This is a genomic window from Citrobacter sp. H12-3-2 (assembly GCF_009649895.1).
Classification (GTDB): domain Bacteria; phylum Pseudomonadota; class Gammaproteobacteria; order Enterobacterales; family Enterobacteriaceae; genus Citrobacter; species Citrobacter portucalensis.
Genome location: NZ_CP045837.1, coordinates 1440597 through 1497474, shown reverse-complemented (window position 1 = coordinate 1497474; position 56878 = coordinate 1440597). Strand labels below are relative to the sequence as shown.

The window sequence follows — 56878 nt, the reverse complement described above, 5'->3', positions numbered from 1 at the left end:
ATCGTCACCAGATTTCCAGCACTCGCCAGCAGCGTCGCCCACCCCTCTTCCCACCCTTTTTGCTGTAGCAATGACTCAACCATCAGATGGTTGGTATCCGAACGCGATGGGCTACTCATCAACAGCGCGTTCTGATATTTGGGCAGCGTTAAATCCCCCCAGTCGGCAGGAGGCGACAGATGCCGTGCCACCAGCGCAGAACGATTAATCAACAGACCAAAACCAGATATCGCCACTGCCACGGAGGTCGAACGGATAGAGTCTGGCACCAGCCGCTGGCTTTCCGGCAACGCATTTTCGAAAGGCGCCAACTTCTGATGCTCCTGCAGATGCTGCAACAGCATAGGGGATGAGGTCAAAATCAGATCAACATTTTCCGCATTCGCGGTATCCAGCAGTTGCTCCAACGAACTGCTGGTCCGGTTTAACGTGCGAATCATCACCGACCCCGGTTCAGTCTGCCAACGCTGAATAATCCAGGCCGTTGCCCCAGGGGAGAAGGTTGTCGCCATTACCAGCTCTTTACCCTGCGCCAGGCAACTCACCGGCAACGACATAAAACAGAGCGAGAACGCCCAACAACGCCCCCGGCCCAAAAGTCTGTTTGTGATCCCGTTCATAAATACCAACATATGCAAAAAATAATATTGAGACAAAACTTACCCGTTTATCACCGACTGGGGGAAGAATAAGGTTATTCGTAGAATAACCAAACGGAAAGTGACGACATCGGTAAAGAATACCCGAAAACGCAGTCTGAATTTGTTAATATCCGCACACGCCGATGATAAAAGCGTTCGTAAAAGAATAGAATTGAAAAGCCATTATTTAAAAAGAGTCAAAATCAGCCACGTAATCCACAAATTGTGTCAATAGTGACTCATTTCATCAACTTGAGTTTCTCTGCCGTCTATTTCACTCTTCACTGCGAAAAATCCTGATATTCACATCAATATAAATTTAGGTGATGATATGTTATCCATATTTAAGGCAGGGCCAGCGGCAAATAAAGTCCCGGCGGAGAAAGTCCAGGAAACTTATGGCCGATACCGCATTCAGGCATTACTCAGCGTATTTCTTGGCTATCTTGCGTACTATATTGTGCGTAATAACTTCACGCTATCAACACCGTACCTAAAAGAACATCTGGATCTCAGTGCCACGCAAATTGGTCTACTCAGCAGCTGCATGCTTATTGCCTATGGGATCAGTAAAGGCATTATGAGTAGTCTGGCAGACAAGGCCAGCCCTAAGGTCTTTATGGCATGCGGCCTGGTTCTGTGCGCCATCGTAAACGTCGGTTTAGGATTCAGTACCGGATTCTGGATTTTTGCCGCTCTGGTCGTTTTCAACGGTTTGTTTCAGGGAATGGGCGTTGGTCCTTCATTTATTACCATCGCCAACTGGTTTCCGCGTAAAGAACGTGGACGCGTCGGCGCATTCTGGAATATTTCTCACAACGTTGGCGGTGGTATTGTCGCTCCGATTGTTGGTGCCGCCTTTGCCATTTTAGGGAGCGAGCACTGGCAAAGTGCCAGCTATATTGTCCCGGCCGGTGTTGCCGTACTGTTTGCTTTTATTGTGCTGATTCTGGGGAAAGGTTCACCGCGCCAGGAAGGCTTACCGGCTCTGGAACAAATGATGCCGGAAGAAAAAGTAGTATTAAATTCCCGACACACTGACCAGGCGCCAGAAAATATGAGTGCCATCCAGATCTTCTGCACCTATGTGCTGCGTAATAAGAATGCATGGTATGTTTCACTGGTAGATGTCTTCGTCTATATGGTGCGTTTTGGCATGATTAGCTGGTTGCCTATTTATCTGTTAACCGAAAAACATTTCTCGAAAGAGCAAATGAGCATCGCTTTTCTGTTTTTTGAATGGGCGGCAATCCCTTCCACATTACTGGCGGGCTGGCTTACCGATAAACTGTTTAAAGGCCGTCGCATGCCGCTGGCCATGATTTGTATGGCGCTGATTTTCGTCTGTTTGATCGGCTACTGGAAAAGTGAATCCCTGCTGATGGTCACTATTTTTGCCGCCATTGTGGGTTGCCTGATCTATGTTCCACAGTTCCTCGCTTCTGTTCAGACGATGGAAATCGTCCCCAGCTTCGCAGTAGGTTCTGCAGTAGGGCTGCGCGGATTTATGAGCTACATTTTTGGCGCATCGCTGGGCACCAGTCTGTTTGGCGTAATGGTCGACAAAATGGGGTGGCACGGCGGCTTCTATCTGCTGATGGGGGGTATTGTTTGCTGCATCCTGTTCTGCTACCTCTCTCATCGCGGTGCGCTGGAACTTGAGCAACAGCGAAAAAATGCTCAGCAAGAGGAAGCATCACTCCAGTTGGCGGATGCCCGGTAATTCATTTCGGTCTCACAAAAAAGTGCCAGCGATGCTGGCACTTCGATAAACTCAGATAAATAATAAATAACTCAAAGTGATAATTTATTGCTAAACGTAACATTGCAAATTATTGCTTACCATCCGCGACCATAAAGCGAATGATCAAACCACATGTCGGAGCAAGAAACAGGAATAATCCAGTTACCATTTCGTTACCATTGGTCAGCCGCATAGTAAAAACGTAAATTAATGCCGTAAGGATGGCCATGCCGAGAAAAGCGCTAATTGACGCCGCAGCGCCTATAACCTGCCAGATATAGCAACTGACGCACAGAATGCTCAGTATGAGAAAGGTCCAGAAATAGAGCATAGCGATACCTCCTGTCTGCCGTAAACTTAACGTAAGTCCTTACACTCCCTTAACTTTATATTCTAAGACAATTCCTATCTGCATGCAATTTGAGCAACATTTTATTCACAAAAATTATTCGACCGCTTACTATTACACTGTTTCTCCGTCGTTTATTTAATCATCATAAAAACAACGAATTATATATAGGCGAAATTTTGCCCTTAATCGCCCTAAAAACATTTACGAATCTTGAGTAATTATTTCTGGCTGACATTAATTTTCGGGTGTACATTGTGCGTCCGATCATTCATGCCCCCTCGTGGTTTTGTCCTGACTCAGTTTTACACTCTTTACAGGAACCAATGTCGTTCATGGCGGCCTAACGATCAGTGCAGAGTGTAAAGCGACAGGCAAAGAATCTTCGCGATACATCTATTTCGTATCAACAACAGGTGCTTATGTTCCCCCAATGTAAATTTTCACGCGCGTTTTTGCATCCGCGCTACTGGCTCACATGGTTTGGTGTTGGTGTGCTCTGGTTACTGGTACAGCTTCCCTATCCCGTATTGTGTTTTCTTGGTACCCGTACAGGAACGCTGGCTCGTCCATTTTTAAAACGCCGTGAATCTATTGCACGTAAAAATCTCGAACTCTGTTTCCCAAATCTGTCACAGGAAGAAAGAGACAAACTGGTCGATGAGAATTTCCGTTCGCTCGGCATGGGGCTGCTTGAAACAGGTATGGCCTGGTTCTGGCCGGACCGTCGGGTGCGCAAATGGTTTGATGTAGAAGGGCTGGACAACCTGAAGCGCGCTCAGATGCAAAATCGTGGCGTGATGGTCGTTGGCGTACACTTTATGTCGCTCGAGTTGGGTGGTCGCGTAATGGGGCTTTGCCAGCCAATGATGGCAACCTATCGCCCGCACAATAATAAGTTGATGGAGTGGATCCAAACCCGCGGTCGTATGCGCTCCAACAAGGCGATGATCGGCAGAAATAATCTGCGTGGTATTGTCGGCGCCCTGAAAAAAGGCGAGGCAGTGTGGTTTGCCCCCGATCAGGACTATGGTCGTAAAGGGAGTTCATTCGCCCCCTTCTTCGCAGTCAAAGACGTGGCGACCACCAACGGTACCTATGTGCTATCACGATTATCGGGCGCAGCAATGCTGACCGTAACCATGGTGAGAAAAGCAGATAACACCGGTTACCGCCTGTTCATCACCCCAGAAATGGAAGGTTACCCGGCAGATGAAAGCCAGGCTGCGGCGTATATGAACAAAATTATCGAAAAAGAGATCATGCGTGCACCCGAGCAGTATCTCTGGATCCACCGTCGCTTCAAAACTCGCCCGATGGGTGAAGCTTCGTTGTATATCTAAAAAGAAAGGCCGTAAGGCCTTTCTTTTTTTCTACGGTTGAATTACTTAACGCCCCATTTGCTGTGCAGTTCAGCCATTCGCTCGTTGTAGTTGCGGGCGATGCAGGCTGATTTATCCTGTTCCTTCCAGCACTCGTTACGCCCTTTCACCCAACCGCGCTGCTCTGCTTTCAGCGTCGGGTTATTGCTCGATTTAACCAGCGCCTGCTTGTAGGCCCCGTCTAACGCTAAATCCATTTCTGAGAGCGAAGGACTCTGGCAGATAATCTCTTCGATACTGCCCTTTGCAACCGCAGCGCAGGAAAAAGAGGGTCCAGTGCTGGTCGATTTTTTGGCCCCAGAAAAGTCAATATTATCTTCAGGCAGGCATACCCCGTGCTTTCGATTCGGCCCACTCCAGGAAACGTCCGGATTTCCGTCATCTTTACGAGAAATAGAAACCGTATTGTTGCCGCTTTTGGCTTCCCAGTAATTTTCATTGAATGCCTTCACCGTCGCCTTCGAGCCATCAATCCAAACATTGCCTTTGCCATCACTATTCACACCACCAATACTTGCGCAGCTGAAATTAAACGCCAACGGTGAGGCCGCCATCGACGTCAGTGGCGTAAAAACGAGTGCTAACATCATTAATCTGGTCATTTTTAACCTTTTCATTATCTCATTCCGCGAAAAATTAACCGCATTAACATCATGGCGATATGAGAATTCTCCGAGTAACCATTCCGTCGCTCAATAGCAATTTATTACCGGCAGAAATTAAACTGTCGCCGAATCACGACAGTTGTAAGTTATTAAAATTAAATAAAAAAATGCCTCTTGTCTCTCCTCATTTTTAGGCGTACATTAGCGCCGTCTGGAGCATTAAAGCTCAGAATTCTGAGGTGATGCAGCCAAGCAAATGAGGGGTATTCTCCCTTTCGTTCGCGAGTGCATCAGCTCTCTGTCAGGTAAGCATATGTTCATTTAGACGTACCTCAGGTACGCGGAGAGATGAAAAGTGAAATATTTCTTTATGGGCATTTCTTTTATGGTCATCGTTTGGGCCGGTACTTTCGCCCTGATGATCTAAATTAAAAGACGCAGCAAAAAAACAGGAGCCATCAGGCTCCTGTTTTGCATTTTGGGGGAACATTCTGTCAGTCGGTACTTTCAGAAGTCGATTTTGCACTGGTCGGTAACAGGCCATCTGCGCGAAACATCGCCTTGATGCCGCGAATAGCCTGGCGGGTACGGTCACGGTTTTCAATCAACGCAAATCGCACATGCGTATCACCATAATCACCAAACCCAATCCCTGGCGAAACGCATACCTTCGCTTCGTTCAGCAGCTTCTTGGCAAACTCAAGTGACCCCATCCCGGCGTATTGCTCTGGAATTTTCGCCCAAACGTACATTGAGGCCTTTGGCATCTCGACCATCCAGCCTGCTTCATGCAGTCCTTTGACCAGCACATCGCGACGACGTTTATATTGCTCAGCGATATCCCGCACACATTGCTGATCGCCTTCCAGCGCGGCAATTGCCGCAACCTGCAGTGGCGTAAAGGTCCCGTAATCGTGATAGCTCTTGATTCGCGCCAGCGCGTTCACTAGCGTTTTGTTGCCCACCATAAACCCGATACGCCATCCCGCCATGTTGTAGCTTTTCGACAGGGTGAAAAATTCAACAGCGACGTCGCGAGCGCCGGGTACCTGCATAATCGATGGCGCCTTCCAGCCGTCATAAACAATATCAGCGTAGGCCAGGTCGTGAACCACCAACACGTCATAGCGTTTAGCCAGGGCCACCACTTTCTCAAAGAATTCCAGCTCGACGCACTGCGCGGTCGGGTTGGATGGGAAACCTAAGATCATCATCTTCGGCTTCGGGTAACTTTCGCGTATTGCGCGTTCCAGCTCATTAAAGAAGTCGACACCCTCAACCAGCGGCACTGAACGCACCTGCGCGCCGGCAATCACCGCGCCATAGATATGGATGGGATAACTTGGGTTGGGCACGAGGACCGTATCACCGTGATCGAGCGTTGCCAGCATCAGGTGCGCCAGCCCCTCTTTGGAACCGATGGTCACAATGGCTTCAGATTCAGGATCGATCTCAACATCATAGCGTTCCTGGTACCAGCGGGAAATCGCCCGACGCAAACGCGGAATGCCGCGTGAGGTGGAGTAACCGTGAGTATCCGGGCGCTGCGCCACGGTACACAGTTTTTCGACAATGTGAGGAGGCGTGGCCCCATCCGGGTTCCCCATACTGAAATCGATAATATCTTCGCCGCGCCGACGCGCAGCCATCTTCAGTTCAGCGGTGATGTTAAAAACGTACGGGGGAAGGCGATCAATACGCGTAAAGCGACGTTCAGGGCGGGAGTCAGCCATAATATCCTCAGATTAACGTTAGCGCCCGGACCGTCCGAGCGACGCTGCCACGATGGTGGCACGTTTAGAAAATAGCCTGAATAATTTCCTTCTGTCGAGAGGCAAAACAAAATATTTTTTCCTGACGAAAAAGAGGAACAGCTGAGTAAAATGAGGAAATATTCATTTTCACAACTCGCTTAAAATTACCATCATTTAACATTTTGTTGTTAAATACATTACCTTGAACGCAGCACTCACAGGACAGGTATTGTAAATACAACAATCATGCAACAATCCCCTTTTAATATTATGGTTTTTCCCCATTAGCTCTGAACTGCGGGGATGCTGGTCATCCTGCCTCAGGTTACCTATCATAGTGGTTTAACCCTTGCGCAAGAGTCACCCGTGCACGAAATATTCAATATGCTGCTGGCGGTATTTGACCGGGCAGCACTGATGCTGTTCTGTCTGTTTTTCCTGATTCGTATCCGCCTGTTTCGCGAACTGTTGCACAAGTCAGCCCACTCCCCAAAAGAGCTGCTCGCCGTTACCGCGATTTTCTCCATGTTTGCCCTGTTCAGTACCTGGTCAGGCGTACCGGTAGAAGGTTCTCTGGTCAATGTGCGTATTATCGCGGTCATGTCAGGAGGGATCCTGTTCGGTCCATGGGTTGGCATTATTACGGGACTGATCGCAGGCACCCACCGTTACCTGATCGATATTGGCGGCGTAACTGCCCTACCCTGCTTTATTACCAGCATTCTGGCTGGCTGCATTGCCGGGTGGATCAACCGTAAGATCCCCAAAGCGCAGCACTGGCGCGCGGGTATTTTAGGCGGAATGCTGTGCGAATCACTGACCATGATACTGGTCGTCGCCTGGGCACCCACCACCGAACTGGGGCTGGATATTGTCTCAAAAATCGGTATTCCAATGATCCTCGGCAGCGTCTGTATTGGTTTTATCGTGATGCTGGTACAAAGCGTTGAAGGTGAGAAAGAAGCCAGCGCTGCAAAACAGGCCAAGCTGGCGCTGGATATCGCCAACAAAACGCTGCCGCTCTTTCGCCAGGTCAACAGCGAGTCGTTACGTCAGGTGTGCGAAATTATTCGCCACGATATCCACGCTGACGCGGTTGCAATCACCAATACTCAGCACGTTCTGGCCTATGTTGGCGTCGGAGAGATCAACTACCGCGATAACGATGACTTCGTCAGCCCTACCACGCAAGAAGCCATAAATCACGGTAAAATAATCATAAAAAACAATGATGAAGCGCATCGCACCCCGGAAATCCACTCTATGCTGGTGATCCCGCTTTGGGAGAAAGGCGTCGTGACCGGCACGCTGAAGATCTACTACTGTCACGCTCATCAAATCACTTCCTCGTTACAGGAAATGGCGATCGGTCTGTCGCAAATCATCTCCACCCAGCTTGAAGTCTCCCGCGCAGAGCAACTACGAGAAATGGCAAATAAGGCAGAGCTACGCGCGCTGCAAAGCAAAATAAATCCCCATTTTCTGTTTAATGCCCTGAACGCGATTTCATCGTCGGTACGCCTTAACCCGGACACCGCACGTCAGCTCATTTTTAATTTGTCGCGCTATCTTCGCTATAATATTGAATTAAAAGACGATGAGCAGATCGACATCAAGAAAGAGCTGTATCAAATCAAGGATTACATCACCATCGAACAGGCCCGCTTTGGCGACAAGCTGACCGTTATTTATGATATCGATGAAGAGGTAAGCTGTTTTATTCCCAGCCTGCTGATTCAGCCGTTGGTCGAGAACGCTATCGTCCATGGGATCCAGCCCTGCAAAGGGAAAGGTGTGGTCACTATCAGCGTTGCGGAGTGCGGCAACCGGGTACGGATTGCCGTACGAGACACGGGTCATGGTATCGACCCAAAAGTGATTGAACGGGTCGAGTCCAATGAAATGCCGGGCAATAAAATTGGTCTGTTGAATGTGCACCATCGCGTTAAGCTGCTCTACGGTGAGGGATTACATATCCGCCGTCTGGAGCCAGGCACAGAGATTGCCTTTTATGTACCTAATGTGCACTCGCCCGCAGCCGCGCCAACTACATTATTGCTTTAACCAGGAGTGAAGTCGTGAAAGTCATCATTGTTGAAGATGAATTCCTGGCCCAACAGGAACTGAGCTGGCTGATAAAAGAGCACAGCCAGATGGAGATTGTCGGCACGTTTGACGATGGTCTGGACGTGCTGAAATATCTCCAGCACAACCGCGTTGACGCCATTTTTCTGGATATTAATATTCCCTCGCTGGACGGCGTATTGCTGGCACAAAATATCAGCCAGTTCGCACATAAACCCTTTATTGTGTTTATTACCGCGTGGAAAGAGCATGCCGTTGAAGCCTTCGAACTGGAAGCTTTTGACTACATTCTGAAGCCGTACCAGGAATCACGCATTGTCAGTATGCTGCAAAAGCTGGAAGCCGCCTGGCAGCAACAGCAAACGGGAACGTCCCCTGTAAGTCCGGTGGCCCGCGAAAACGATACGATCAACTTGATCAAAGATGAGCGGATCATCGTGACCCCAATCAACGACATCTACTACGCTGAAGCGCATGAAAAGATGACGTTCGTCTATACGCGACGAGAATCATACGTCATGCCGATGAACATCAGCGAATTTTGCAGCAAACTGCCGGCTTCGCATTTCTTCCGCTGCCACCGCTCGTTCTGCGTAAATCTGAATAAAATCCGCGAGATCGAACCCTGGTTTAACAACACTTATATTCTGCGTTTAAAGGATCTGGAATTTGAAATCCCGGTTAGTCGGAGCAAAGTGAAAGAATTCAGACAATTAATGCATTTATAGTGCTGAAAAAGCGTGACGAATGGAGAGTACAGCGCACGCTTTCAGTTGTTTCCGCGACGAACGGGATAGCGGAACTAAGTTTGTAGTATATTGGTCGTCACTCTATTTTTTACAGGTGATATCATGGCGAAGCTGAGCGAAAAATATCAACGTACATATCTACGCGAATACGCAAAAGAAGCGGAAAAAAATGCCCTGATATGGATAAGTACGGACGATTATTTAGCTGAGTGCCTGGATATTCATGAACAATGCCATCTGGATTATTCACTGCAACAACAGCTGAGTTCATGGCTTTTTATGCTGCGCATGAAGCGCAGCCCGGAGTTATTAGGATATAAAACCGCGATACAGTCAAATGATATGGAATCTCTACACTTATCCCTGCGACAGTCTGCGATGATTAAACATGTGACGCAGGGTGTGGACTCAGGCTGCGATCACAGTATTAATGTATGGACGACACTAGAGATTCTTGCCGCGGGTTTATTTGACCGAGTACCACTCTTATTGCCTGAAAAATTGGGTATGAGTGATAACGGTCACCCTGTTAACCTGGCCATGACGAATTTAATGATGGCGGTGTGGTACAAACGTGCAGACTTTGCAGTGGATGCCAGAAAAAGAGCGCAAAAGGTACTGACCATGAAGCAAACAGTAAGCGATATGTTCATCCTCCGCTATCTGATGGCGCTCCTGGATGAGGATGTGACAGAAGCAGGCACGCAACTCGATTTATATTGTAAAAGCGTGTCCGCATTGAGAGAACCAGGGCTCACTAAGCTCCATAAAATGTTCTGGCCATACGCGCACGGGTTATACAACCTGGCTTATATTGTGTTGGGCAAAGATAAAGCCAGCGCGATGCCGAAACCAACCGCAGAGTGTTTTATGGACGATCTGGCGGAATGGCAAAATAAACATAACTATCGCCATGGCCCGCTATTTATAGAATACCCTAAACCAATTGACCTTATTAACACCCTGATCTCATGCACGCCGCCAGAATGTTGTTTGCATCAACCCTATCTGGATACCGATAAAAAATATAAAAACACAAGATACCTGCATGCCGATTTATTTGAACAACAGATGATCAAGATAATTTTAGAAAATATGAACAGCCAGAACGACAAGGCCGGAGAAGCGCTGAGCGCCATCCGGCCCTGACCTTACAAAATTTGGCCCAGCGTCTGACGTAAATGCGCACCAGCGCCAAGTAGTCCAGGATTATCGTGCACGATCAGATACACCGGAATATCCTGCACGTAGGCTTTAAAACGGCCTTTATCTTCAAAACCACCGCGGAAGCCCGACGCTTTAAAGAAGTCAAGGAAGCGCGGCACAATACCGCCGGCGATGTACACACCGCCAAATGTGCCCAGCGTTAACGCCAGATCGCCACCAAAACGTCCCATGATGACGCAGAACAGCGACAGCGCACGACGACAGTCAATGCAGGAATCTTCCAGCGCCCGTGCGGTGATATCCTTCGGCTGCAGATTTTCCGGCAGGCGTCCGTCAGATTTGACGATCGCGCGATACAGATTCACCAGTCCCGGACCAGACAGCACGCGTTCTGCGGACACGTGACCTATTTCCGCGCGCAGAACCTCAAGGATAATTCCCTCTTCCTCGCTGTTAGGCGCAAAATCCACGTGGCCGCCTTCACCAGGGAGGCTTACCCAGCGTTTATCCACGTGGACCAGATGCGCCACGCCGAGCCCGGTTCCTGCGCCATAAACAGCAATAGGTTTACCTTCAACAGGTTCCGCACCACCAAACTGGATTAAATGCTCTTTTTTCAGCATCGGGATCGCCATCGACACAGCGGTGAAATCATTGATGATTTCCAGATGGCTGAAGCCCAGGTTTTTTTTCATCTCAGCAATAGAGAACGCCCAGGTATGGTTGGTCATTGCCACCCAGTCGCCGGTTATCGGACAGGCAATGGCAATACAACCATCTTCAACGCTAACGCTATGCTCATCCAGGTACACGCGCACAACCGCCTCCAGACTTGGAAAATCCAACCCGGAATAGGTTTTTGCCTGCGAAATCTCGCCGCTGGCAATATCGCACAGAGCAAGACGCGCGTTGGTGCCGCCAACATCCCCTACTAAAGCATATTTTGTCATTCTTCCACTGCTCCGCTAAAGTCAGAATAAATCTTTGCCACACTGTAAATTCATGGGGACATAACAACAACGGTCTGAAGGCTGATGCCCGTGGAAAATCGATCCAGATCACACAATTACTTTATCGTTTCAGCACCATTTGCAGCGATGTCGTCAGACAGGCTGTGCAAACTATGTCTATGACTCTGTTTTAAGGAATAGAAAATGCTCCATCCGCGAGCCAGAACGATGCTCTTGCTATCAACCCCAGCGCTAATCATTGGCATAGCGTCCAGCCTGGTGTTGATCGTTGTGATGAAAGTGGCTTCCGTTTTACAGCAGTTTTTGTGGGAACGTCTGCCTGTTAGCATCGGTATAGCCCAGGACTCTCCGGTCTGGATTATCGGTATGCTGACACTCACGGGGATCATGGTCGGGTTAGTAATCCGTTACAGCCATGGCCACGCAGGCCCGGATCCGGCCTGTGAACCGTTAATTGGTATGCCGGTGCCAACGTCAGCAATACCGGGCCTGCTGGCAGCACTAATCCTCGGCCTCGCGGGTGGCGTCAGTCTGGGTCCGGAACACCCCATCATGACCGTAAATATCGCTCTGGCAGTGGCACTTGGTAGCCGCATGTTTCCGCGCATTGCAAAGCTGGACTGGACCATTCTCGCCTCTGCCGGTACCATCGGCGCGCTATTTGGTACCCCCGTTGCCGCCGCGCTGATATTTTCGCAAACGCTGAATAGCTCAAACGATGTGCCCTTGTGGGATCGCCTGTTTGCACCGTTAATGGCCGCCGCCGCGGGTTCGCTAACCACCAGCCTGTTTTTTCACCCCCATTTTTCACTACCCATCGCGCACTACACGCAGATGCACTTGATCGATATCCTCAGCGGCGCGGTTGTTGCTGCCATCGCCATTGCCGCTGGGATGGTTGCCGTCTGGTGTCTGCCGCGTTTGCACCATTTAATGCATCGATTAAAACACCCGGTGCTGATCCTCGGGGCAGGCGGTTTTATCCTTGGCATTTTGGGTGTTATCGGCGGGCCGCTTACCTTGTTTAAGGGACTGGACGAAATGCAGCAGATGGCGTTTAGCCAAACGCTGGGGACATCAGATTATTTCATGCTCGCCGTGATCAAACTAACGGCATTAGTGGTTGCAGCGGCGAGTGGTTTTCGCGGCGGACGAATCTTCCCGGCGGTATTCGTTGGCGTCGCGCTTGGCCTGATGCTGCACGCCCATGTTGAAGCGGTGCCGGCTGCCATCACGGTTTCTTGCTCTATTCTCGGGCTGGTGCTGGTCGTCACCCGTGACGCCTGGCTGAGCCTGTTTATGGCAGCAGTGGTGGTGCCAGATTCCACCCTGCTGCCGCTGCTGTGCATCGTCATGCTACCCGCCTGGCTGTTGCTGGCGGGCAAACCGATGATGGTCGCTGAGCGCCCTGATAAATAGCTATCCGCCGTTGCGAGATTCCAGCGCACGGGTCACCGTGCGCAATAATTCAGGAAGATCGGCTTTCGGTAGCACCACCTCAATTAACGACAGTCGTTGCGGATGGGACAACCGGGCCAGCACCTCTTCCAGCTGTACCGCCTGCTTCACCCGCCAACATTCGGCCTGACATTCACGACTAAACGCCTGCGGCACCGACGTCCAGCTCCAGGCGGCGATGTCGTTATAGCGCTGATTTGCCCCGTGTATGGCCCGCTCCACGGTATAACCGTCATTGTTGAGCAGTAAAATAACCGGCGATTGCCCGTCTCTGAGCATGGAGCCCAGCTCCTGAATGGTGAGCTGCGCCGCGCCATCGCCAATAATCAGGATCACCCGACGGTCCGGACAGGCCGTTTGCGCGCCGAATGCCGCCGGGAGCGCGTAGCCGATAGATCCCCACAACGGTTGAACCAGTACTTCCGCCCCGCAAGGTAGTGAGAGCGCAGCCGCGCCAAAGGCGGCGGTTCCCTGATCGACGAGGATAATGTCATCAGGCTTCAGAAACTGCTGTACCGTGTGCCAGAAGTTTTCCTGCGTCAGTGGGCCCTTCTCAACCTGAACACGCCTAATTGGCGGACGTTCTGGCGGTAGAGAAAACGACATTTCCAGGCACAGCTCGCGTAATGTGGTGACCGCTTGCTCCATCGGGATGTTAAACCAGTGGGATCCAATTCGTGACGCATGGGGCTGAACGTCAATGGTGCGATCCAGCGGTAGCTGTTGTGTAAACCCAGCTGTCAGGGTGTCGACAAATTGTGTGCCGACACACATTATCGTATCGGCATCTTCTATCGCCTGACGTACATAATCGCTGCTGGCTCCAGCGCTGTACGTGCCAACAAACGCCGGGTGACGCTCATCAAACAGTCCTTTGCCCATCAACAACGTGGCATGAGCCATCGGCGTTTCTGCCATCCAGCGCTGTAAAACCGGCTGCAGACCAAAACGCAGCGCGAGGAAGTCGGCCAGCAACGCTACGCGTGGGCTGTCCAGCAATCGTTCACGGGCATGGTAGCGAAACGCCTCTATCACGCTGTTTTCCGGCTCGCTCAGAGGAACACTCATAATATCATTCGGTGGCGTAGCAGGCTGTTTAGCCACATCAGCAGGTAGCATCAGATAGCCCGGCCTGCGCTCGCTGAGCATCATTCGCAACACACGGTCAATCTCATAGCAGGCATTTTGTTCATTCAGCACCGCGCTGGCCGTCGTCACCGCCTGCTGCATACGGTAAAAATGCTGAAAGTCACCGTCACCCAAAGTGTGATGCATCAACTCTCCGCGACGCTGCGCGCCGCGACAGGGTGCGCCGACAATATGCAAAACAGGAACATATTCCGCGAAGCTACCCGCGATACCGTTAATTGCGCTTAACTCCCCCACACCAAACGTGGTGAGCAGCGCCCCAACCCCGGATACCCGGGCATAGCCATCTGCCGCATAAGCCGCATTCAATTCATTCGCACACCCGACCCAACATACGTTGGGATGTTCAATCACGTGGTCAAGAAACTGCAAATTATAATCGCCCGGCACACCAAAGAGATGGCCGACGCCACAGCCTGCCAGCCTGTCCAGCAGATAATCAGCAACGGAATACGGGGTTTGCATGACAGCTATCCTTCTGACGGTAACCTCATGTTGAGTATCGAAGAACTGTGATGACTGTCCAGGAAAGTCACTGTGAAGGGGTGGAAAGCAGGATTTACAGTTTTGGCGGTAAAAATTCATTGAAGAATCGACAGTGTAACCGTATACACTGAAAGGCACACGCATTGTGGAAGGGGGGTGACATGGTTTATCACGCAGATGAAAATCGTTATCAGACAATGGAGTACTGCCGCTGCGGTCAGAGCGGCCTTAAGCTCCCGATTGTCTCTCTGGGTTTGTGGCACAATTTTGGCGATACCACACAGGTCGAGAACAGTCGCGCATTGTTACAGCGCGCATTCGATCTGGGGATTAACCATTTTGATCTGGCAAATAACTATGGTCCACCGCCGGGTTCGGCAGAACGGAATTTTGGTCGGATCCTGCAGGAAGATTTTTTACCGTGGCGAGATGAGCTTATTATCTCCACAAAAGCGGGCTACACCATGTGGGAAGGTCCCTACGGTGACTGGGGTTCACGCAAATATCTGATTGCCAGTCTCGATCAAAGCCTGAAGCGTCTGGGGCTGGAGTATGTCGATATCTTCTACCACCATCGCCCCGACCCTGGAACACCGCTCAGAGAAACCATGCGCGCGCTGGATCACATCGTCCGTCAGGGCAAAGCGCTGTACGTCGGGTTGTCTAACTATCCGGCAGATCTTGCCAGGCAGGCGATTGAAATACTCGACGATTTAGGTACGCCATGCCTTATTCACCAGCCCAAATATTCCATGTTTGAACGTTGGGTCGAAGGCGGCTTGCTGTCGCTATTACAGGAAAAAGGTGTCGGCAGTATCGCCTTCTCACCGCTGGCTGGCGGACAGTTAACCGACCGCTATCTGAACGGCATTCCTGCGGATTCTCGTGCGGCAAGCACCAGTCGCTTTCTGAATCCGGACCAGATCACTCCACAAAAACTGGAAAAAGTGCGGGCGCTGAATGTGCTGGCAGAACGACGCGGGCAAAAGCTTTCCCAAATGGCGCTAGCATGGGTGTTACGGGATGACAAAGTCACGTCCGTGCTGATTGGCGCGAGTAAAACGGCGCAGATTGAAGACGCTGTCGGTATGCTGGCAAACCGTCACTTTACGTCTGAAGAGTGCGCGGAGATTGATGCTATCCTGAGTTGATTGAAATAAAGACACATTTATTAACAAAAAGTGCTCTCACTTGCGATTTAAGAGTTAAGGCGATGAAACGGGGCTTTACTGCCCCGTAATATTACGTTAACAGGCCGGCTACGGCTCGATCGTGAAGGAGAGAAAACATGTTCAGGTCACTGATTCTGGCGGCAGTCTTATTGGCTTTTACACCGCTGGCCGCGAACGCTGGCGAAATCACCCTGCTGCCATCAATAAAATTACAAATTGGCGATCGCGATAACTACGGTAACTACTGGGATGGCGGCCGCTGGCGCGACCGGGATTACTGGCACCATAACTATGAGTGGCGCAAAAATCGCTGGTGGCGTCATGACAATGGCTACCATCGTGGCTGGGACAAACGCAAAGCTTATGAGCGTGGTTATCGTGAAGGCTGGAACGATCGTGACGACCACCGCGGTCGCGGGCGTGGCCACAAACATCATCATTAATGTAACAAAAGGGCCAACGGGCCCTTTTGTTTTTACAAACCGAGTGCGGTTCCTACCAACAGCCAGATATTGAGCGCCACCACCAGCACAACAATCACCCAACCTACCTGTTTTACCCAACGGGTATTCACCAAATCGCCCATCAGCTGACTGTTGCTAGTGAAGATCAACAGCGGCACCAGCGCCAGTGCAATACCAAAACTGAGCAATACCTGGCTCATCACCAGAATACGCGTCGGATCCAGTCCCATCAAAATCACAATAAATGATGGCATCATGGTGACGGTACGGCGTACCCAAAGCGGAATGTGAAAGCGGATAAACCCTTGCATCACCACCTGCCCGGCCAACGTACCGACCACGGTAGAAGAAAGTCCCGCAGCCACCAGGCTTAAACCGAATACCGTCGCCGCAGCGTGACTCAACAGCGGTTCAAGTGTCAGATACGCTTGATCGAGATCGGCAATACCGGTATGCCCGCTAAAGTGAAATGCAGCGGCAGCCGTCGCCATCATCGCAAGATTGACAAATCCAGCAATCGTCATGGCGATTGCCACATCCCATTTCGTGGCCGCATAGCGCTGTTGACGTGTTCCGCCGTGCAGATGCTGAGTTAAGGAAGAGTGCAGATAAATGACGTGTGGCATGATAGTCGCGCCGAGCACGCCAGCCGCCAGGAACACCGCTTCAGAATTAGGCAGGCTCGGGATAACCATTCCCTTGCTAAGTTGCGCGAAGTTCGGCTGGGAAAAGATCAGTTCCACAATGTAAGCCGCAGCCACAAACAGCAGCAAGCCGCCAATCACTTTTTCCAGCGGTTTTTGCCCACGGCGCTGCAACATCAGAATCAAAAAAGTCGCGATACCGGTGAGCACGGCCCCCTGCAATAACGACACGCCGAGGATCAATTTGAAACCAATCGCGGCACCAATGAATTCAGCAAGGTCTGTCGCCATGGCGATAATTTCGGCCTGCACCCAGTAGAACCACACCACCGGACGAGGATAGTGATCGCGAATTTGCTCCGCCAGGTTTTTACCCGTGGCAATACCCAGCTTTGCCGACAGCACCTGAATCAGCATCGCCATCAGATTTGCCCAGACCACCACCCACAACAGTTTATAGCCAAAGCTGGCCCCTGCCTGGATGTTGGTGGCGAAGTTGCCCGGATCGATGTAGCCGATCGCCGCGATGAACGCAGGTCCCATTAATGCGAGCTTCAACTTGCGCGCTGCCCGTCCACTGCTACTCTCAACGCGATCGTTAGTCATTTTAGTGCCTCAGAAACATAGCCTTTGCTATGTTTCAAGCTACGCCTATTGAGAATGATTATCAAATTCATTTTAATGGGTGAAGTTGATTTCTCTGATAGCGTTTGTCTATGGATCGATAAGGATTCTGAAAATACCGGTGAGATGTTTAATTATTGTTATGAGATTAGCACAATGACATAACTTTTCACTTCCATACTAAACATAACAGAAGTGTATCACCGATCACTAATTTTGAATCTCGTCACAGGTCCTTATTATAGTGTGTGTTTGATCTCGTTTTCTTTATGGTTGTTACATAGAATGTGCACGAAAACTAAACCTGCCTCATATTTGGAGCAAATATGGACCGCGTTCTTCATTTCGTCCTGGCCCTTGCCGTGGTTGCGGTACTCGCACTGCTGGTAAGCAGTGACCGTAAAAAAATCCGCATTCGTTATGTTATTCAATTGCTTGTTATTGAAGTGTTACTGGCATGGTTCTTCCTGAACTCTGATGTCGGTCTGGGCTTCGTGAGAGGCTTCTCCGAGATGTTTGAAAAACTCCTCGGATTCGCTAATGAAGGGACAAACTTTGTCTTCGGCAGCATGAACGACAAAGGCCTGGCATTCTTCTTCCTGAAAGTGCTGTGCCCAATCGTCTTCATTTCCGCCCTGATCGGTATTTTGCAGCATATCCGCGTTCTGCCGGTTATCATCCGCGCGATTGGTTTCCTGTTATCCAAAGTGAACGGTATGGGCAAGCTGGAATCCTTCAACGCCGTCAGCTCCCTGATCCTGGGTCAGTCCGAGAACTTTATCGCCTATAAAGATATTCTCGGCAAAATGTCTCGCAACCGTATGTACACCATGGCTGCAACGGCGATGTCGACCGTTTCCATGTCTATCGTCGGCGCGTACATGACCATGCTGGAACCGAAGTACGTGGTTGCGGCGCTGGTTCTGAACATGTTCAGCACCTTTATCGTGCTGTCGCTGATCAACCCGTACACCGTTGATGCCAGCGAAGAAAACATTCAGATGTCTAACCTGCACGAAGGCCAGAGCTTCTTCGAAATGCTGGGTGAATACATCCTGGCAGGTTTCAAAGTGGCAATTATCGTTGCGGCAATGCTGATTGGTTTCATCGCACTGATCGCAGCCCTGAACGCCCTGTTCGCCACCGTGACCGGCTGGTTTGGTTACAGCATCTCCTTCCAGGGCATCCTGGGCTACATCTTCTACCCGGTTGCATGGGTAATGGGTGTGCCGTCCAGCGAAGCGCTGCAGGTGGGCAGTATCATGGCAACCAAACTGGTTTCCAACGAATTCGTTGCGATGATGGATCTGCAGAAAATTGCCGCCACGCTCTCTCCGCGTGCAGAAGGTATCCTGTCCGTGTTCCTGGTCTCCTTCGCTAACTTCTCTTCCATCGGTATTATCGCCGGTGCGATTAAAGGTCTGAACGAAGAGCAAGGTAACGTGGTTTCCCGCTTCGGTCTGAAGCTGGTGTACGGCTCTACGCTGGTGAGCGTACTGTCTGCATCTATCGCAGCACTGGTGCTGTAAGCGTAAGACAACATCGTATTGATAAGACCGGGGAGATTCTTCTCCCCGGTTTTTTTATGCCTGCTATTCAGCAAACCGAAGAGATACAGGGTGGAAACAGAAACAAAAAACCCCCGCTTTTCAGCGAGGGTTTAAATTTTGGTGGAGCTAAGCGGGATCGAACCGCTGACCTCTTGCATGCCATGCAAGCGCTCTCCCAGCTGAGCTATAGCCCCACGATGCTATTACGTACGTACCAAATTTATTGGGATTAAATTTGGTGGAGCTAAGCGGGATCGAACCGCTGACCTCTTGCATGCCATGCAAGCGCTCTCCCAGCTGAGCTATAGCCCCATTACGTAAAGCTTGTCGAGTTGACGGGCGGCATCATATGAATTCCCTTCGCGTGTGTCAACGGCAAAATTAACTCATAGAATTCAATCGCTGAAAAAGCAGTCAAATGAAGAACATTGCGTAACAACTCGCATTCAGTAGTTAAACGCGTCACGGTTTCTACTAAAATGGTGCTATAAAATGAGCCACTAATTAACCCCACGACTATTCAGGGAATCGTTATGTTCAAGGAACGGATGACGCCAGAAGAACTTGCTAATCTGACCGGATACAGCCGACAGACCATCAATAAATGGGTGCGCAAGGAGGGTTGGGCTACATCACCAAAACCAGGCGTACAGGGCGGTAAAGCGCGTCTGGTTCACGTCACCGAACAAGTTCGTGAATACATTCGCAGTGCTGAGCGTTCAGCCGAAGGTTTATCAGATAATTTATCGTTATCCGGCGATACCTCTATCGAAGCTCTACTGATTAGGCTCGCCAAAGAGATGACTCCGTCAGAACAAAAAATGTTTACGTCACTGATCCTGCGTGAAGGCATTACGGGTTTGTTACAACGCTTAGGGATCCGCGACAACAAATAATATGAAAAAATTACGCAGCAAAATGACGACCGAAGAACTGGCGGAATGTCTCGGGGTTGCCAAACAAACCGTCAATCGTTGGATCAGAGAACAAAACTGGACCACCGAAAAGTTTCCCGGCGTTAAAGGGGGTCGTGCAAGGCTGATCCATATCGACTCCAGCGTCCGTACGTTTCTGCTCAATATTCCGGCTTTTCGCAAAGTCCCTGAAATTTATCAGGCTGAGGAACCGCTGGCAGAATATACCCACGTGGTGCGTAGCCACGCCTGTCGCCAGATAATCAGCGCACTGGACAACATGTCCCCAACGGAACAAGAAAAGCTGGCAATGTATATTTCGCGCGAAGGTATTCGCACTTTCCTTACCCGTCTGGGTATTGATGAGTCTGAATAACAGGCAAAAAAAACGGCAGGATGCGCTCCTGCCGTTGTTTCATCGCTCAACCGGTCTTACTGCTGGCTTTCACGCTCAGCAATAAACGCCAGCGCTTTATTAATACGCTCAATGCTGCGGGATTTACCAATCGCATGCACCGTGACGTCTAACGCCGGAGACTGACCCGCGCCGGTTACGGCTACGCGCAGCGGCATCCCAACTTTACCCATACCCACTTCCAGCTCATCAGCGGTTGCCTGAATCGCGTGGTGCACGTTTTCTGCCGTCCACTCGCTGATAGCAGCCAGCTTATCGCGAACCACTTCCAGCGGCTGACGCGCTACCGGACGCAGGTGTTTCTTAGCTGCATCCGCGTCGAACTCAGCAAAGTCTTCGTAGAAGTAGCGGCAGCTCTGCGCCATCTCTTTCAGCGTTTTGCAGCGCTCACCCAGCAGTTTAACCAGCTCAGACAGCTGCGGGCCGACGCGAGTATCGATATTTTCCTGCTCAATGTGCCATTGCAGATGCGTTGCCACATATTCAGGTGCCAGCGAATTAATGTAGTGATGGTTCAGCCACTGCAGTTTTTCGGTGTTGAACGCACTGGCAGACTTGCTCACCGCACCAAGGGAGAACAGTTTGATCATCTCTTCACGGGTGAAGATTTCCTGATCGCCGCTGGACCAGCCCAGACGCACCAGATAGTTCAGCAGCGCTTCCGGCAGGTAACCGTCGTCGCGATACTGCATAACGCTGACCGCACCGTGACGTTTAGAGAGTTTTTTACCGTCGTCGCCGTTGATCATCGACACGTGTGCATAAACCGGCACCGGCGCATTCAGCGCTTTCAGGATGTTAATCTGACGCGGAGTGTTGTTGATATGGTCTTCACCACGAATAACGTGGGTGATTTCCATATCCCAGTCGTCGACCACAACACAGAAGTTGTAGGTCGGGGAACCGTCGGTACGGCGGATGATCAGATCGTCCAGCTCCTGGTTGCTGAATTCGATCGGCCCACGGATCTGGTCGTCAAAAATAACGGATCCTTCCTGCGGGTTGGCAAAACGCACCACGCAGGGTTCATCAGCAGCATGATGTTCATGACCGTGGCGGCAGCGACCGTCGTAACGCGGCTTCTCACCGTTTGCCATCTGCTCTTCGCGCAGTGCGTCCAGACGCTCTTTGGAGCAGTAGCATTTATACGCGGTACCGGCTTCCAGCATCTCATCAATCACGGCGTTGTAGCGATCAAAACGTTTGGTCTGGAAGTACGGGCCTTCATCCCATTCCAGATTCAGCCAGTTCATGCCATCCATAATGGCTTCAATAGCTTCCGGAGTGGAGCGTTCGAGATCGGTGTCTTCAATACGCAGCACAAACTCACCGTCATGGTTACGTGCAAAAAGCCAGGAATATAGAGCAGTACGCGCACCACCGACGTGCAGGTAACCTGTCGGGCTTGGCGCGAAGCGAGTTTTGATTTTCATGAAATGGCCTTACGTTTATAAAGATGCCGACAACCGGCAAATCCTGGAAAGATTATTAGGCTCGTATTCTATCACTGTGGTCTGATTCCTCAATGTTGTTCAGGTTGGAACATCACGCTTTGCCATTTTCGTATACAAATCATGCTGCATGGATTGATTTGCGATCGTTTTGTTTAAATTTACGACGAACGAACAAATTCTTTAGAAAATGCGTTGACTCATTTTCAACTCTCCCTATAATGCGACTCCACACAGCGGGGGTGATTAGCTCAGCTGGGAGAGCACCTCCCTTACAAGGAGGGGGTCGGCGGTTCGAACCCGTCATCACCCACCAACTACTTTATGTAGTCTCCGCCGTGTAGAGTAAGAAATTGAGAAGTGGGTGATTAGCTCAGCTGGGAGAGCACCTCCCTTACAAGGAGGGGGTCGGCGGTTCGATCCCGTCATCACCCACCACTTTCTCGCCAGCTGGATTTCTTACAATAAAATTGAAGTACCGAAGTGGGTGATTAGCTCAGCTGGGAGAGCACCTCCCTTACAAGGAGGGGGTCGGCGGTTCGATCCCGTCATCACCCACCACTTCGGGTCGTTAGCTCAGTTGGTAGAGCAGTTGACTTTTAATCAATTGGTCGCAGGTTCGAATCCTGCACGACCCACCAATGTAAAAAGGCGCCCTAAAGGCGCCTTTTTGCTATCTGCGATTTATAAGATTCGAACCTGCATCGCCTGATGCGCTACGCTTATCAGGCCTACAGACAATACCGCACACGTAGGCCGGATAAGACGTCAGCCACCATCCGGCACAGACAACACTACACACGTAGGCCGGATAAGACGTCAGTCGCCATCCGGCGCAGACAACACAACACGCGTAGGCCGGATAAGACGTCAGTCGCCATCCGGCACAGACAACACTACACGCGCAGGCCGGATAAGACGTCAGTCGCCATCCGGCACAGACAACACTACACGCGCAGGCCGGATAAGACGTCAGTCGCCATCCGACACAGACAACACAACACGCGCAGGCCGGATAAGACGTCAGTCGCCATCCGGCACAGACAACACTACACGCGCAGGCCGGATAAGACGTCAGTCGCCATCCGGCACAGACATCACATCGTCAATGCCGCTACCAGTTTCTCCAGCGCGGGTGTCGCCTGCAGTTGGTCATACACAATATACAAATCCGCCGGAATACGTTCCTCTAACGGTCGAAATACCACGCCAGGCCAATTCATCTGCGCATAGCTGTCAGCAATTAACGTAATACCAATCCCCATGCTGATCATCGCCAGCACCGTTTGCGGCTCCCTCACCTCACGAATAATCATCGGGGAAAATCCAGCACTCAGGCAAACTCGCTGCAAAAATGCCCAGTCAGTATGAATGGAAGGCATTGTGACAAAATATTCATTTCTCAACGCCTCCAGCGGTATGGACTCACAGGCAGTAAGAGGATGTTCTTCCGGCATGGCAACCAGAAAAGAGGACTCATGCAAACGCAAACTGGTAAACCCGGGAGAAAGCTCCGTAGCCATCCGCCAAATTCCCGCATCCAGTTCACGCCGTTCCAGCATTGTCATCTGCATCACGGGCATGTTCTCGCGAAACAGCACCTCAACATTGGGATTATCCTTCATAAAACGCCGCATCACCGGACGCATTTTTCCCCACATCGCTGTACCGATAACGCCAAGCTCAATTCGCCCTGCCTCACCACGACCAATTTGCTCCACTCTCGCCAGCGCCTGATTAGCACTGGATAACAGTCGGCGCGACTCTTCCATCAATATCTTTCCCGCGTGAGTTAACGCTACGCTGCGGGAATGACGGATAAATAGCAAAGTGCCGAGCTGTTGCTCCAGCTCTTTAATATGGGTACTGAGCGGCGGTTGCGACATATTCAGGCGAGCAGCAGCACGTCCAAAATGCAGTTCTTCTGCGACAGCAAGAAAATAACGCAGTAACTTCAGATCGATGCGGTGCGTGCGTTCCATGGATAATGCGCTCCTGAAATAAGGATAATGCGCAAAGTTACCACATTGCCTCGCAGAAAATGAAACGGCGGGTATCAGAACCCGCCGCCAATGGAGTATTAATGTGCCGGTGATTTCTGTGCCAGTCGTTCAGGCTCATGCCTGTATTTAAAGAACAATGCAAAAATAACCGCCAGAGCCAGCGCATACGCGGCAAACACCAGCCAGATAGTTTGCCAATCCTTGACGCCATCGACAGAAAAATAGTCCACCGCCATACCACTCAGAATTGATCCCACCCACGCGCCAACGCCGTTTACCATCGTCATAAACAGCCCCTGCGCGCTGGCGCGAATGTTAGAGCTAACCTCCTGCTCGACAAATACCGATCCCGAGATATTGAAGAAATCAAACGCACAGCCGTAGACGATCATCGACATCAGCAGCAGCACAAAACCAAACGGCGACGGATCACCAAAGGCAAAGAAGCCAAAGCGCAGCGTCCATGCCAGCATGCTCATCAGCATCACCGTTTTAATGCCAAAGCGTTTAAGGAAGTACGGAATAGTGAGAATAAAGCCCACCTCCGCCATCTGTGAAACGGAAAGCAATATGGAGGGGTACTTCACCACAAAGCTGTCGGCAAATTCCGGGTTACGGGCAAAATCATGCAGGAACGGATTGCCAAAGACGTTGGTGATTTGCAACACCGCCCCCAGCATCATCGCAAACAAAAAGAAGATTGCCATCTGCGGTTTTTTAAACAGAACAAAGGCGTCCAGACCGAGCTTGCTGGCAAGCGTGGTGTTTGCTTTCTTCTCAGCAACCGGGATTTTCGGCAACGTAAGTGCATACAGAGCCAGCAGCAGCGATGCGCCTGAAGCGATATACAACTGCGCGCTGCTCAGTTCCAGTCCCATCAAACTGACTGTCCACATCGCCACAATAAAACCTATGGTGCCAAACACACGAATTGGCGGGAACGCGGTGACCGGATCCTGACCTGATTGCGCCAGGCACGAGTATGAGACGCTATTCGATAACGCAATCGTCGGCATATACGCCATTGCGTTAACCAGCATCACCCAAAACATGGTCTGCGGATCGGTAACGGTTGTGGCATATAGCAACACGCCCGCACACACCAGATGACAAAGCATATAGGCGCGCTCGGCGCGTAGCCATTTATCGGCAATGATGCCCATAATGCCCGGCATGATAATCGCCGCCAGCCCTTTCGAACTGTAAATCATACCGACGTTCGCGCCGGTAAAATCCAGGGTATTAATCATGTAGGAACCCAGGGTTACCAACCAGCTTCCCCAGATGAAATATTGCAAAAACGACATGAGCTTTAAGCGAGATGCGATACCCATTTTTCCGTTCCTTGCCATAAAGTAAGACCCCGCAAGCGGGGTCATTTTTTAGTTATTCAGGCCAGTTTGCGCAAGAATCCGCAGATCAAATTGATGAAATTCTGCCGGGAGAGTTCCGCCGCAGCCAGCGTCTGCGCGTGAGATAATTTAACATCACCCAGACCTTCCGCCAGGTTGGTGATGGCCGCCACCGCAACCACTTTCAAACCGCAGTGGCGCGCAGAGATAACTTCAGGCACCACCGACATCCCCACCACGTCACCACCGATAATTTGCATCATGCGGATTTCTGCCGCGGTTTCAAAGTTCGGCCCCGGATAAGAGACAAAAACCCCTTCACTCAGCGGGAATCCTTCCTCAGCGGCAACAGTTTGCAGGATCGCACGGTAGTCAGCATCATAGGCATTCGCCAGTGAAAAGAATCGCTCGCCAAAACGCTCATCGTTTGGCCCTACCATCGGCGTACCCGGCATCGTATTGATGTGATCGCTAAGCGCAACGAGGCTACCCGGTCCGACTTCGGGACGCAAAGAGCCTGCAGCATTGGTGCAAAACAGCAGCTCACAGCCCAGCAGCTTCAGCGTACGAATGGCATCCGTCATCACCGTCATACCGCGACCTTCATAGAAATGTCCACGTCCTTTCATACAGGCCACCGGAATTCCCGCCAGATTTCCCAACACCAGTTCACCAGCATGACCGTGTACGGTACTCACCGGGAACCCTGGTAGTTTCTCGTAAGAGATGGCAACCGCATCCTCAATTTGATCCGCCAACGCCCCCAGGCCTGAGCCGAGGATAAAGGCTACGCGCGGCGTAAAATCCGGTTTGTAACCACGAATGATATCAGCGCTATACCAGGGATTTTGCGAGAAAAGAGAGTGGCTCATGAGATGTCCTTAATACTGAGTAATCGAAATAACGTAGCGTACCGCATTGTTATAGCGAGACTACGCAATCGATTACCAATACCGTTTATCCCGATAACCGATAGTAAATCGGTATAGATGGCATGTGCTAAATCGGCCTGAACTCACATTTTTTTTCTGCCAGAAATGGCAAGGAGTACCAACACATCAGGAATTCGTCAGACGAGTGGGCTGACAAAGCCCGCCTTGCAAATGACTGACTAACATTTGTTGATTATTAATAAGCGAAAGCAGGTACAACAACGCACTTTCGCTAATCAATAATTAAAATGGGGGAAACTGCTGTTTACTTCTTATAGAGTTCGCTGGTCACTACAGCCTGAGAACCATTGCCTATAGAAGAGAAGTTCTTAATGACAAAGAAATCAGCACCTTCTTTATCTGCCATTTTCGAAATTTTGTGCATACATTGATTCACCGTATTTTCCGTTACGGTGATTGACTTGACATGCTTTAAACTATTGGCTTCTTGTTGCGAGATTTCTGTAGCAGCAAAGGCAGACAGACTGAGAAAACACAAAGAAGCGGCCAATGATGTGACTAATGTCTTTTTCATAACTATCCTCATAACTTTCATATTAATATTTGAGCGTCAAGATATACTCTTCACATAATATTGCAAACAAAAACTCTTCTATTTATAAAATAGACGAATTGACAAACATTGAAGAGTAATGAACATCATATGTATTATTCAATAGGTTTATTATAGCGGGTTAAATACTTGCATAATAAACGCAGAAAAATAACACTAAATATCCACGAGGCATTTAGTGTTATTTGCAATTAATTACCAGCCACTTCGTTAAGAAGGGTTGCCAGGATGCTAACTGGAGCAACAATATTATGTGCAACACCATAATCAAACTCCAGAACAGTACTTGCATCCTGATAATCTATATGGGTATCACCATTATCATCCTGCCAAATAACCACCCTTAGGGGTAACTCTATTGCCGCATGAGGATTTGCTTGCATGGCAGGAGTACCACCCTTTGGGTTACCAAACAGAAATAACATCGTCGGTCGCAGAGCAAGACCTGCTTCCGTTGCCGCTTGCTGTTGATCAACCTGCACAAAAATACGAATATTTTTAGCATTCAATACGCTGACGAGTCTGTTTACAGTATCATCAAAATTGAACTTACTAGGCAGCGTTTTTGTCCGCTCCGGCTTTCTCATCTGTCGTTCCTTTATTTATAGAATATTCATGAAAATACCCGCCAGCGAATGACGGGTATTGATAAATGCTAGCAAAGTTATTTAGGCGTCACTTCGACAGAGCCCCAGCTGATACCATTTGGGTTGTTGTCTACCGGGAGCGTGTTCACTACCTTACGCTCATTAATGTCAATCATCGAAACAGAGTTTGCAAATGAGTTAGTTACGTAAGCATACTTGCCATTTTTATCGACAACCACGCCATGGGCCCCATCGCCAGTAGTGATGGTTTTCGCTACCGTAAGGCTTGCGATATCAATCATGTTTATTGTGTTACCCGGCTTGCTCTTCGAGCCCTGATTGGTTACCAGCATGCTTTTACCATCCGGAGTGCCAAACAGCTGGATTGGTACGGTACCAACATTAATTTTCTTCACAACTTTACGCGTTGCTGTATCAATCACCGCTACAGCGTCTTCACCAGACAGGGAAACAAACACCCGTTTTCCGTCCGGTGAGAAACCTACCTGGGCTGGCATTTTACCTAATGGGATCTGCGCGACTTCTTTATTACTGGCTGTATCGACAACGGATACCGAGCCCCCTTTCATATTCGCGATATAAACTTCTTTACCGTCAGGACTCACTCTGAGGCCATGAGGGAATTTACCTACATTAACTGTCGTTAAATTTTTCAAATGTTCTGCATCAATCACGCTGATAGTGTTATCTGCACTATTTGAGATATATGCCATTTTCCCATCAGGGGTGACGACAACATGCGCAGGGTGTGCGCCAACCGGAAGTTTTGCAATAACCGTATCATTTTCGGCATTAATAACCCAAACTTCGCCATGTTCCTTTTTGCCTGCATGAGAATCTTTGCCCATATCCATTTTCTCAGAATGGGCATCTTTACTCATATCCATATGTTCAGAGCCTGATGAATGTGTCCCGTTAGCACCAAGGTTGGTTACCCAAACTGTTTTATTGTCTGGTGACACCTGAACGTTATGCGGCATTTTACCAACATGTACTTTATCTACAGTCTTTAAAGACGCAGCATCAAGTACATTAACTGAATCTGCACCTTCATTTGCTACATATACTCTGTCTGCTGCAAACGTATAACCAGACCATGCCAGCATACTAATTTGCATTGCAATTAAAATTTTATTTTTTCTTATCATCGCCGCCAATACCCCATTAGTTAAATATATTTACCGGATTAGTTTCAGCAACCAGCTATTGTAGGATTATTTAACATGTCACTAATATTACTCCATTGGGATCGTGTTAATTCTACCTATAACGAGTTACTGTATAAATTGCTTAGTCATTTCATTAATCAATCGCTATACATCATTGTATTAGATACTGCTATCCGTACTTGCGTATAAAGAGTATCAACCTTCCAGCAAGTGGAAGGTCAAGAAAAAAAGTAATAATTTAAAATAGCCTTACAAATCCGCAAGCTAAGCAATTGCCTAAGAATATCGCAGGAGAATTTATAAATATAAAGAGGTAGTCCGGTGCCGGGTAAAAATATAAAAGTTAACGATCAGTTCATCGATACTGAAAGCCAAACTTAACGACATGACAAACACCAGCCATATCGTTAAAGCTGGTACAAAGGATCCCGTGCCCGACCGGCGGTTAATTCACTGGCCTGCATCCGTACTACGTCCCACAGCGCCTGGGCCGCAGTCGATAAAGAACGATTTTTACGTCGTGCCAGCATCAATTGTCGTTCCACAACCGGCGTCAGGCGTTTAACCTGCAAATGGCTGCCCTGTGGCAGAGGAAGCGCCAGCGCAGGCAGCACGCTGATACCAATCCCCGCCTCAACCATCGGGAAAAGCGTGGCAGGGTGACCTATCTCCTGAACGATATTGGCCTCAATGGAAAAGTGAGCCAGTGCCGCATCGATCAACGGTCGACTGCCGGAAGCGTAATCCTGTAATACCAGGCGCTCATGATATAAATCCTGCCAATTTACCCATTCGCGTTGGGCTAGCGGATGATCCTCTCGACACAACAGCAGGAACGGTTCGGATAACACCGCTTCACACTGTAGATCGGTCACAGCACCTGGATCTATCACAATGCCAAAATCCACCTCGCCCTGACGAATACTCTCCAGCACCCACTGTTGCGGACGATCGTGCAGCACAAAATCGATTGCTGGATAAAGCTGATTACTCTGGGCAATACACTGTGGAATAAGGTGAGCAGATATTGTCTGGCTGGCGGCAACGCGCACCGTTCCGGTTAACTGCGTTCCCACCTGGCCTGCTTCACGCAGCGTGCTGTGCAGTTCATCCAGAATACGTTCCAGCCGCGCCGCCAACTGGTGCCCTGCTTCTGTCAGCACCACTTCCCGCGTTGTTCTATCTAACAACCGCACACCCGTCTGCCCTTCCAGCTCTTTAACGCTGTGGCTGACCGCAGACTGGCTTAAGCCAATGATATCCCCCGCCCGGCTAAAGCTTTTGGCCTGAGCGACGGTAACAAAGATACGGAGCTGACGCAGAGAGTAATTCATCTATTCGATTCATATATGGATGCAATAAATCAATTTTATTTCTCAAACAGAAAAACGCAAAATGTTCCTACCGAATTTCAGGAGCTTTTATGAAACTTTTTCGTATCCTTGATCCGTTCACGATAACGTTGATTACGGTCGTTTTACTGGCGTCCTTTTTCCCGGCCGAGGGTGGCTTTGTACCTTTCTTTGAAGGCTTAACCACCGCTGCCATTGCCCTACTGTTTTTTATGCACGGGGCGAAGCTTTCACGTGAAGCCATTATTGCCGGCGGTAGTCACTGGCGTTTACATCTGTGGGTGATGTGCAGCACGTTTGTTGTTTTCCCGGTGCTGGGCGTTCTGTTCGCCTGGTGGGCACCGGTAAATGTTGACCCGATGCTGTACACCGGTTTCCTGTACCTGTGTATTTTGCCGGCCACGGTGCAGTCGGCAATCGCTTTTACGTCGCTGGCGGGGGGTAACGTTGCTGCCGCCGTGTGTTCCGCTTCGGCCTCCAGCCTGCTGGGTATTTTTCTCTCGCCGTTACTGGTTGGCCTGGTAATGAATATGCATGGCGCAGAAGGCAGTCTGGAGCAGGTGGGGAAAATCATGCTGCAGCTGCTGCTGCCGTTCGTACTGGGACATCTTTCACGTCCGTGGATTGGTAACTGGGTGTCCCGACATAAAAAATGGATCGCCAAAACGGACCAATCCTCCATCTTGCTGGTGGTATACTCCGCCTTCAGTGAAGCCGTGGTTAACGGGATCTGGCACAAAGTGGGGATTGGCTCACTGCTGTTTATCGTGGTGGTCAGCATCGTATTGCTGGCAATCGTGATTGGCATCAACGTCTTTGTTGCGCGGAAATGCGGCTTCAACAAAGCCGATGAGATCACCATTGTCTTTTGCGGATCGAAAAAGAGCCTGGCGAATGGGATCCCAATGGCAAATATTCTGTTCCCGACGTCAGTGATAGGAATGATGGTGCTGCCGTTGATGATCTTCCATCAAATTCAGTTGATGGTGTGTGCCGTGCTGGCACGTCGCTACAAGCAACAAACGGACGCATTGCAGGCGCAGCAGAAAAGCCGCGCCGCAAAGGCTTAGCGCGGGCGCTTCAGGGGCTGCACCAGTTGCGTCAGCCCTTCAGTTTTAATCAGCAGCGTGATTTGCATCAGCTCGCCGAGCTTGCCCGGCGGGAATTCATCTTTACGGGCAAACCACAGCAGATACTCTTCCGGTACATCAATCAGCCGACGCCCTTTATATTTGCCAAAGGGCATCACGGTATTGGCGATTTCAACCAGCTGCTCTTTTTCCATCTCAGGCACCCAGTAAGCGGATCATTTCAGCTTCATCGATCACGGCAATACCCAGTTCCTGCGCTTTTGCCAGCTTCGAACCCGCCGCTTCACCGGCAATCACCAGGTCGGTTTTCTTCGATACGCTGCCGGCCACTTTTGCACCCAACTCGGTCAGTCGCGCTTTGGCGTCATCGCGTGACATCAGGCTCAGGCTCCCGGTCAGCACTACCGTTTTACCCGCGAAGGGGCTGTCGATTTCTTCAGCGTTGATGACCACCGGCGCCGGCCAGTGAATCCCCTGCGCCAGCAGTTGGACGATCACCTCGCGGTTACTCTCTTCAGCAAAGAAATTAAACACGTGGGTCGCTACCACAATGCCGACATCCGGCACTTTTTGCAGCTCTTCAATGGAAGCCGCTTCCAGCGCCTCAAGGGTGCCAAAATGCGCCGCCAGACCAGCCGCCGTAGCTTCGCCGACTTCGCGAATACCCAGCGCATAGAGGAAACGGGCAAACGTTGTTTCTTTCGCTTTTTCCAGCGCATTCACCACGTTTTGTGCCGATTTCGGCCCCATACGATCAAGACCGGTCAGCTTACCTGCGGTCAGTGTGAAGAGATCCGCTGGTGTGTGGACATACTCCTTCTCGACCAGTTGATCGATAATTTTGTCGCCCATGCCGTCAACGTCCAGCGCACGGCGGGAAACGAAGTGTTTCAGCGATTCCTTACGCTGCGCTCCGCAGATTAAACCACCAGTACAGCGAGTAACCGCTTCGCCTTCCACACGCTCAACGTCTGAGTTGCATACCGGACAGTGTGTGGGAAACTCAATTTCACGCGTATCGTCCGGGCGCTCGGAAAGCACGACATTCACTACCTGCGGGATGACATCGCCCGCACGGCGAATGACGACTTTATCGCCAATACGCAAACCAAGACGCTCAATTTCATCCGCATTGTGCAAGGTGGCGTTACTGACCAACACCCCGGCAACCTGAACTGGCTCAAGGCGGGCGACAGGTGTAATCGCCCCGGTACGTCCAACCTGAAACTCAACATCACGTACGAAGGTCATCTGCTCTTGCGCCGGGAACTTAAAGGCCACCGCCCAGCGCGGCGCGCGGGCAACAAAACCCAGTTGTTCCTGCAACACCATAGAGTTGACTTTGATCACCACACCGTCGATATCGAATCCCAGCGTCGGTCGGTCTTCTTCAACCTTGTGATAGTAAGCAAGTACTTCCTCCGGAGAGTCGCAAAGCGTAACTCTGTCGCTCACCGGCAATCCCCACTCTTTAAATTGCAGCAGACGGCCCAGGTGGGTATCAGGCAGCACACCACCTTCCAGCACACCAACGCCATAGCAGAAGAAAGTAAGCGGTCGCTTCGCTGTGATACGCGGATCGAGCTGGCGCAATGACCCGGCCGCTGCGTTACGCGGGTTAGCAAACACTTTGTTGCCAGTGCGGCGGGCCTCTTCGTTAATTTTTTCAAATCCGGCCTGCGGCAGGAACACTTCACCGCGCACTTCCAGACGCGTCGGAATGTTATCGCCTCGCAGTTTTAACGGGATCGCACGGATGGTGCGCACGTTCGAGGTAATATCCTCACCCGTAGTACCATCACCACGCGTTGCGGCACTGACCAGCACACCGTTTTCATACAGGATACTGACCGCCAGCCCGTCCAGCTTCAGTTCGCAGCACCAGGTTAGTTTATCCGTACTCTTTAGTCTGTCCTGCACGCGCTTGTTGAAGGCGAGAAAACTCTCTTCATCAAACACGTTATCCAGCGACAGCATTGGCACTTCATGGCGAATCTGGCTGAACGCTGCTAACGGGGCGGCGCCAACACGTTGGGTTGGCGAGTCGGGGGTGATAAGTTCCGGATGCTGCGCTTCCAGCTCGCGCAGTTCACGCATCAGGCGATCATATTCCGCATCGGGAATTTCCGGCGCATCCATCACATGGTAGAGATACTCATGATGGCGAAGCGTGGTTCGCAGTTCTGTCAGTTGTTGTTCGATTGATTCCATATCGCACCATCAATGATAAAAAACCCCCGACAGGCGGGGGTTTAGCAAGGAGATGTCACGCCAGAGGAAAATCAGGCGCGAGATTCTTTAACTTCGCGGATGCGGTCCTGATACTCGCGCAGTTTCTGCGGCGTCATCATGCGACGTTGATCGTCGAGCACCACACCACCCACTTCATCGGCAATGTGCTGCGCGGACTGCAGCATCAGCTTAAAGTTTTGCAGCTCGTCACCGTAGGACGGAACCTGCATAAAAATAGTCACGCCAGGGGTGCTGAAATCACCCGTCATTTCGGGGTCAAACGTTCCTGGGTTAACCATATTGGCAAGGCTGAACAGCGAAGGACCGCTGCCATCCGGGCTCAAATGACGATGGAAAATATTCATATCGCCAAATTTAAAACCGGCTTGCTGAATGCTGTTGAGCAGCACTTCACCGTTGAGCTCACTACCGTGATGCGCCGCAACGTTCATAATAATGACCGCTTCTTTACGCTGCGGTTTTTCAGCAACAGGCGCTTCTTCAACTACCGGCTCAGGCTGCGGTTGATGTTCAACGGCAGGCTCTGCGGGCTGGAAAGCCTGCGGCGCAGGTTGCGGTGCTTGCTGCACGGGCTGCTGAACCTGCGGAGCAACGGGCTGATGCTGCATCGGCTGCTGCACAGGTTGTTGCTGAACAGGCTGATGCTGCACCGGCTGCGGCGCGGGTTGACGCGGCTGAGCAGACGCATAAGGCGGCTGGTACTGGTGTTGCGGCGACTGAGGAGGAACACCATGTTCCTGCGCGTTACCGGGAGCATGATTCACACGATGAACGCGAACTTCGCCCACGCATTCGTCTTCCTCGACGTTGTCGTCGAACGAATCCTCGTCTTCACGTTTAGACTTCATGCGTTTCAGTGGGCGATCGCGGAATATAGAAGACCGCTCTTTACGGCTAGTCCAAAAACCATGTACCAGTAAAGCGATTATGGCGATCGCGCCAACAATGATTAATATCAGACGCAAATCCTGCATCATTATATTCTCTGTTGTTCTAACACCTTGCCACCACGGCAAACATTTACTCACTAAGAGTATTTGTCGATTACGCCAAGTGCAAGTGCACTCTTGGCTTTCACGGCATAAAGATGAACAAAATTGTGCTTTTTGCTGTTTTTTCGAACATTTCTGAACAGCTTAACGCTCAACAACCCGGTAAGATACGCAAAGTTTACCAGAGCTTATATAACAAGGAGTATGTCCTGACCATGGTTTCATCATCTGCAGTCGTACCTCGCAGCGGCCTTTATTACTTTTCACAGGGATGGAAGCTCATCACCCAACCGGGCATTCGTCGCTTTGTCATCCTGCCTTTGCTGGTGAATATCCTGCTGATGGGCGGCGCATTCTGGTGGCTATTCACACAACTCGATAGCTGGATCCCCGCGCTGATGAGTCACGTCCCTGACTGGCTTCAGTGGCTCAGCTACTTGCTGTGGCCGATTGTCACTATCTCCGTACTACTGGTGTTCGGCTACCTGTTTTCCACCATAGCCAACTGGATTGCCGCGCCGTTTAACGGTCTGCTGGCAGAACAGCTGGAAGCACGCTTAACGGGCGCAACACCGCCTGACACCGGCGTTCTCGGCATCATGAAAGATGTTCCCCGTATTATGAAACGTGAATGGCAAAAGCTGGCGTGGTATCTCCCGCGCGCCGTCGTGTTGCTGATCCTCTATTTCATTCCGGGTATTGGTCAGACCGTCGCCCCGGTGCTGTGGTTCCTGTTCAGCGCGTGGATGCTGGCCATTCAGTACTGCGATTATCCGTTTGATAACCATAAGGTGCCTTTTAAGGAGATGCGCGTCGCGCTGCGCACACGCAAGGTCACCAATATGCAATTTGGCGCATTGACCAGCCTGTTCACCATGATTCCGGTGCTCAATCTGTTCATCATGCCGGTCGCGGTTTGTGGTGCCACGGCGATGTGGGTAGACTGCTATCGTGCTAAGCACGCGTTATGGAAGTAATGCAAAAATGTGTAAAAGCGGGCTGGCTTATGCCCGCTCTTATTCCATACTGCAACGCATTATTTCCTGGTGGCATATAGATATACGAATTCCTTACTTCCCCATACTTTCTCAACAGGTATGCTGAAGCGGTATCCCAATTTCATACAGTTAAGGACAGGCCATGAGTAAGATTTTTGAAGACAACTCGCTGACTATCGGTCATACGCCGCTGGTTCGACTGAACCGTATCGGTAACGGACGCATTCTGGCGAAGGTGGAATCACGCAACCCAAGCTTTAGCGTCAAATGCCGTATCGGTGCCAACATGATTTGGGATGCCGAAAAACGTGGTGTACTGAAACCGGGTGTAGAGCTGGTCGAACCAACCAGCGGCAACACAGGGATTGCGCTGGCCTACGTTGCCGCAGCTCGCGGTTACAAACTGACTCTGACCATGCCTGAAACCATGAGCATTGAGCGCCGCAAGCTCTTAAAAGCGCTGGGCGCAAACCTGGTGCTGACCGAAGGCGCAAAAGGTATGAAGGGCGCGATTCAGAAAGCGGAAGAAATTGTGGCCAGCGATCCGGAAAAATTCCTGCTGCTGCAGCAGTTCAGCAACCCGGCAAACCCGGAAATCCACGAAAAAACCACCGGCCCGGAAATCTGGGAAGATACCGATGGCCAGGTTGATGTCTTTATTTCCGGCGTCGGTACTGGCGGTACGTTGACTGGTGTGACCCGTTACATTAAAGGCACTAAAGGCAAAACCGATCTGATCACCGTCGCGGTTGAACCTACCGACTCCCCGGTTATCGCCCAGGCGCTGGCAGGTGAAGAACTCAAACCAGGCCCGCATAAAATTCAGGGCATTGGAGCAGGCTTCATTCCGGGTAACCTTGATCTGAAGCTTATCGATAAAGTCGTTGCCATCACTAATGATGAAGCTATTTCTACTGCGCGTCGTCTGATGGAAGAAGAAGGTATTCTGGCTGGGATCTCTTCCGGTGCTGCGGTTGCTGCCGCGCTTAAGCTCCAGGAAGATGAAACCTTTACCAATAAGAATATAGTGGTTATTCTACCGTCATCGGGTGAGCGTTATCTGAGCACTGCACTGTTTGCCGATCTCTTTACAGAGAAAGAACTGCAACAGTAGTGCCAGCATGTTAAAAACGCGTAAAAAAGCACCCTTTTGGGTGCTTTTTTGTGGCCTGCTTCAAAGTTTCAACTCGCCTGGCATTGATTCAGCCCGCCGGAACTGGTATTTAACCAAACTAATTATTTTGATGCGCGAAATTAATCGTTACAGGAAAAGCGCTAGCTGAATCGATTTTATGATTTGGTTCAACTCTTCCTTTCGCGGCATAATGTTTAATGACGAACGAAACGTCAGCGGCAAGAAGTTGCCAGCAACGGATTGCACCGAACTCCTTTTGTGTCGCGTCCAGTTTACGCCGATGCTAACAATACAGGCTAAAGTTGAGCCGCCAGGCTAGACTTTAGTTCCACAACACTAAACCTATAAGTTGGGGAAATATAATGTTCCAGCAAGAAGTTACCATTACCGCTCCGAACGGTCTGCATACTCGCCCTGCTGCTCAGTTTGTTAAAGAAGCAAAAGGCTTTACTTCTGAAATTACTGTGACTTCCAACGGCAAAAGCGCTAGCGCCAAAAGCCTGTTTAAACTGCAGACTCTGGGCCTGACTCAGGGTACCGTTGTCACCCTGTCCGCAGAAGGTGAAGACGAGCAGAAAGCAGTTGAGCATCTGGTTAAACTGATGGCTGAACTCGAGTAAGTTCAACGAGTTCTTTTAAATATCAGTCACAAGTAAGGTAGGGTTATGATTTCAGGCATTTTAGCATCCCCGGGTATCGCTTTCGGCAAAGCACTGCTGCTGAAAGAAGACGAGATCGTCATTGACCGGAAAAAAATTTCTGCCGACAAGGTTGATCAGGAAGTTGAACGTTTTCTGAGCGGTCGTGCCAAGGCATCTGCGCAACTGGAAGCGATCAAAACCAAAGCTGGTGAAACGTTCGGTGAAGAAAAAGAAGCCATCTTTGAAGGGCATATCATGCTGCTCGAAGATGAGGAGCTGGAGCAGGAAATCATAGCCCTGATTAAAGATAAGCACATGACGGCTGATGCAGCTGCGCATGAAGTTATCGAAGGTCAGGCCACAGCCCTGGAAGAGCTGGATGATGAATACCTGAAAGAACGTGCGGCTGACGTACGTGACATCGGTAAACGCCTGCTGCGTAACATTCTGGGTCTGGCAATTATTGATCTGAGCGCTATCCAGGACGAAGTTATCTTGGTTGCCGCAGACCTGACCCCGTCAGAAACCGCACAGCTGAACCTGAACAAGGTGCTGGGTTTCATCACTGATGCGGGCGGACGTACCTCTCATACCTCTATCATGGCGCGTTCTCTGGAACTGCCTGCCATCGTAGGTACGGGTAGCGTCACCTCTCAGGTGAAAAACGACGACTATCTGATTCTGGATGCCGTAAACAATCAGGTTTACGTCAATCCGACCAACGACGTTATTGAGCAACTGCGTGCCGTTCAGGAGCAGGTTGCAACCGAGAAAGCGGAACTCGCTAAGCTGAAAGATCTGCCGGCTATCACGCTGGACGGTCACCAGGTTGAAGTTTGCGCCAACATCGGTACCGTTCGTGACGTTGAAGGCGCCGAGCGTAACGGCGCTGAAGGTGTGGGTCTGTACCGCACCGAATTCCTGTTCATGGACCGTGAATCGCTGCCAACTGAAGAAGAACAGTTTGCTGCGTATAAAGCCGTTGCTGAAGCCTGTGGCTCTCAGGCGGTCATCGTCCGTACCATGGACATCGGCGGCGATAAAGAACTGCCGTACATGAACTTCCCGAAAGAAGAGAACCCGTTCCTGGGCTGGCGTGCCGTGCGTATCGCCATGGATCGTAAAGAGATCCTGCGTGACCAGGTTCGCGCTATCCTGCGCGCCTCTGCTTTCGGCAAACTGCGTATCATGTTCCCAATGATCATCTCTGTTGAAGAAGTGCGTGCACTGCGCAAAGAGATCGAAATCTACAAACAGGAACTGCGCGACGAAGGTAAAGCATTTGACGAGAGCATTGAGATTGGCGTGATGGTGGAAACACCAGCTGCGGCAACAATTGCGCGTCATTTAGCCAAAGAAGTTGATTTCTTTAGTATCGGCACCAATGATTTAACGCAGTACACCCTGGCAGTTGACCGTGGTAATGATATGATTTCACACCTTTACCAACCGATGTCGCCATCTGTGCTGACGCTGATCAAGCAAGTTATTGATGCTTCTCATGCTGAAGGCAAATGGACTGGCATGTGTGGTGAGCTTGCAGGCGACGAACGTGCTACACTTCTGTTGCTGGGGATGGGTCTGGACGAATTCTCTATGAGCGCCATTTCTATCCCGCGCATTAAGAAGATTATCCGTAACACGAACTTCGAAGATGCGAAGGTGTTAGCAGAGCAGGCTCTTGCTCAACCGACAACGGACGAGTTAATGACGCTGGTTAACAAGTTCATTGAAGAAAAAACAATCTGCTAATCCACGAGATGCGGCCCAATTTACTGCTTAGGAGAAGATCATGGGTTTGTTCGATAAACTGAAATCTCTGGTTTCTGATGATAAGAAAGACACCGGAACTATTGAGATCGTTGCTCCGCTCTCTGGCGAGATCGTCAACATCGAAGACGTGCCGGATGTAGTTTTTGCTGAAAAAATCGTTGGTGATGGCATTGCTATCAAACCAACCGGTAACAAAATGGTTGCCCCTGTTGATGGCACCATCGGCAAAATCTTTGAAACCAACCACGCTTTCTCTATCGAATCCGACAGCGGCATTGAGCTGTTTGTTCACTTCGGTATTGATACCGTTGAACTGAAAGGCGAAGGCTTCAAACGCATCGCTGAAGAAGGTCAGCGCGTGAAAGTGGGCGACCCGGTTATTGAATTCGATCTGCCGCTGCTGGAAGAAAAAGCCAAGTCTACCCTGACTCCGGTTGTTATCTCCAACATGGACGAAATCAAAGAGCTGATCAAACTGTCCGGTAGCGTGACAGTGGGTGAGACTCCGGTTATCCGCATCAAGAAGTAATTCTTTTTGCAGAGAAAGATGGCGCCATCAGGCGCCATTTTTTTTATCTGATGGATATCAAAACCCTGCCGGATGGCGCTACGCTTATCCGGCCTACAGCAAACTCCGTAACGTAGGCCGGATAAGACGTTCTCGTCGCCATCCGGCATTAAATCTGTGAGGTGACCGGTCGGTAACACGCCTCGCGCATCAGAATCTTCATCCCTTCCGGCCCGCTTTCCAGCATCCGTCGCTCCGAGTCTGCCACTAACAATTCACAATCGTAGCCACCCGCAATACCAAACATGGCCCGCGCTACACAGATATCTTCCAGCGCTGCTGCCCCGTTGGTGTCAAAATGTCCAACCATACGCCCATTCTGGCGAACTACCAGCCGGTAACTCTTCATCGCGCCTCCCCTGCCGGTGGCAGAATTAATTCATCACAACCGCACAGGTGCGTCCACGTCATCACGTCCAGCACCCGCTGCGCGGCGTCGTGCGTCGCGGTCGTCAGCGCTTTCCCCAGTACAAGGCCGCTCACCAGCTCTGCACAAAACAGATCGCCAGTCCCCTTCAGATCCGTTTTCACTCGCGGATGGGCTAACACTTCAACCGTTTCAGCCGTCACCACCGCAACGTTAATAATCTCTTCGGTATCCCCCGGCGCGCTGGTAATCACCACCCATTTCAGGGTGTCAGTGAGTAGTGATTGTGCCGCCGTAATGGCTTCATCAAGCGTTCGACACGGCTTTCCGCTCAGCATTTGCAGCTCGAACACGTTCGGCGTCAGCCCCTGTGCCAACGGCAGCAGGTGCTGACGATAAGCTTCCGGGATTTCGGCTTTCACATACATGCCGCTATCCGTATCGCCTATCACGGGGTCGACCAAAATGCATAGGTCCGGATGCGTGGCCCGAACGGTTTCCAGCCACTGTGCCAGCAAGGCGATTTGCTCCGCGCTGCCCATGTATCCTGTTGTCACCGCCTTTAGCTCACGCAAGGCATCACGCTCGCTTAAGGCGCGGAGATAGCCGCTAAACCAGTCAGACGGAATAACGCCGCCGTAAAAGGTTTCATAATGCGGGGTATTACTGAACAGCACCGTGGGTACTGCCGTCACGCGTAACCCCTGCGCTTTAATGGCCGGGACGGCGATGCTGTTACCTACGCTGCCATACACCACCTGTGACTGGACGGCGACGATATCGGTCTGTAATGCCCGATTCGTGTCGTCAAAGAGCACTGACTGGATATCACTCTCCTGCTCCATAAATTTCTCCTCTCGCTGGACAGCGGGCCTACGCCTCACTATTATCGTCATATGCTAAAATTCATTTTGTCATAGGTCAATAATGATCGACGGAAAAACCGCTAACGAAATTTTTGACAGTATCCGTCAACATGTCACTACAGGCACGCTGGCAGCAGGCGAAACGTTGCCGCCAGTGCGGGAACTGGCAACGGCATTAAACGTGAACCGCAATACTGTCGCGGCGGCTTACAAACGCCTGGTCACCTCCGGGTTGGCGCAGAGCCTGGGACGCAACGGCACGGTGATTAAGGGGATTACTGCCCCTGTTGCGCTGGAAGGTGGTAATCCGGATACCCCGCTTATCGATCTTTCCGGCGGTAATCCAGCGCCCTCGCGTCTTCCTGACCTGAGTAGTTATTTCGCGAAGATAAATAAGAATCCGCGTTTGTACGGCGATGCCGCTGTGTCACCAGGGCTTAAGGTATGGGCATCACAATGGATGCAAAATGCAATGCCCGGCAAGGGGGAAATTGATATCACCAGCGGCGCCATTGATGCTATCGAACGGCTACTGTGCGCCCATTTACTGCCTGGTGATAGCGTTGTCGTAGAAGATCCATGCTTTTTGAGCAGCATCAACATGCTGCGTTATGCTGGTTTCTCCGCCAGTCCGGCCAATGTTGACCACGAAGGCATGCTGCCGGACCAACTGGAACTCGCGCTACAGAAAGGCGCGCGGGCAGTGATTCTGACACCGCGCGCGCATAACCCGACAGGATGCAGCCTGAGCGCTTCACGCGCGGCGCAATTGCAGGAGATCCTGGCCCGCTACCCGCAGGTGCTGGCGATCGTCGACGACCACTTTGCGCTGCTATCTGCTTGCCGCTGGTATCCGGTGATTGCGAAGGAAACCACGCACTGGGCGATTGTCCGTTCGATGTCAAAAACGTTAGGTCCGGATTTACGCCTGGCCATTGTGGCCAGCGATCCGCTCACATCCGGGAAACTGCGTTTACGGCTCAACTCCGGTAGTCAGTGGGTCAGCCATCTGCTGCAGGATTTAGCCTGCGCGTGCCTGAGTGACGAGACATATCAACACACACTGGCACAAACGCAGCAGTTTTACGCCGTCCAGCAGCAAAAGCTGAATACGGCTCTGCGCCAACATGGCATTGAACTGCCCGTCGGTGACGGTCTGAATCTGTGGTTACCGCTGGCAGATCACAGTCAGGAGATCGCTTTTGCGCTGGCAAAGTCCGGCTGGCTGGTTCGGGAAGGCGAAGTGTTCGGCGTCAACACGCCTGCCCACGGCCTGCGTATTACGCTGTCAACCTTAACTGACAGCGACATTGATAAGCTGGCGGCTGATATTCATCAGGCGCTAAAACGCTAACAGGAGAGAAAAAGTGCGAGTTCATTTTGTTATTCATGAGTCTTTCGAATCTGCTGGCGCGTATCTGCCGTGGGCCGAATCACGCGGCTATAGCGTCAGTTGGTCGCGCGTTTATGCCGGAGAAGCGGTTCCTGCAAACGCCGATGATTTCGATATGTTGGTGGTGTTTGGCGGTCCGCAGTCACCACGAACCACGCTGGCAGAGTGCCCGTACTTTGATTCTCAGGCCGAGCAGCATCTGATCAACCAGGCGATTGCGGCACGTAAAATTGTGGTGGGGATCTGCCTGGGTTCACAGTTAATCGGCGAAGCGCTGGGTGCGAAGGTGTGCCAGAGTCCGGAAAAAGAGATTGGTCACTACCCCATCGTTCTGACCGAAGCCGGTCAACAGCACCCGCTGTTCAGCCATTTCGGCTCACCGCTTACCGTCGGTCACTGGCACAACGACATGCCAGGATTAACCGACCAGGCGACCATTCTTGCTGCTAGCGAGGGCTGCCCACGACAAATCGTGCAATACGGTAATTTTGTTTATGGTTTTCAGTGCCATATGGAGTTTACGGCTGATGCTATAGAAGGGCTTATTCAACACTCCGAACAAGAACTGGCGGAAGCTAAAGGCAAGCGTTTCATCCGTTCCGTTGAAGAGATGCGAGCATGGGATTATCAGCAGATGAATGAGAAACTGTGGCAATTCCTTGATAAGCTTGTGGAAAAACGTAACGATTGATTATGCCAGGCCGGATAAGACGCTTTACGTCGTCATCCGGCGCTCGTGCCGTACGTTTGCCTGATAGTGCTATGATTATCAGGCCTGAAAACTAAATCCCTAATCCCTGGTTAAAGTGCTCTTCGCCAAACACGCCGGTTGAAAGGTAGCGATCGCCGCGATCGCAGATAATCGCCACCACCACCGCTCCCGGGGTCGCGCGCGCCACACGTAACGCCCCCGCTACCGCGCCACCAGAACTGACACCACAGAAAATCCCTTCGCGAACGGCCAGTTCACGCATGGTGTTTTCCGCATCGTTCTGATGAATATCCAGCACCTCATCCACCAGCGAGGCGTTAAAAATGCCCGGCATATATTCCGCAGGCCAGCGGCGAATTCCCGGAATACTACTGCCCTCTTCCGGCTGCAGGCCAACGATAGTGACCGCTTTTTCTTGCTCACGCAGAAAACGCGACACACCGGTAATGGTGCCTGTCGTTCCCATACTGGAGACAAAGTGGGTAATACGACCTGACGTCTGCTGCCAGATTTCCGGTCCGGTGGTAGTGTAATGCGCGTACGGGTTATCCGGATTATTAAACTGATCCAGCAGCTTGCCTTCTCCACGCTGCGCCATCTCAAGGGCTAAATCGCGCGCGCCTTCCATCCCCTGCTCTTTGGTGACCAGAATCAGCTCGGCACCATAGGCGCGCATCGCCGCACGGCGCTCCTGGCTCATGTTGTCTGGCATCAGCAGCTTCATGCGATAGCCCTTCAGCGCGGCGATCATTGCCAGCGCAATTCCGGTATTACCGCTGGTCGCCTCAATCAGCACGTCGCCTGGCTTAATTTCTCCGCGTTTTTCCGCTTCGACGATCATCGACAACGCGGCGCGGTCTTTCACCGAACCTGCGGGATTATTGCCTTCCAGCTTGACCCAAATTTCACTACCGTTATCCGGCGCCAGACGTTGTAATTTCACCAGAGGCGTATTGCCAATTGTTTGTTCTAATGTGTTCACGTTTTCAGCTCAATAAAAATGCCGGGTGGCGCTGTACTTACCCGGCCTACAGGTCATGCTGCACCTGGTAAGCCCGGTAAGCGCAGCGCCACCGGATGATAACTATACGAATTAACCTATCAGGCGCTTTGCGCCAGGGCAAGTTCCTCTTCCCGCGTTTCAATACGCTGGTCGCCGTTATACAGGCGCGCATTTTGCAACCCGACAAACAGACGTTCGCCGCGGCCAGGGGAATCATCGCCCTGCATGACTACCGTCAACGGTTCGTTATACCACCCCAGGGGTTGCACAACTAATTGGGTGTAGTGTCCTTTCGGGCTGGCTTCCAGCACTTGTACCGGCAACGGCGAATCCAGGCTGGTACGACGGCTCACGTCCACTTCCCACGGGCGCAGGAACAGATCCACCGGTCCCTGGTAGCCAGGCGTATAACCCAGCGGCCAGCGGTGTGCGCCCACATGGAATTGGCCGCCACGAATCGTCCCCTGCAGGCGGTTAACCTCACCCATAAATTCCAGGACGAAACGAGTAGCCGGTTCGCGCCATACCTGATCCGGCGCATCAGCCTGTTCGATATGACCCTGACTCATCACCACTACGCGGTCTGCGACTTCCGTTGCTTCTTCCTGATCGTGGGTAACAAACACGCTGGTAAATTTCAACTCTTCATGCAACTGGCGCAGCCATCGACGCAGCTCTTTGCGCACCTGCGCATCAAGCGCGCCAAACGGTTCGTCGAGCAGCAGGATCTGCGGCTCTACCGCCAGCGCACGCGCCAACGCCACGCGCTGTTTTTGCCCGCCGGAGAGCTGTGCCGGGAAACGGTCCGCCAGATGAGCCAGTTGAACCATTTCCAGCAGTTTGGTCACTTTTGCTTTGATGGCCGCCGCATTCGGGCGCTCACGCCGTGGCAGGACCGTCAGACCAAACGCGATATTGTCGAAAACGGTCATATGACGAAACAGCGCATAGTGCTGGAACACGAACCCCACCTTACGGTCGCGGGCGTGCAATCGGCTGACGTCGGTACCGTGAAAACGGATATGCCCGCTGGACTGATGCTCCAGCCCGGCAATAATGCGCAGCAGCGTGGTTTTGCCCGAGCCGGATGGCCCCAGCAGCGCGACCATCTGACCTGAAGGAATATCCAGCGAGATATCGTTCAGCACCTGGGTGCGACCAAAAGACTTCTTAATATTGGCAATCTCAATGCTCATGATTTTCCTCCTGCTGCGCGCGTTTTTCCTGGTTCTCCAGACGCCATTGCAACATGCTCTTCAAAAACAGGGTAATAATCGCCATCAGCGTTAATAGCGCCGCGGCGGTAAAGGAGCCGACCGTGTTGTAGTCCTGCTCCAGTAATTCAATCTGTAGCGGCAGCGATAAGGTTTCGCCGCGAATCGAGCCGGAAACCACTGACACCGCGCCAAACTCACCAATCGCACGGGCGTTGGTCAACACCACACCGTACAGCAATGCCCAACGGATATTCGGCAGCGTAACGCGGCGGAACATCTGCCAGCCGGATGCACCCAGCAACACAGCCGCTTCATCTTCATTGCTGCCCTGGCTTAACATCACCGGCACCAGCTCACGCACCACAAACGGACAGGTCACGAACACTGTCACCAGCACCATCCCCGGCCAGGCAAACATAATTTGCAGGTTATGCTCATCCAGCCACCCACCAAGCGGGCCGTTAGAGCCGTAAAACAGCAGATAGACCAGACCGGCGACTACCGGCGAGACAGCAAATGGAATATCCAGTAACGTCAGTAGTAGTTGGCGTCCTGGGAAGTTAAAACGGGTCACCAGCCAGGCCAGCAACACACCAAACACCAGGTTCACCGGGACCGCAATCAGCGCAATCAGCACCGTCAGCCAGATGGCATGCAGCATGTCCGGATCCGCCAGGTTCTGTAATACCGGCATTAATCCCTTGCTGAACGCCTGCACGAAGATGTAAATCATCGGCACCAGCAAAATAAACGCGGAGACCAGCATGCCCGTGCCGATCAGAAACCATTTCCCCCAGTTGATGCGGGGTGCGCCATAGCGTTTCAATTGGGTAATGTCTGCCATCAGTGACCTACCACACGTCGACCAAAGCGACTTTGCAGAGTGTTAATTGAAAACAGCAGCAACAACGAAGCCCCGAGGATCACAGAAGCAATCGCGCTGGCGGCCGGGTAGTCAAACTCCTGCAAGCGAACAAAAATCATCAGCGAGGTCACTTCCGTTTTCCATGCGATGTTTCCGGCGATAAAAATAACCGCGCCAAACTCACCGAGGCTGCGGGTAAACGACAGCGCAACGCCCGCCACCAGCGCAGGAGACAGCTCCGGCAGCACTACTTTACGGAAACTTTTCCAGCGCGTAGCACCGAGCGTTTCAGCTGCTTCTTCATATTCCGGGCCTAACTCTTCCAGTACCGGTTGCACGGTACGCACCACAAACGGAATGCTGGTAAAGGCCATCGCTACCGCGATACCGAGCCAGGTGTAGGTCACCTTGATATCCAGCTTCGCCAGCCACTCGCCGTAGAAGCCATTAACCGAAAACAGTGACGCCAGCGTCAGACCTGCCACCGCCGTAGGCAGTGCGAACGGCAGGTCCATCAGCGCATCCAGCAGCGTACGGCCCGGAAAGCGATAGCGGGTTAAGATCCACGCCATCAGCAAACCGAACACGCCGTTAAAAATCGACGCCACAAACGCCGACAGCAGCGTCACTTTATAAGCCGCCACCACCTGCGGATTGGTAATCACATCCCAGTATTGCGCCCAGCTCATTTGCGCCAGTTGCATCACCAGCGCGCTCAGCGGCAGCAGCAATATCAGGCAGACAAACAGTAAGCTGGTGCCCAGGCTCAAAGTGAACCCGGGCAGCACGCGTCGGGAAGAAACAGCAAACATTTACTTACGCCCCGCCGCCAGCAGTTTGTCCAGCTCACCGCCGCTGACAAAGTGCGTTTTCATCACTTCAGGCCACGAGCCAAACTTATCTTCCACACGGAACAATTCGGTCTGCGGGAATTTATCTTTCAGCTTGTCCATTACCTGCGGGTTATTCACGCGGTAGTAGAAATCGGTAATGATGGTTTGCGCCTGCGGGCTGTACAGCCAGTTCAGGTAAGCTTTCGCCGCTTTTTCAGTACCGTTGGCCTGCACATTTTTATCTACCCAGGCCACCGGGAACTCCGCCAGAATGTTGACCTTCGGCACCACCACTTCGAAGCCCTGGTCTTCGTACTGTTTACGGATATTGTTCACTTCCGATTCAAAGGTAATCAGTACGTCGCCCAGACCGCGCTCCACGAAGGTGGTAGTTGCACCACGACCGCCGGTATCAAATACTTCCACGTTTTTCAGAAACTGGGTCATGAACTGTTCGGTTTTAGCTTTATCCCCACCGTCCGCTTTATCTGCCGCGCCCCACGCAGCCAGATAGGTATAGCGTGCGTTACCGGAGGTTTTCGGGTTCGGGAAAATCAGCTTCACGTCCGGGCGAACCAGATCGTTCCATTCGTGGATATTCTTCGGGTTGCCCTTACGCACCAAAAACGCCATGGTGGAATAGAATGGCGAACTGTTATTCGGCAGGCGGCTTTGCCAGTCGGCAGGGATCAGCTTGCCTTTGTCATGCAGGATCTGCACGTCGGTCACCTGGTTATAGGTCACGACGTCAGCTTTCAGCCCCTGCAAAATCGCCAACGCCTGTTTTGATGACCCGGCATGAGATTGTTTAATCGTCAGTTTGTCGCCGCCGTTATCCTTCGCCCATTGCTGTTCAAACGGCGGATTAAGGGCGGCAAACAGCTCGCGGGAAACATCGTATGAACTGTTCAGCAGTTCCGTTGCCTGCGCCTGCCCCACCAGCAACAGCATGGCTGCCAGCGTCAGTGTTCTTTTTTTCAGTAAGTTAACGGCCATTGCGCACCCTTATAAATTAAATGACTTTCTTATGGTCATCATATTTATAACCAGTGCTAAAGGAGTAACGGTTTTATATACCGTTTGATGATTTGAAAGTTGAAAAGAGAATAAGGGGTACCTCCTCCCCAGCACATGGGGAGGAGACCGGCATCAATCAGACGCCGACGCTTACGCTTTCAGGCAAAGTGCTGCCGCCATCAATCACGTTTTGCGTGCCAGTTAAATAACTGGACTCATCCGATGCCAGGAACGCCGCCAGTTCACCGACCTCAAGCGGGCAGGCCAGACGACGCATCGGGATCGCTTTCGCCATTTCGACTAAAACGGATTCAGGATCTTCCGGGTTAGACTGACGCGCAATGCTTTCCGCCATCGGCGTACGAACGTAGCCAGGGCAAATGGCGTTCACGCGAATGCCGGACTGCGCATATTCTACCGCCAGGGATTTGGTCAAACCGATGATCGCGGCTTTCGACAGCGCGTAGGCCGTTTCGCCCGGGTCAGCAACCATATCGCCGGTCACCGATGACATCATCACGATGCGCCCATCTTTGCGCGCAATCATCTCCGGCAGAACGGCTTTCGTCACGTTCCAGACGCCTTTAATGTTGATATCAATGTGGAAATCGCGATCTTCATCGCTCATATCAAGGAAATTGCCGAGGCGGCATACGCCGGCATTGTTCACCAGAATATCGATTTTGCCTTCAATCTGCTTCGCGCGCGTCACCGCTTCCTTGACCGACGCAAAATCTCTGACGTCAGCGTGAACAGCTGTGCAACGGTGCCCTCGCCCAGCCAACTCATCCGCCAGTTTTTCAATCTCATCGGAGATATCCAGCAGGATTAAGTTCGCACCATGGCGGGCAAACGTTCTGGCGATACCCTCGCCAATACCCTGAGATGCGCCCGTAATCAATGCTGTTTTGCCCGTGAGTTTTCCCATTTCAATATTCTCCTTTTGAATATGAAGCCTTCACTTCATTCACGCAGAAGATACAGCAATAACAAATTAGTGCTGAGGAATAGCTCACTAAATCAGGTTAATCTCAGGTAAAAAAAATCCCCGACGATGCGGGGATGTCTATTTCGTGGCCGATAACAGGATTAGCTCACCATTACAGCGCCATTAAACGGTCCAGCGACGGTGCATAGTAATAGCCGCCGGTTACCGGTTTGGTGAAGCGCAGCATCGCATCACGCTTACCGTCAGTGTCACCAAACATGCTCAGCAATTGTTGTTCAATGTTGTACAGACGAGCGCAGTAGGCGCAGAAATAGAGACCATGCGTGCCGCTGGCAGTACCGTATGGCAGGCTCTGGCGCACAATTTTCAGCCCTTTACCGTCTTCTTTGAGGTCAACACGGCTCAGGTGAGAGGTGACCGGACGGTCATCACCGTCGATCTCTTCGTTGGCTTCCTTGGTGCGACCAATCATCATTTCCTGGTCATGGATGCTCATGCGATTAAGCTGCTTCAGGTTATGTTCCCAACGCTGCACAAACACATAGCTGCCACCGGCATCCACACCATCTTTGATAACGGCAACTTCACGGCGCGTTTCTTCGCCTGCCGGGTTTTCCGTACCGTCAACAAAGCCGCTGAGATCGCGCTCTTCGACCCAACGGAAACCGTGGATTTCTTCTTTAACTTCAATACAGTCGCCAAATGCTTCCATTGCCGCCTGCGCAACGGAGAAATTCACGTCATGACGCAAAGAGAGAATATGGATCAACACGTCATATTGGGTTGCTGGTGCCAGACCTTTACCGTAAGGGATAAAGTCTTTTAACTCTTCAGCACCGACGCCGCCGCTCAATGCACGCCAGGTGTTGTTGCCAAAAGCGACAACCGCGCCCAGATGCGCATCCGGGAACTTAGCTTCAAAGGTCGCCAGCTTATCGGCGAAGGTTTTGCTGGCCGCACGCAGGGCATCAACGTCGCCTTTAACATTGGCTTCAATCCAAATCGCCGCACGGCAATGTTCTGGCAAAATGCCACTCTGAACCTGAGACATTGTTCCTCCTGAAAAAAAGATGCCACGACATCGTGGCATTGATGGGCGCTATTCTACCTGTTTTTTTAACAAGCCGATTTGTTCAGACGCAAATTAACGCCGCCAGATAATTTTGCTTACTTTCCACGCTTTCAGCGTGTCGTCAGACGGCATTATATCCTCAGGCCCGCTCCATTCACCGGAAAAAATATAGCTAATATGTTGACTTCCTTCAGCTTTACACTCAACGCCCGCGCTGTCATCTCCGGTTGCTTTTTGGCAATTACCGAAAGCTTTAGTGTAAAGGTCGCTAAACGGTGTACCGATTTCGACACCCGCGGCTGACGAAATATCGTGATCTAATACATCAATACGACTGATGGTTCCCTGGCTGCCGTTGATGACTATCGCCAGCTTGTCGTCTTTCATCGCTTCATAGAAGCGCACCACATTACCGTTATCGGTCTTCATTCCGCTACGCAGGCGGTAATCGCCGTCCAGCGCATCAGCAATGGCTTTTTCATCCAGCGGCGTAGCGCCTGTTAACGCTCCGACGCCCTGCTCTGTGACCTGCGTTGAAGAACCAAACCAGTTCCACGGATTGGCGGCAGACCAGTTCACCGAGGACAACGTTGAACACCCGGCCAGTAGCAGCGGCATCGCGCATAAAGTCAAACGCAGTGATTTCATTTCACTTCCTTCCTTATTTATCAACGGTGCTTGGAGTCCGGTTTCCCCAAAAAGTGCCGTTATTCTTTCTCAAGGGAAAAACAGGCACGCAGACGTTGATTGGTTAACAGCCAGATCAGCGCGACGATATCCGCCACCAGCAGCGCCAGCCCGACGCCGTTGAGCGGATCGCCTGCCAGCCACATCACCGGCTGCCAGCACAGCAGCACCAGTTGAGCGAGAATCAATAATCCTCGCAGCCAGCGCCAGATCACCGGAAACGCAAAGCGTCGCCCGCTGAGTAAAAACGCCAACACGGCGGGAACGCCGGGAAGCAACCCCAGCCAGAATGCGTCATGATCGGGATAAAACAGATTCAGTAAGGTGTTGCCCTGCTCACGGGAAGAACCGGCAATCACAAACAAAACCCAGGTGCGTGCCTGCAACAGCAGGACGCACCAGAAGAGAAAAGGCAGGCGCAGACGCCCATGACCATCATAGTCGGCCGGATGAAACTCAGTACTCTTCATCTTCGATCAAACGCTTGCCCAGATTGAGTACATCCGCATGTTCATAGCCCAAACGTTCATACATGCCCTGTACGACGTCGTTATCGTCACGCACCATGATTTGAATCTTCGGACAACCGCGGGCAATGAGCTTTTTCTCCAGCCGGTTGAGCAGCGCATTGGCGATGCCGCGACCGCGAAACTCAGGATGCACGCCCAGGTAATAGGCGGAACCGCGATGCCCGTCGTATCCGCCCATCACCGTGCCGACCACCTCGCCGTTCACTTCAGCAACGAGGAACAAGCTGACGTCATGATTGACTTTACGTTCGATGTCCATTTCAGGGTCGTTCCATGGACGCAGCAAATCACAACGCTCCCAGAGGGTGATCACCTCTTCGAAATCTTCCTGGCGAAAAACGCGTATTTCCATGGTATTGGGTACCTTTTCAGGACGTTAAAAAGCGATTATGGCGCGAACGGCTGATTTAGCCAATATCTGACGCGAAGCGGCGGAAAAAATGGCATAATACGGAATTGTCACGTATTGAAATGAAAAGTAAAACAATTCTTATCTCGATCCGTCGCAACGGACTACGCGATACGATATAACGTTTAGAACCTTTTTTTTACAACTCAGGCCGTATGAGCACTTTTAAACCACTAAAAACACTCACATCGCGCCGCCAGGTGCTGAAAGCCGGGCTGGCCGCCCTGACGCTGTCAGGCATGTCACAAGCCATCGCTAAAGAAGAAGCGCTAAAGACCAGCAATGGACACAGCAAACCGAAAGCGAAAAAATCCGGTGCTAAGCGCGTTGTTGTCCTTGATCCGGGGCACGGAGGGATTGATACCGGCGCAATTGGTCGCAACGGCTCGAAAGAAAAGCACGTTGTGTTGGCTATTGCCAAAAACGTGCGCTCGATCCTACGTAACCAGGGGATTGATGCACGCCTGACCCGCTCCGGCGATACGTTTATTCCGCTCTACGATCGCGTCGAGATCGCCCACAAACATGGTGCCGATCTGTTCATGTCGATCCACGCCGACGGTTTTACCAATCCGAGCGCTGCGGGTGCTTCGGTCTTTGCCTTATCCAATCGCGGTGCCAGTAGCGCCATGGCGAAATATCTGTCCGATCGTGAAAACCGGGCCGATGAAGTCGCCGGAAAGAAGGCCACTGACAAAGATCATTTGTTGCAGCAGGTGCTGTTCGATCTGGTGCAAACTGACACCATAAAAAACAGCCTGACGTTAGGCTCGCATATTCTTAAGAAGATCAAGCCGGTACACCGTCTGCACAGTCGCAGCACGGAACAGGCCGCCTTCGTGGTGCTAAAATCACCTTCGATTCCGTCGGTCCTGGTCGAAACCTCGTTCATCACCAACCCGGAAGAAGAACGATTGCTGGGTACGGCGGCGTTTCGTCAGAAAATCGCCACCGCTATCGCCAATGGCATCATCAGCTATTTCCACTGGTTTGATAACCAGAAAGCACACTCGAAGAAACGTTAACCATGAAGCCCGATGCACAGCGCGTAAAACAGTTCCTGCTCAGCCTGCAGGATGAGATTTGTCAGCAGTTATCCACCGTAGACGGCAGCGAATTTGTTGAGGATAACTGGCAACGCGAAGCGGGCGGCGGCGGGCGCAGTCGGGTGTTGCGTAACGGCGGTATTTTCGAGCAAGCAGGCGTCAACTTCTCCCACGTCCACGGCGATGCAATGCCGGCCTCGGCTACCGCGCATCGCCCGGAGCTTGCCGGGCGCAGCTTTGAAGCGATGGGCGTCTCGTTGGTGGTGCACCCGCAGAATCCCTACATTCCAACCAGCCATGCCAACGTACGGTTTTTTATCGCGGAAAAACCGGGGGCCGATCCCGTGTGGTGGTTTGGCGGCGGCTTTGACTTAACGCCCTACTACGGCTTTGATGAGGATGCGGTTCACTGGCATCGCACGGCGCGGGATCTGTGCCAGCCGTTTGGCGATGACGTTTATCCACGTTACAAAAAGTGGTGCGATGACTACTTCTTCCTCAAGCACCGCAACGAGCAGCGCGGCATTGGCGGGCTGTTTTTCGATGATTTGAATACCCCTGATTTCGACCACTGCTTCGCTTTTATGCAGGCAGTAGGTCAAGGTTACACCGAGGCGTATCTGCCCATCGTCGAACGCCGCAAAATGATGAGCTGGGGCGAGCGCGAGCGTAATTTTCAGCTTTATCGTCGTGGGCGCTATGTGGAATTTAATCTGGTGTGGGATCGCGGCACGTTGTTCGGTTTGCAAACCGGCGGACGCACGGAGTCGATTCTGATGTCGATGCCGCCGCTGGTACGCTGGGAGTATGACTGGCAGCCGGAAGCGAACAGCCCGGAAGCTGCCCTTAGCGAGTTTATTCAGGTCCGCGACTGGGTGTAATTGCCTGATGGCGCTACGCTTATCCGGCCTACAACAAAGGCAAACCCGTAGGCCGGATAAGACGCGTTAGCGTCGCATCCGGCACAATAATCTCATCATGCCCACTGGCGCATACGCTGATGCAGCGTCAACGACGGTTTCTCCGCAAACAACTGCTGGTAGTCGGTGGCAAACTGCCCTAAATGCCAGAATCCCCACTGCATGGCGGCGTCTTTCACCGTCGCACTCTGCGACCATGGGCTTATCAACTCACGGCGCACGGCGTTCAGGCGAATACGTTTCAACCAGGCATTCGGGCCAATACCGAGGATCGCGTGAAAGGCGTTTTGCAACGTCCGGCGGCTAACGTGCAGCTGATTGCATAAGTCGAGCACGGTCAGCGGCTCTGACATATTTTCCAGCACGTATTCGCGCGCACGTGACAGCAAGCGACGATAGCTCTGATGGCTGATGCTTTCCGCAGTCATAATCGGCTGCGCTTCTTCCAGCATGGTGCCCATCGCCAGCAGCAGGTTATCCCCTAACACTTTACGCACCGCGGGTTGGTGAAGGTTTTCAGGATTCTCACTAAACGTCGCCAGCGCCTGCTGCACAAAGCCCCATAGCGCGGCTTTGTGTTGTTCTTTAACTTCCAGCGCCGACTGATTGCGCAGCATATGTAGCACCCTTTCCGGGTTATGCAGGAAGTTGGCCTGACGAGCAATGGCCTCTTCCGAAATGACGACACCCAAAATGGTGTAATCATCCGGCGTACTCAGTTCAAACTCCGTCCCGCCTGGGCGGGTGGCAATTTCAGCGCTACCCAAACACTGGGTACCAATAAATCCCTGCTCGCCGCGCGTGGCCGGAATGCCAAACCAAAATGAGTTTGGCCAGACAAGGCACGACTGACGCAGCGCCAGTCCGGTGTATTCACGGAACACCTGAATATCATCGAGCAGGATTTCCGTGAACTCGCCATGAAATTTTCCCGGATGCAGCTGGTCGTAGATCTGCTGCCAGGCGGTAATCGTCAGCGCGTGCTCATACACATCCGTTGTTCGCCGTTGGTGAACGTTGTCCACTTCCACTTTCGGCGTCAGTTTAACGTCTTCGGGTAATACTTCATGATAAAGATGGTGCAAGTTTGCAGTACGGTTCTTTTTCATGATCTTTTAAGCCGGAAGCTTCAACGAAGCCCCCGGCCCTCCGACAGGTTAATTTTTTAAGCGGTAGCGACTACTGCGTTTACGCAACGCTCCATCAGAAAAGAGCTGTTCCAGCGCATTTCTGGCTTCATCAAGTGACCAGCCAAAGTGGGCCGCCACTTCCCCTGCCGTCATTCCTTGACGGACCGATGCTAACAGCGTCAGAAGTTGGGCAGAGGATTCAGACGTCACTGAGGCGTCCTGTGTCTTCTCTGGTTTCGCTTCTGTTTTCGCTTCTGGCTTCTGTTCAGGTTTCTTCGGCTGGCGTTTAAAACCGCCGATCAGCCACTGGGTGTCATCGTCCGGCCGGCCTATTTCCTTACGGCTGATAACACGGCCCGTACGCGCTGCGGCTGCACTGCCAGCATCCAGCGCTGCGCGGCATGCCGCCAGATCGCCTTCCACCACCAGCGTCAGTCGACCAGGATCGAGCACTTCGTGGCTAAGCAGACGCACGTTCGCGGCTTTCAGCATGGCATCGGCCGCGTCCACGGCAGCCACCATGCCATCCACTTCCAGTAATCCCAGTGCATTGATCATCACTACCTCTCTTACGCGCGCTGGATTGGATTACGGGCAATATCCAGAACGGCATCGGCAAAGGCGTTACATGCGGCTTTACAAGCGGCCTGGCTACCGGTCAAAAACGCGGCTGAATAGTTAGTTTCTGACGGCGGTGGTACATAGGTCACCAGTTGTACATCGGCAGATTTCAGCGCGGCATCAATACCAAATGTCGCTTCCAGCGGCGGTGCTACCAGATACGCCATCGGATCGCCCAGTCGGCATCCCGCGGTTGCGGAGAGATACGAACCGGTACGCGAAACCACATGCGCCAGGAAGGCGGTATCTTCTGCGTCATTCGCCCACTGGAATGCCGCACCGCTTTCAATATTGGCCACCATCGCGTCCAGACCCGCGCGAACTTCGGCCGGGTTTGGTCCACCGAGCATAATCAGCACTTCGCCCGATGTTGGAGAGGGACTGTGCGCCGCACCGGCATACAGCGAGCGGCCATAAACCACTTCGACCATTGCCTGTTTTGTCGCTTCGTCTGCGGCAATATACGCCACGTCATCAGAATCTGCTGTGATGAGTCCGAGGCTACGTATATGTGGCGGTAATTTAAGTTCGCGGGCAAAACCGTCATTTACCGAGGCAATCACACGCATTGCGGTGACTGAAGGTCTAATTAAATCTAATGCTGGCATGATGCCTCCTTAACGGGTCATATTGATGCCGGATGCTTTTTGCTCCAGCATGCGCTTGGCCAAATCCACAATCACCGCCGCCGCTTCAACTGGTGGCGTACCGCCCTGGTGAATGTTCGAGATACAGGTACGGTCAGCCTCAACGGTGGTCGCCACACGCGGCGAATAGACGGCGTAGCAAGAAAGACTTTCCGACTGGCCGAGGCCCGGACGTTCACCAACCAGCAGGATCACCGCTTTTGCACCCAGCAGTTCGCCGATCTGATCTTCGATTTTCACGCGCCCATAGCGAACAAAGAACGGCGTCCCAACCTTCAATCCGGCCTGTTTTAAGCCCGACAACAGCGGCGGCAGGATCTCTTCATAGTTAGCGGTAATCGCGTCGGTAGACAGGCCATCAGAAATAATCACCTGCACATCCGGATTCATTACACACTGTGATTTCAGTGCTTCAATGGCTTCCGCACTCAGACGACGCCCCATATCCGGACGCGTCAGATACAGGTTTTTGTCGCTGATTTCCGAGCGCACTTCCAGCAGCCCCTGGGCTTTTACCCACTCTTCCGGCACTTCTTTCAATACCGTATCTTTCGAACGCGAGTGGTCAGCCAGGAAACGCAGCAGCGCCTGGGTACGCGGACGAGGACCGGCACGACCGGTACATACACGCGCAGCGGTGCTACGACGAAGTTCAGTCAACACCTCTGCACGGTGCGGATTCTCAACGCCAATCCATGCTTTGGCTTCGGCTGAGCCTAAGTCCATCGCGCAGCTTTCACCGGTCGGCGCGGCGCACTGCGTGGTGCTGCATTTTGCTGGCGCTGACGGTTCTTGAGCCTGCGGTTGAGACTCACCCATTGACGCCATTACGCTGCGTACAATTTCTTCAATCTGTTTTTGATCCATCGTGTGTCATCCCCGCGTCATCAGAAGAACAGTGACGGATCGCCCGCCCGTTTGGTCAGGCGACCGTTTGCCATAATGCCCATAGTTTCCAGCCAGCGTTCAAACTCCGGCGACGGACGCAGGTTCAGCAGCTGACGCACGGTCGCGGTGTCATGGAAGGCGGTGGTCTGATAGTTGAGCATGATGTCGTCACCGAGCGGCATGCCCATGATGTAGTTGCAGCCAGCGGTGGCGAGCAGAATCATCAGGTTTTCGTTAAGGTTCTGGTCAGCATCAGCATGGTTGGTGTAGCAGCAGTCGCAGCCCATCGAGATGCCGCTCAGCTTGCCCATAAAGTGATCTTCCAGACCCGCGCGAATAATCTGACGGTCGTTGTAGAGATACTCTGGCCCGATAAAGCCCACCACGGTGTTCACCAGGAACGGATCGTAGTGACGTGCCAGCCCGTAGTTACGCGCTTCCATCGTCACCTGATCGGCACCGAAGTTCGCGCCCGCGGAAAGCGCAGACCC

57 protein-coding genes and 6 tRNA genes (2 of these 63 only partly in view) are annotated in these 56878 nt (G+C 51.7%); 26 read left to right on the top strand and 37 right to left on the bottom strand.

What is annotated here, in order from left to right; genetic code table 11:
* A protein-coding gene (gene pgtC, locus GHC22_RS07090; RefSeq protein WP_153753963.1) for a phosphoglycerate transport regulator PgtC crosses the window boundary here: on the bottom strand, positions 1-557 show its beginning. The gene continues 643 nt to the left of window position 1, outside the view; only the first 557 of its 1200 coding nucleotides appear in the window; its start codon is at positions 555-557; its stop codon lies beyond the left edge, outside the window.
* Between the two features lie 415 nt (positions 558-972).
* Between pgtC and pgtP the strand changes: the two genes are divergently transcribed.
* Positions 973-2364, top strand: coding sequence for a phosphoglycerate transporter PgtP (gene pgtP, locus GHC22_RS07085; protein ID WP_153752542.1), 1392 nt, complete (start codon positions 973-975; stop codon positions 2362-2364).
* Between the two features lie 109 nt (positions 2365-2473).
* On the opposite strand, the gene GHC22_RS07080 is transcribed toward pgtP, so the two are convergent.
* Entirely contained in the window at positions 2474-2716 is a 243-nt protein-coding gene (locus GHC22_RS07080) for a DUF2545 family protein (protein WP_008785383.1), read from the bottom strand.
* A gap of 440 nt (positions 2717-3156) precedes the next feature.
* Here GHC22_RS07080 and lpxP point away from each other — a divergent pair, with 440 nt between their 5' ends.
* Entirely contained in the window at positions 3157-4077 is a 921-nt protein-coding gene (gene lpxP / locus GHC22_RS07075) for a kdo(2)-lipid IV(A) palmitoleoyltransferase (RefSeq protein WP_020996694.1), read from the top strand.
* Positions 4078-4118: 41 nt separating this feature from the next.
* Here the strand turns inward: lpxP and GHC22_RS07070 are convergent, their stop codons facing one another.
* On the bottom strand, positions 4119-4733 hold the full coding sequence (locus GHC22_RS07070) for a lysozyme inhibitor LprI family protein (protein ID WP_153752540.1): 615 nt from the start codon (positions 4731-4733) through the stop codon (positions 4119-4121).
* 343 nt (positions 4734-5076) lie between these two features.
* On the opposite strand from GHC22_RS07070, the gene ypdK reads away from it, so the two are divergent.
* The gene (ypdK, locus tag GHC22_RS07065) at positions 5077-5148 is read left to right on the top strand and encodes a membrane protein YpdK (RefSeq protein WP_010723117.1); all 72 of its coding nucleotides are present in this window, start codon (positions 5077-5079) and stop codon (positions 5146-5148) included.
* A 67-nt stretch (positions 5149-5215) separates the two neighbouring features.
* On the opposite strand, the gene alaC is transcribed toward ypdK, so the two are convergent.
* A complete protein-coding gene (gene alaC / locus GHC22_RS07060) occupies positions 5216-6454 on the bottom strand; it encodes an alanine transaminase (protein ID WP_008785386.1) in 1239 nt (412 codons plus the stop codon).
* A 387-nt stretch (positions 6455-6841) separates the two neighbouring features.
* Between alaC and GHC22_RS07055 the strand changes: the two genes are divergently transcribed.
* The 3 genes from GHC22_RS07055 to GHC22_RS07045 all read left to right on the top strand — a co-directional run bounded on the left by GHC22_RS07055 (position 6842) and on the right by GHC22_RS07045 (position 10458).
* Positions 6842-8539, top strand: coding sequence for a sensor histidine kinase (locus GHC22_RS07055; RefSeq protein ID WP_008785387.1), 1698 nt, complete (start codon positions 6842-6844; stop codon positions 8537-8539).
* Between the two features lie 14 nt (positions 8540-8553).
* Positions 8554-9288, top strand: a complete 735-nt coding sequence (locus GHC22_RS07050; RefSeq protein WP_003834866.1) for a LytTR family DNA-binding domain-containing protein — start codon at positions 8554-8556, stop codon at positions 9286-9288.
* 123 nt (positions 9289-9411) lie between these two features.
* The gene (locus tag GHC22_RS07045) at positions 9412-10458 is read left to right on the top strand and encodes a hypothetical protein (protein ID WP_153752538.1); all 1047 of its coding nucleotides are present in this window, start codon (positions 9412-9414) and stop codon (positions 10456-10458) included.
* Positions 10459-10460: 2 nt separating this feature from the next.
* Here the strand turns inward: GHC22_RS07045 and glk are convergent, their stop codons facing one another.
* Entirely contained in the window at positions 10461-11426 is a 966-nt protein-coding gene (gene glk / locus GHC22_RS07040; RefSeq protein ID WP_153752537.1) for a glucokinase, read from the bottom strand.
* 204 nt (positions 11427-11630) lie between these two features.
* On the opposite strand from glk, the gene GHC22_RS07035 reads away from it, so the two are divergent.
* Positions 11631-12866: an ion channel protein gene (locus tag GHC22_RS07035; protein ID WP_008785389.1), complete on the top strand. Its 1236-nt coding sequence runs from the start codon at positions 11631-11633 to the stop codon at positions 12864-12866.
* Here the strand turns inward: GHC22_RS07035 and GHC22_RS07030 are convergent, their stop codons facing one another.
* Complete coding sequence (locus GHC22_RS07030; RefSeq protein WP_153752535.1) at positions 12867-14519, bottom strand: alpha-keto acid decarboxylase family protein; 1653 nt, start codon at positions 14517-14519, stop codon at positions 12867-12869. It abuts the gene before it with no gap.
* Positions 14520-14701: 182 nt separating this feature from the next.
* Here GHC22_RS07030 and mgrA point away from each other — a divergent pair, with 182 nt between their 5' ends.
* Positions 14702-15691, top strand: coding sequence for an L-glyceraldehyde 3-phosphate reductase (mgrA, locus tag GHC22_RS07025; RefSeq protein WP_153752533.1), 990 nt, complete (start codon positions 14702-14704; stop codon positions 15689-15691).
* A gap of 137 nt (positions 15692-15828) precedes the next feature.
* On the top strand, positions 15829-16155 hold the full coding sequence (ypeC, locus tag GHC22_RS07020) for a DUF2502 domain-containing protein YpeC (protein WP_003834889.1): 327 nt from the start codon (positions 15829-15831) through the stop codon (positions 16153-16155).
* Positions 16156-16187: 32 nt separating this feature from the next.
* On the opposite strand, the gene GHC22_RS07015 is transcribed toward ypeC, so the two are convergent.
* Complete coding sequence (locus tag GHC22_RS07015) at positions 16188-17426, bottom strand: Nramp family divalent metal transporter (protein WP_003834891.1); 1239 nt, start codon at positions 17424-17426, stop codon at positions 16188-16190.
* Between the two features lie 344 nt (positions 17427-17770).
* Here GHC22_RS07015 and nupC point away from each other — a divergent pair, with 344 nt between their 5' ends.
* Complete coding sequence (gene nupC, locus GHC22_RS07010) at positions 17771-18973, top strand: nucleoside permease NupC (RefSeq protein WP_003834893.1); 1203 nt, start codon at positions 17771-17773, stop codon at positions 18971-18973.
* Between the two features lie 139 nt (positions 18974-19112).
* Here nupC and GHC22_RS07005 read toward each other — a convergent pair.
* Positions 19113-19188: transfer RNA gene (locus GHC22_RS07005), tRNA-Ala, on the bottom strand.
* Between the two features lie 42 nt (positions 19189-19230).
* A tRNA-Ala gene (locus GHC22_RS07000) sits at positions 19231-19306 on the bottom strand.
* 221 nt (positions 19307-19527) lie between these two features.
* Here GHC22_RS07000 and GHC22_RS06995 point away from each other — a divergent pair.
* Both GHC22_RS06995 and GHC22_RS06990 read left to right on the top strand, forming a co-directional pair.
* Positions 19528-19890, top strand: a complete 363-nt coding sequence (locus GHC22_RS06995) for a YfeC-like transcriptional regulator (RefSeq protein ID WP_003028277.1) — start codon at positions 19528-19530, stop codon at positions 19888-19890.
* A gap of 1 nt (position 19891) precedes the next feature.
* The gene (locus tag GHC22_RS06990) at positions 19892-20284 is read left to right on the top strand and encodes a YfeC-like transcriptional regulator (protein WP_003834896.1); all 393 of its coding nucleotides are present in this window, start codon (positions 19892-19894) and stop codon (positions 20282-20284) included.
* Positions 20285-20340: 56 nt separating this feature from the next.
* Here GHC22_RS06990 and gltX read toward each other — a convergent pair whose 3' ends face one another.
* Complete coding sequence (gene gltX, locus GHC22_RS06985; RefSeq protein ID WP_153752531.1) at positions 20341-21756, bottom strand: glutamate--tRNA ligase; 1416 nt, start codon at positions 21754-21756, stop codon at positions 20341-20343.
* Positions 21757-22014: 258 nt separating this feature from the next.
* On the opposite strand from gltX, the gene GHC22_RS06980 reads away from it, so the two are divergent.
* The 4 genes from GHC22_RS06980 (at position 22015) to GHC22_RS06965 (ending at position 22415) form a co-directional block, all read left to right on the top strand.
* Positions 22015-22090 (top strand) — tRNA-Val (locus GHC22_RS06980).
* Between the two features lie 46 nt (positions 22091-22136).
* Positions 22137-22212 (top strand) — tRNA-Val (locus GHC22_RS06975).
* A gap of 47 nt (positions 22213-22259) precedes the next feature.
* A tRNA-Val gene (locus tag GHC22_RS06970) sits at positions 22260-22335 on the top strand.
* Between the two features lie 4 nt (positions 22336-22339).
* Positions 22340-22415: transfer RNA gene (locus GHC22_RS06965), tRNA-Lys, on the top strand.
* Between the two features lie 456 nt (positions 22416-22871).
* On the opposite strand, the gene GHC22_RS06960 is transcribed toward GHC22_RS06965, so the two are convergent.
* From GHC22_RS06960 to GHC22_RS06930, 7 genes are all read right to left on the bottom strand, one after another.
* Complete coding sequence (locus GHC22_RS06960) at positions 22872-23756, bottom strand: LysR family transcriptional regulator (RefSeq protein WP_153752529.1); 885 nt, start codon at positions 23754-23756, stop codon at positions 22872-22874.
* A gap of 98 nt (positions 23757-23854) precedes the next feature.
* Positions 23855-25111, bottom strand: a complete 1257-nt coding sequence (locus tag GHC22_RS06955) for a nucleoside permease (RefSeq protein WP_048215824.1) — start codon at positions 25109-25111, stop codon at positions 23855-23857.
* 56 nt (positions 25112-25167) lie between these two features.
* Positions 25168-26001 carry a xanthosine phosphorylase gene (gene xapA / locus GHC22_RS06950; RefSeq protein WP_008785395.1) on the bottom strand — a complete coding sequence of 278 codons (834 nt, stop codon included), beginning with the start codon at positions 25999-26001 and terminating at the stop codon, positions 25168-25170.
* Between the two features lie 325 nt (positions 26002-26326).
* Complete coding sequence (locus tag GHC22_RS06945) at positions 26327-26596, bottom strand: YdgH/BhsA/McbA-like domain containing protein (RefSeq protein ID WP_008785396.1); 270 nt, start codon at positions 26594-26596, stop codon at positions 26327-26329.
* A gap of 230 nt (positions 26597-26826) precedes the next feature.
* On the bottom strand, positions 26827-27222 hold the full coding sequence (locus GHC22_RS06940) for a DUF302 domain-containing protein (protein ID WP_153752527.1): 396 nt from the start codon (positions 27220-27222) through the stop codon (positions 26827-26829).
* A 77-nt stretch (positions 27223-27299) separates the two neighbouring features.
* Positions 27300-28391 carry a beta-propeller fold lactonase family protein gene (locus GHC22_RS06935; protein WP_153752525.1) on the bottom strand — a complete coding sequence of 364 codons (1092 nt, stop codon included), beginning with the start codon at positions 28389-28391 and terminating at the stop codon, positions 27300-27302.
* A gap of 428 nt (positions 28392-28819) precedes the next feature.
* The gene (locus tag GHC22_RS06930; protein ID WP_003834913.1) at positions 28820-29746 is read right to left on the bottom strand and encodes a LysR family transcriptional regulator; all 927 of its coding nucleotides are present in this window, start codon (positions 29744-29746) and stop codon (positions 28820-28822) included.
* Between the two features lie 89 nt (positions 29747-29835).
* Here GHC22_RS06930 and GHC22_RS06925 point away from each other — a divergent pair, with 89 nt between their 5' ends.
* A complete protein-coding gene (locus tag GHC22_RS06925) occupies positions 29836-30834 on the top strand; it encodes a bile acid:sodium symporter family protein (RefSeq protein WP_003038103.1) in 999 nt (332 codons plus the stop codon).
* Here GHC22_RS06925 and GHC22_RS06920 read toward each other — a convergent pair.
* From GHC22_RS06920 to zipA, 3 genes are all read right to left on the bottom strand, one after another.
* Positions 30831-31049: a DUF3820 family protein gene (locus tag GHC22_RS06920; RefSeq protein WP_153752523.1), complete on the bottom strand. Its 219-nt coding sequence runs from the start codon at positions 31047-31049 to the stop codon at positions 30831-30833. The two genes, GHC22_RS06925 and GHC22_RS06920, sit on opposite strands and share 4 nt — an antisense overlap.
* A gap of 1 nt (position 31050) precedes the next feature.
* Positions 31051-33066: an NAD-dependent DNA ligase LigA gene (gene ligA, locus GHC22_RS06915; protein ID WP_060683464.1), complete on the bottom strand. Its 2016-nt coding sequence runs from the start codon at positions 33064-33066 to the stop codon at positions 31051-31053.
* A gap of 71 nt (positions 33067-33137) precedes the next feature.
* Positions 33138-34085 (bottom strand): cell division protein ZipA, encoded by a 948-nt coding sequence (gene zipA / locus GHC22_RS06910; protein ID WP_153752521.1) that lies wholly within the window; start codon positions 34083-34085, stop codon positions 33138-33140.
* Between the two features lie 230 nt (positions 34086-34315).
* On the opposite strand from zipA, the gene cysZ reads away from it, so the two are divergent.
* The 5 genes from cysZ (at position 34316) to crr (ending at position 39176) form a co-directional block, all read left to right on the top strand.
* On the top strand, positions 34316-35077 hold the full coding sequence (gene cysZ / locus GHC22_RS06905; protein ID WP_057066948.1) for a sulfate transporter CysZ: 762 nt from the start codon (positions 34316-34318) through the stop codon (positions 35075-35077).
* 163 nt (positions 35078-35240) lie between these two features.
* Entirely contained in the window at positions 35241-36212 is a 972-nt protein-coding gene (gene cysK / locus GHC22_RS06900) for a cysteine synthase A (RefSeq protein ID WP_003038091.1), read from the top strand.
* A gap of 383 nt (positions 36213-36595) precedes the next feature.
* Positions 36596-36853: a phosphocarrier protein Hpr gene (gene ptsH / locus GHC22_RS06895; RefSeq protein ID WP_002913505.1), complete on the top strand. Its 258-nt coding sequence runs from the start codon at positions 36596-36598 to the stop codon at positions 36851-36853.
* Between the two features lie 45 nt (positions 36854-36898).
* A complete protein-coding gene (gene ptsI, locus GHC22_RS06890; protein WP_008785405.1) occupies positions 36899-38626 on the top strand; it encodes a phosphoenolpyruvate-protein phosphotransferase PtsI in 1728 nt (575 codons plus the stop codon).
* A 40-nt stretch (positions 38627-38666) separates the two neighbouring features.
* Positions 38667-39176 (top strand): PTS glucose transporter subunit IIA, encoded by a 510-nt coding sequence (crr, locus tag GHC22_RS06885; protein ID WP_000522253.1) that lies wholly within the window; start codon positions 38667-38669, stop codon positions 39174-39176.
* Between the two features lie 148 nt (positions 39177-39324).
* Here crr and GHC22_RS06880 read toward each other — a convergent pair whose 3' ends face one another.
* On the bottom strand, positions 39325-39564 hold the full coding sequence (locus tag GHC22_RS06880; RefSeq protein ID WP_008785406.1) for a hypothetical protein: 240 nt from the start codon (positions 39562-39564) through the stop codon (positions 39325-39327).
* Complete coding sequence (pdxK, locus tag GHC22_RS06875) at positions 39561-40427, bottom strand: pyridoxine/pyridoxal/pyridoxamine kinase (RefSeq protein WP_057066918.1); 867 nt, start codon at positions 40425-40427, stop codon at positions 39561-39563. Before pdxK ends, GHC22_RS06880 begins: the two co-directional genes overlap by 4 nt.
* Before the next feature lie 82 nt (positions 40428-40509).
* Between pdxK and ptsJ the strand changes: the two genes are divergently transcribed.
* Together ptsJ and GHC22_RS06865 are read left to right on the top strand one after the other, a co-directional pair.
* Positions 40510-41802 carry a transcriptional regulator PtsJ gene (ptsJ, locus tag GHC22_RS06870; protein ID WP_153752519.1) on the top strand — a complete coding sequence of 431 codons (1293 nt, stop codon included), beginning with the start codon at positions 40510-40512 and terminating at the stop codon, positions 41800-41802.
* A 13-nt stretch (positions 41803-41815) separates the two neighbouring features.
* Entirely contained in the window at positions 41816-42532 is a 717-nt protein-coding gene (locus GHC22_RS06865) for a type 1 glutamine amidotransferase (RefSeq protein ID WP_071446817.1), read from the top strand.
* 91 nt (positions 42533-42623) lie between these two features.
* Here GHC22_RS06865 and cysM read toward each other — a convergent pair whose 3' ends face one another.
* The 10 genes from cysM to GHC22_RS06815 all read right to left on the bottom strand — a co-directional run bounded on the left by cysM (position 42624) and on the right by GHC22_RS06815 (position 51078).
* Complete coding sequence (gene cysM, locus GHC22_RS06860; RefSeq protein WP_003835014.1) at positions 42624-43535, bottom strand: cysteine synthase CysM; 912 nt, start codon at positions 43533-43535, stop codon at positions 42624-42626.
* Between the two features lie 119 nt (positions 43536-43654).
* Positions 43655-44752 carry a sulfate/thiosulfate ABC transporter ATP-binding protein CysA gene (gene cysA, locus GHC22_RS06855; protein ID WP_048234762.1) on the bottom strand — a complete coding sequence of 366 codons (1098 nt, stop codon included), beginning with the start codon at positions 44750-44752 and terminating at the stop codon, positions 43655-43657.
* Positions 44742-45617 (bottom strand): sulfate/thiosulfate ABC transporter permease CysW, encoded by an 876-nt coding sequence (gene cysW / locus GHC22_RS06850; RefSeq protein ID WP_003038064.1) that lies wholly within the window; start codon positions 45615-45617, stop codon positions 44742-44744. The genes cysA and cysW overlap by 11 nt, the downstream gene beginning before the upstream one ends.
* Positions 45617-46450 (bottom strand): sulfate/thiosulfate ABC transporter permease CysT, encoded by an 834-nt coding sequence (cysT, locus tag GHC22_RS06845; protein ID WP_153752517.1) that lies wholly within the window; start codon positions 46448-46450, stop codon positions 45617-45619. Before cysT ends, cysW begins: the two co-directional genes overlap by 1 nt.
* Entirely contained in the window at positions 46451-47467 is a 1017-nt protein-coding gene (gene cysP, locus GHC22_RS06840) for a thiosulfate/sulfate ABC transporter substrate-binding protein CysP (RefSeq protein WP_003835019.1), read from the bottom strand. It lies immediately after the preceding gene.
* Positions 47468-47624: 157 nt separating this feature from the next.
* Positions 47625-48416, bottom strand: a complete 792-nt coding sequence (gene ucpA, locus GHC22_RS06835; RefSeq protein WP_003835020.1) for an SDR family oxidoreductase UcpA — start codon at positions 48414-48416, stop codon at positions 47625-47627.
* 172 nt (positions 48417-48588) lie between these two features.
* Positions 48589-49488 (bottom strand): porphyrinogen peroxidase, encoded by a 900-nt coding sequence (yfeX, locus tag GHC22_RS06830; RefSeq protein ID WP_153752515.1) that lies wholly within the window; start codon positions 49486-49488, stop codon positions 48589-48591.
* 93 nt (positions 49489-49581) lie between these two features.
* Positions 49582-50157, bottom strand: a complete 576-nt coding sequence (locus tag GHC22_RS06825; protein ID WP_048215807.1) for an RpoE-regulated lipoprotein — start codon at positions 50155-50157, stop codon at positions 49582-49584.
* A 59-nt stretch (positions 50158-50216) separates the two neighbouring features.
* Positions 50217-50666, bottom strand: coding sequence for a DUF2919 domain-containing protein (locus GHC22_RS06820; protein WP_003835027.1), 450 nt, complete (start codon positions 50664-50666; stop codon positions 50217-50219).
* Complete coding sequence (locus GHC22_RS06815; RefSeq protein WP_003038048.1) at positions 50653-51078, bottom strand: GNAT family acetyltransferase; 426 nt, start codon at positions 51076-51078, stop codon at positions 50653-50655. Before GHC22_RS06815 ends, GHC22_RS06820 begins: the two co-directional genes overlap by 14 nt.
* A gap of 212 nt (positions 51079-51290) precedes the next feature.
* Between GHC22_RS06815 and amiA the strand changes: the two genes are divergently transcribed.
* Both amiA and hemF read left to right on the top strand, forming a co-directional pair.
* Positions 51291-52160, top strand: a complete 870-nt coding sequence (gene amiA, locus GHC22_RS06810) for an N-acetylmuramoyl-L-alanine amidase AmiA (protein WP_003038046.1) — start codon at positions 51291-51293, stop codon at positions 52158-52160.
* A 2-nt stretch (positions 52161-52162) separates the two neighbouring features.
* On the top strand, positions 52163-53062 hold the full coding sequence (hemF, locus tag GHC22_RS06805; protein WP_048224960.1) for an oxygen-dependent coproporphyrinogen oxidase: 900 nt from the start codon (positions 52163-52165) through the stop codon (positions 53060-53062).
* A 95-nt stretch (positions 53063-53157) separates the two neighbouring features.
* Here hemF and eutR read toward each other — a convergent pair whose 3' ends face one another.
* The 5 genes in view from eutR to eutB are tightly spaced (at most 48 nt apart) and all read right to left on the bottom strand, a layout consistent with a single transcriptional unit that may run on beyond the window.
* Complete coding sequence (eutR, locus tag GHC22_RS06800) at positions 53158-54210, bottom strand: HTH-type transcriptional regulator EutR (protein ID WP_003835032.1); 1053 nt, start codon at positions 54208-54210, stop codon at positions 53158-53160.
* 48 nt (positions 54211-54258) lie between these two features.
* Complete coding sequence (eutK, locus tag GHC22_RS06795; protein WP_153752513.1) at positions 54259-54789, bottom strand: ethanolamine utilization microcompartment protein EutK; 531 nt, start codon at positions 54787-54789, stop codon at positions 54259-54261.
* Between the two features lie 11 nt (positions 54790-54800).
* Complete coding sequence (gene eutL / locus GHC22_RS06790) at positions 54801-55460, bottom strand: ethanolamine utilization microcompartment protein EutL (protein ID WP_003838537.1); 660 nt, start codon at positions 55458-55460, stop codon at positions 54801-54803.
* Between the two features lie 9 nt (positions 55461-55469).
* Entirely contained in the window at positions 55470-56366 is an 897-nt protein-coding gene (gene eutC / locus GHC22_RS06785; RefSeq protein WP_008785418.1) for an ethanolamine ammonia-lyase subunit EutC, read from the bottom strand.
* A 20-nt stretch (positions 56367-56386) separates the two neighbouring features.
* On the bottom strand, positions 56387-56878 hold the 3' end of the coding sequence (gene eutB, locus GHC22_RS06780) for an ethanolamine ammonia-lyase subunit alpha (RefSeq protein WP_003038029.1). Its footprint extends 870 nt past the window's final position; 492 of the gene's 1362 nt are visible here — the last part of the coding sequence; its start codon lies beyond the right edge, outside the window; its stop codon occupies positions 56387-56389.

Bases quoted from the DNA above. Each gene is read 5' to 3' on its own strand.
- gltX (WP_153752531.1), bottom strand. From the start codon at position 21,756: ATGAAAATCAAAACTCGCTTCGCGCCAAGCCCGACAGGTTACCTGCAC.
- cysP (WP_003835019.1), bottom strand. From the start codon at position 47,467: ATGGCCGTTAACTTACTGAAAAAAAGAACACTGACGCTGGCAGCCATG.
- eutR (WP_003835032.1), bottom strand. From the start codon at position 54,210: ATGAAAAAGAACCGTACTGCAAACTTGCACCATCTTTATCATGAAGTA.
- ptsJ (WP_153752519.1), top strand. From the start codon at position 40,510: ATGATCGACGGAAAAACCGCTAACGAAATTTTTGACAGTATCCGTCAA.
- GHC22_RS07030 (WP_153752535.1), bottom strand. From the start codon at position 14,519: ATGCAAACCCCGTATTCCGTTGCTGATTATCTGCTGGACAGGCTGGCA.
- nupC (WP_003834893.1), top strand. From the start codon at position 17,771: ATGGACCGCGTTCTTCATTTCGTCCTGGCCCTTGCCGTGGTTGCGGTA.
- lpxP (WP_020996694.1), top strand. From the start codon at position 3,157: ATGTTCCCCCAATGTAAATTTTCACGCGCGTTTTTGCATCCGCGCTAC.
- GHC22_RS06820 (WP_003835027.1), bottom strand. From the start codon at position 50,666: ATGAAGAGTACTGAGTTTCATCCGGCCGACTATGATGGTCATGGGCGT.
- GHC22_RS07080 (WP_008785383.1), bottom strand. From the start codon at position 2,716: ATGCTCTATTTCTGGACCTTTCTCATACTGAGCATTCTGTGCGTCAGT.
- GHC22_RS07035 (WP_008785389.1), top strand. From the start codon at position 11,631: ATGCTCCATCCGCGAGCCAGAACGATGCTCTTGCTATCAACCCCAGCG.
- GHC22_RS07045 (WP_153752538.1), top strand. From the start codon at position 9,412: ATGGCGAAGCTGAGCGAAAAATATCAACGTACATATCTACGCGAATAC.
- ptsH (WP_002913505.1), top strand. From the start codon at position 36,596: ATGTTCCAGCAAGAAGTTACCATTACCGCTCCGAACGGTCTGCATACT.
- mgrA (WP_153752533.1), top strand. From the start codon at position 14,702: ATGGTTTATCACGCAGATGAAAATCGTTATCAGACAATGGAGTACTGC.
- alaC (WP_008785386.1), bottom strand. From the start codon at position 6,454: ATGGCTGACTCCCGCCCTGAACGTCGCTTTACGCGTATTGATCGCCTT.
- GHC22_RS06940 (WP_153752527.1), bottom strand. From the start codon at position 27,222: ATGAGAAAGCCGGAGCGGACAAAAACGCTGCCTAGTAAGTTCAATTTT.
- cysW (WP_003038064.1), bottom strand. From the start codon at position 45,617: ATGGCAGACATTACCCAATTGAAACGCTATGGCGCACCCCGCATCAAC.
- zipA (WP_153752521.1), bottom strand. From the start codon at position 34,085: ATGATGCAGGATTTGCGTCTGATATTAATCATTGTTGGCGCGATCGCC.
- eutC (WP_008785418.1), bottom strand. From the start codon at position 56,366: ATGGATCAAAAACAGATTGAAGAAATTGTACGCAGCGTAATGGCGTCA.
- hemF (WP_048224960.1), top strand. From the start codon at position 52,163: ATGAAGCCCGATGCACAGCGCGTAAAACAGTTCCTGCTCAGCCTGCAG.
- xapA (WP_008785395.1), bottom strand. From the start codon at position 26,001: ATGAGCCACTCTCTTTTCTCGCAAAATCCCTGGTATAGCGCTGATATC.
- glk (WP_153752537.1), bottom strand. From the start codon at position 11,426: ATGACAAAATATGCTTTAGTAGGGGATGTTGGCGGCACCAACGCGCGT.
- cysK (WP_003038091.1), top strand. From the start codon at position 35,241: ATGAGTAAGATTTTTGAAGACAACTCGCTGACTATCGGTCATACGCCG.
- eutK (WP_153752513.1), bottom strand. From the start codon at position 54,789: ATGATCAATGCACTGGGATTACTGGAAGTGGATGGCATGGTGGCTGCC.
- ucpA (WP_003835020.1), bottom strand. From the start codon at position 48,416: ATGGGAAAACTCACGGGCAAAACAGCATTGATTACGGGCGCATCTCAG.
- GHC22_RS07015 (WP_003834891.1), bottom strand. From the start codon at position 17,426: ATGACTAACGATCGCGTTGAGAGTAGCAGTGGACGGGCAGCGCGCAAG.
- GHC22_RS06920 (WP_153752523.1), bottom strand. From the start codon at position 31,049: ATGGAAAAAGAGCAGCTGGTTGAAATCGCCAATACCGTGATGCCCTTT.
- GHC22_RS06815 (WP_003038048.1), bottom strand. From the start codon at position 51,078: ATGGAAATACGCGTTTTTCGCCAGGAAGATTTCGAAGAGGTGATCACC.
- cysZ (WP_057066948.1), top strand. From the start codon at position 34,316: ATGGTTTCATCATCTGCAGTCGTACCTCGCAGCGGCCTTTATTACTTT.
- crr (WP_000522253.1), top strand. From the start codon at position 38,667: ATGGGTTTGTTCGATAAACTGAAATCTCTGGTTTCTGATGATAAGAAA.
- amiA (WP_003038046.1), top strand. From the start codon at position 51,291: ATGAGCACTTTTAAACCACTAAAAACACTCACATCGCGCCGCCAGGTG.
- GHC22_RS06960 (WP_153752529.1), bottom strand. From the start codon at position 23,756: ATGGAACGCACGCACCGCATCGATCTGAAGTTACTGCGTTATTTTCTT.
- ypeC (WP_003834889.1), top strand. From the start codon at position 15,829: ATGTTCAGGTCACTGATTCTGGCGGCAGTCTTATTGGCTTTTACACCG.
- ligA (WP_060683464.1), bottom strand. From the start codon at position 33,066: ATGGAATCAATCGAACAACAACTGACAGAACTGCGAACCACGCTTCGC.
- pdxK (WP_057066918.1), bottom strand. From the start codon at position 40,427: ATGGAGCAGGAGAGTGATATCCAGTCAGTGCTCTTTGACGACACGAAT.
- GHC22_RS06880 (WP_008785406.1), bottom strand. From the start codon at position 39,564: ATGAAGAGTTACCGGCTGGTAGTTCGCCAGAATGGGCGTATGGTTGGA.
- GHC22_RS06925 (WP_003038103.1), top strand. From the start codon at position 29,836: ATGAAACTTTTTCGTATCCTTGATCCGTTCACGATAACGTTGATTACG.
- pgtP (WP_153752542.1), top strand. From the start codon at position 973: ATGTTATCCATATTTAAGGCAGGGCCAGCGGCAAATAAAGTCCCGGCG.
- yfeX (WP_153752515.1), bottom strand. From the start codon at position 49,488: ATGTCTCAGGTTCAGAGTGGCATTTTGCCAGAACATTGCCGTGCGGCG.
- GHC22_RS06935 (WP_153752525.1), bottom strand. From the start codon at position 28,391: ATGATAAGAAAAAATAAAATTTTAATTGCAATGCAAATTAGTATGCTG.
- ptsI (WP_008785405.1), top strand. From the start codon at position 36,899: ATGATTTCAGGCATTTTAGCATCCCCGGGTATCGCTTTCGGCAAAGCA.
- GHC22_RS06825 (WP_048215807.1), bottom strand. From the start codon at position 50,157: ATGAAATCACTGCGTTTGACTTTATGCGCGATGCCGCTGCTACTGGCC.
- GHC22_RS06945 (WP_008785396.1), bottom strand. From the start codon at position 26,596: ATGAAAAAGACATTAGTCACATCATTGGCCGCTTCTTTGTGTTTTCTC.
- cysT (WP_153752517.1), bottom strand. From the start codon at position 46,450: ATGTTTGCTGTTTCTTCCCGACGCGTGCTGCCCGGGTTCACTTTGAGC.
- eutL (WP_003838537.1), bottom strand. From the start codon at position 55,460: ATGCCAGCATTAGATTTAATTAGACCTTCAGTCACCGCAATGCGTGTG.
- GHC22_RS06955 (WP_048215824.1), bottom strand. From the start codon at position 25,111: ATGGGTATCGCATCTCGCTTAAAGCTCATGTCGTTTTTGCAATATTTC.
- GHC22_RS06930 (WP_003834913.1), bottom strand. From the start codon at position 29,746: ATGAATTACTCTCTGCGTCAGCTCCGTATCTTTGTTACCGTCGCTCAG.
- GHC22_RS06990 (WP_003834896.1), top strand. From the start codon at position 19,892: ATGAAAAAATTACGCAGCAAAATGACGACCGAAGAACTGGCGGAATGT.
- GHC22_RS06995 (WP_003028277.1), top strand. From the start codon at position 19,528: ATGTTCAAGGAACGGATGACGCCAGAAGAACTTGCTAATCTGACCGGA.
- GHC22_RS07070 (WP_153752540.1), bottom strand. From the start codon at position 4,733: ATGAAAAGGTTAAAAATGACCAGATTAATGATGTTAGCACTCGTTTTT.
- cysA (WP_048234762.1), bottom strand. From the start codon at position 44,752: ATGAGCATTGAGATTGCCAATATTAAGAAGTCTTTTGGTCGCACCCAG.